The 57,671-nt window shown below is 57.2% G+C and carries 39 protein-coding genes, 1 tRNA gene, 1 pseudogene and 1 riboswitch (1 of these 42 running past the window's edge); of the genes and pseudogenes, 14 read left to right on the top strand and 27 right to left on the bottom strand.

Annotation, left to right across the window (positions count from 1 at the left end; translation table 11 throughout):
* A protein-coding gene (gene nirB / locus K5D32_RS03885) for a nitrite reductase large subunit NirB (RefSeq protein WP_221577006.1) crosses the window boundary here: on the bottom strand, window positions 1-1,031 show its start. The gene continues 1,528 nt to the left of window position 1, outside the view; the window shows 1,031 of its 2,559 coding nt (coding positions 1-1,031); it begins with the start codon at window positions 1,029-1,031; the stop codon falls past the left edge of the window.
* 437 nt (window positions 1,032-1,468) lie between these two features.
* On the opposite strand from nirB, the gene K5D32_RS03880 reads away from it, so the two are divergent.
* Window positions 1,469-1,963, top strand: a complete 495-nt coding sequence (locus K5D32_RS03880; RefSeq protein ID WP_221599312.1) for a GNAT family N-acetyltransferase — start codon at window positions 1,469-1,471, stop codon at window positions 1,961-1,963.
* 22 nt (window positions 1,964-1,985) lie between these two features.
* Here K5D32_RS03880 and K5D32_RS03875 read toward each other — a convergent pair whose 3' ends face one another.
* From K5D32_RS03875 to K5D32_RS03860, 4 genes are all read right to left on the bottom strand, one after another.
* Window positions 1,986-3,233, bottom strand: coding sequence for an OprD family porin (locus tag K5D32_RS03875; protein WP_221599402.1), 1,248 nt, complete (start codon window positions 3,231-3,233; stop codon window positions 1,986-1,988).
* Window positions 3,234-3,328: 95 nt separating this feature from the next.
* The gene (locus K5D32_RS03870; protein ID WP_221592787.1) at window positions 3,329-4,633 is read right to left on the bottom strand and encodes a CitMHS family transporter; all 1,305 of its coding nucleotides are present in this window, start codon (window positions 4,631-4,633) and stop codon (window positions 3,329-3,331) included.
* 117 nt (window positions 4,634-4,750) lie between these two features.
* The gene (locus K5D32_RS03865; protein WP_221599311.1) at window positions 4,751-6,061 is read right to left on the bottom strand and encodes a dicarboxylate/amino acid:cation symporter; all 1,311 of its coding nucleotides are present in this window, start codon (window positions 6,059-6,061) and stop codon (window positions 4,751-4,753) included.
* 75 nt (window positions 6,062-6,136) lie between these two features.
* Window positions 6,137-7,219 (bottom strand): 4-oxalomesaconate tautomerase, encoded by a 1,083-nt coding sequence (locus K5D32_RS03860; RefSeq protein ID WP_221599310.1) that lies wholly within the window; start codon window positions 7,217-7,219, stop codon window positions 6,137-6,139.
* Window positions 7,220-7,387: 168 nt separating this feature from the next.
* Between K5D32_RS03860 and K5D32_RS03855 the strand changes: the two genes are divergently transcribed.
* Window positions 7,388-8,278 carry a LysR family transcriptional regulator gene (locus K5D32_RS03855; protein WP_221592790.1) on the top strand — a complete coding sequence of 297 codons (891 nt, stop codon included), beginning with the start codon at window positions 7,388-7,390 and terminating at the stop codon, window positions 8,276-8,278.
* Window positions 8,279-8,398: 120 nt separating this feature from the next.
* Here the strand turns inward: K5D32_RS03855 and K5D32_RS03850 are convergent.
* The 4 genes and pseudogenes from K5D32_RS03850 to K5D32_RS03835 all read right to left on the bottom strand — a co-directional run.
* Window positions 8,399-9,181, bottom strand: a pseudogene (locus K5D32_RS03850) (ABC transporter ATP-binding protein); the annotation flags it as partial.
* Window positions 9,178-10,200, bottom strand: a complete 1,023-nt coding sequence (locus tag K5D32_RS03845; RefSeq protein ID WP_221599308.1) for an iron ABC transporter permease — start codon at window positions 10,198-10,200, stop codon at window positions 9,178-9,180. The pseudogene K5D32_RS03850 and the gene K5D32_RS03845, both read right to left, overlap by 4 nt.
* Window positions 10,197-11,210, bottom strand: coding sequence for an ABC transporter substrate-binding protein (locus K5D32_RS03840; protein ID WP_221599307.1), 1,014 nt, complete (start codon window positions 11,208-11,210; stop codon window positions 10,197-10,199). The genes K5D32_RS03845 and K5D32_RS03840 overlap by 4 nt, the downstream gene beginning before the upstream one ends.
* A gap of 132 nt (window positions 11,211-11,342) precedes the next feature.
* Window positions 11,343-11,546, bottom strand: a riboswitch (cobalamin riboswitch).
* A gap of 19 nt (window positions 11,547-11,565) precedes the next feature.
* Window positions 11,566-12,282: a FadR/GntR family transcriptional regulator gene (locus tag K5D32_RS03835; RefSeq protein WP_221577841.1), complete on the bottom strand. Its 717-nt coding sequence runs from the start codon at window positions 12,280-12,282 to the stop codon at window positions 11,566-11,568.
* A gap of 110 nt (window positions 12,283-12,392) precedes the next feature.
* Here K5D32_RS03835 and K5D32_RS03830 point away from each other — a divergent pair, with 110 nt between their 5' ends.
* Window positions 12,393-13,118, top strand: coding sequence for a FadR/GntR family transcriptional regulator (locus K5D32_RS03830; RefSeq protein ID WP_221599306.1), 726 nt, complete (start codon window positions 12,393-12,395; stop codon window positions 13,116-13,118).
* A gap of 73 nt (window positions 13,119-13,191) precedes the next feature.
* Here K5D32_RS03830 and K5D32_RS03825 read toward each other — a convergent pair whose 3' ends face one another.
* The 12 genes from K5D32_RS03825 to K5D32_RS03770 all read right to left on the bottom strand — a co-directional run bounded on the left by K5D32_RS03825 (window position 13,192) and on the right by K5D32_RS03770 (window position 30,359).
* A complete protein-coding gene (locus K5D32_RS03825) occupies window positions 13,192-13,914 on the bottom strand; it encodes an oligogalacturonate-specific porin KdgM family protein (RefSeq protein ID WP_221599305.1) in 723 nt (240 codons plus the stop codon).
* A gap of 133 nt (window positions 13,915-14,047) precedes the next feature.
* Window positions 14,048-14,812, bottom strand: coding sequence for an ABC transporter ATP-binding protein (locus K5D32_RS03820; RefSeq protein ID WP_198727303.1), 765 nt, complete (start codon window positions 14,810-14,812; stop codon window positions 14,048-14,050).
* Window positions 14,813-14,822: 10 nt separating this feature from the next.
* Complete coding sequence (locus tag K5D32_RS03815) at window positions 14,823-15,662, bottom strand: ABC transporter ATP-binding protein (protein WP_201002930.1); 840 nt, start codon at window positions 15,660-15,662, stop codon at window positions 14,823-14,825.
* A gap of 19 nt (window positions 15,663-15,681) precedes the next feature.
* A complete protein-coding gene (locus K5D32_RS03810; RefSeq protein ID WP_200993042.1) occupies window positions 15,682-16,587 on the bottom strand; it encodes an ABC transporter permease in 906 nt (301 codons plus the stop codon).
* A complete protein-coding gene (locus K5D32_RS03805; RefSeq protein ID WP_025259706.1) occupies window positions 16,587-17,624 on the bottom strand; it encodes an ABC transporter permease in 1,038 nt (345 codons plus the stop codon). The genes K5D32_RS03810 and K5D32_RS03805 overlap by 1 nt, the downstream gene beginning before the upstream one ends.
* Before the next feature lie 31 nt (window positions 17,625-17,655).
* Complete coding sequence (locus K5D32_RS03800) at window positions 17,656-19,278, bottom strand: ABC transporter substrate-binding protein (protein ID WP_221592795.1); 1,623 nt, start codon at window positions 19,276-19,278, stop codon at window positions 17,656-17,658.
* Between the two features lie 76 nt (window positions 19,279-19,354).
* Entirely contained in the window at window positions 19,355-20,509 is a 1,155-nt protein-coding gene (locus K5D32_RS03795) for a mandelate racemase family protein (RefSeq protein ID WP_221592796.1), read from the bottom strand.
* 364 nt (window positions 20,510-20,873) lie between these two features.
* Window positions 20,874-22,547 (bottom strand): ABC transporter ATP-binding protein/permease, encoded by a 1,674-nt coding sequence (locus K5D32_RS03790; RefSeq protein ID WP_221599304.1) that lies wholly within the window; start codon window positions 22,545-22,547, stop codon window positions 20,874-20,876.
* On the bottom strand, window positions 22,544-25,363 hold the full coding sequence (locus K5D32_RS03785; RefSeq protein WP_221599303.1) for a M16 family metallopeptidase: 2,820 nt from the start codon (window positions 25,361-25,363) through the stop codon (window positions 22,544-22,546). The genes K5D32_RS03790 and K5D32_RS03785 overlap by 4 nt, the downstream gene beginning before the upstream one ends.
* Before the next feature lie 46 nt (window positions 25,364-25,409).
* A complete protein-coding gene (locus K5D32_RS03780) occupies window positions 25,410-28,244 on the bottom strand; it encodes a TonB-dependent receptor (protein ID WP_221599302.1) in 2,835 nt (944 codons plus the stop codon).
* Between the two features lie 154 nt (window positions 28,245-28,398).
* On the bottom strand, window positions 28,399-29,436 hold the full coding sequence (locus K5D32_RS03775; protein ID WP_221599301.1) for an AraC family transcriptional regulator: 1,038 nt from the start codon (window positions 29,434-29,436) through the stop codon (window positions 28,399-28,401).
* A gap of 8 nt (window positions 29,437-29,444) precedes the next feature.
* Window positions 29,445-30,359 (bottom strand): GGDEF domain-containing protein, encoded by a 915-nt coding sequence (locus K5D32_RS03770; RefSeq protein ID WP_221577831.1) that lies wholly within the window; start codon window positions 30,357-30,359, stop codon window positions 29,445-29,447.
* A 333-nt stretch (window positions 30,360-30,692) separates the two neighbouring features.
* Here K5D32_RS03770 and K5D32_RS03765 point away from each other — a divergent pair, with 333 nt between their 5' ends.
* From K5D32_RS03765 to K5D32_RS03745, 5 genes are all read left to right on the top strand, one after another.
* Window positions 30,693-33,209 (top strand): TonB-dependent receptor, encoded by a 2,517-nt coding sequence (locus K5D32_RS03765; RefSeq protein WP_221599300.1) that lies wholly within the window; start codon window positions 30,693-30,695, stop codon window positions 33,207-33,209.
* Between the two features lie 61 nt (window positions 33,210-33,270).
* Window positions 33,271-35,199 carry a phytase gene (locus K5D32_RS03760; RefSeq protein WP_221599299.1) on the top strand — a complete coding sequence of 643 codons (1,929 nt, stop codon included), beginning with the start codon at window positions 33,271-33,273 and terminating at the stop codon, window positions 35,197-35,199.
* 86 nt (window positions 35,200-35,285) lie between these two features.
* On the top strand, window positions 35,286-35,996 hold the full coding sequence (gene tolQ, locus K5D32_RS03755) for a protein TolQ (protein ID WP_221599298.1): 711 nt from the start codon (window positions 35,286-35,288) through the stop codon (window positions 35,994-35,996).
* A 10-nt stretch (window positions 35,997-36,006) separates the two neighbouring features.
* Window positions 36,007-36,453, top strand: a complete 447-nt coding sequence (gene tolR, locus K5D32_RS03750) for a protein TolR (protein ID WP_221592803.1) — start codon at window positions 36,007-36,009, stop codon at window positions 36,451-36,453.
* Entirely contained in the window at window positions 36,450-37,241 is a 792-nt protein-coding gene (locus tag K5D32_RS03745) for an energy transducer TonB (protein WP_221592804.1), read from the top strand. Before tolR ends, K5D32_RS03745 begins: the two co-directional genes overlap by 4 nt.
* 20 nt (window positions 37,242-37,261) lie before the next feature.
* On the opposite strand, the gene K5D32_RS03740 is transcribed toward K5D32_RS03745, so the two are convergent.
* From K5D32_RS03740 to K5D32_RS03730, 3 genes are all read right to left on the bottom strand, one after another.
* Window positions 37,262-38,299: a FecR family protein gene (locus K5D32_RS03740; RefSeq protein ID WP_308125034.1), complete on the bottom strand. Its 1,038-nt coding sequence runs from the start codon at window positions 38,297-38,299 to the stop codon at window positions 37,262-37,264.
* Window positions 38,300-38,375: 76 nt separating this feature from the next.
* Window positions 38,376-38,855, bottom strand: coding sequence for a sigma-70 family RNA polymerase sigma factor (locus K5D32_RS03735; protein WP_221577849.1), 480 nt, complete (start codon window positions 38,853-38,855; stop codon window positions 38,376-38,378).
* Between the two features lie 191 nt (window positions 38,856-39,046).
* The gene (locus K5D32_RS03730) at window positions 39,047-40,672 is read right to left on the bottom strand and encodes an NADP-dependent glyceraldehyde-3-phosphate dehydrogenase (protein ID WP_221599297.1); all 1,626 of its coding nucleotides are present in this window, start codon (window positions 40,670-40,672) and stop codon (window positions 39,047-39,049) included.
* Between the two features lie 161 nt (window positions 40,673-40,833).
* Here K5D32_RS03730 and K5D32_RS03725 point away from each other — a divergent pair.
* The 4 genes from K5D32_RS03725 to K5D32_RS03710 all read left to right on the top strand — a co-directional run bounded on the left by K5D32_RS03725 (window position 40,834) and on the right by K5D32_RS03710 (window position 42,427).
* Window positions 40,834-40,909, top strand: a tRNA-Asn gene (locus K5D32_RS03725).
* Window positions 40,910-41,100: 191 nt separating this feature from the next.
* Entirely contained in the window at window positions 41,101-41,964 is an 864-nt protein-coding gene (locus tag K5D32_RS03720) for a ParA family protein (protein WP_221599296.1), read from the top strand.
* On the top strand, window positions 41,961-42,254 hold the full coding sequence (locus tag K5D32_RS26185; RefSeq protein ID WP_221599295.1) for a DnaB-like helicase N-terminal domain-containing protein: 294 nt from the start codon (window positions 41,961-41,963) through the stop codon (window positions 42,252-42,254). Before K5D32_RS03720 ends, K5D32_RS26185 begins: the two co-directional genes overlap by 4 nt.
* A complete protein-coding gene (locus K5D32_RS03710) occupies window positions 42,254-42,427 on the top strand; it encodes a hypothetical protein (protein WP_221599405.1) in 174 nt (57 codons plus the stop codon). Before K5D32_RS26185 ends, K5D32_RS03710 begins: the two co-directional genes overlap by 1 nt.
* Window positions 42,428-42,558: 131 nt before the next feature.
* On the opposite strand, the gene K5D32_RS03705 is transcribed toward K5D32_RS03710, so the two are convergent.
* The 3 genes from K5D32_RS03705 to K5D32_RS03695 are packed head-to-tail and all read right to left on the bottom strand — an operon-like array spanning window position 42,559 to window position 44,686.
* Window positions 42,559-42,933: a hypothetical protein gene (locus tag K5D32_RS03705; RefSeq protein WP_221599294.1), complete on the bottom strand. Its 375-nt coding sequence runs from the start codon at window positions 42,931-42,933 to the stop codon at window positions 42,559-42,561.
* Window positions 42,933-43,475, bottom strand: a complete 543-nt coding sequence (locus K5D32_RS03700; RefSeq protein ID WP_221599293.1) for a tetratricopeptide repeat protein — start codon at window positions 43,473-43,475, stop codon at window positions 42,933-42,935. Before K5D32_RS03700 ends, K5D32_RS03705 begins: the two co-directional genes overlap by 1 nt.
* Window positions 43,476-43,501: 26 nt before the next feature.
* Window positions 43,502-44,686: a lipopolysaccharide assembly protein LapB gene (locus K5D32_RS03695; protein WP_221599292.1), complete on the bottom strand. Its 1,185-nt coding sequence runs from the start codon at window positions 44,684-44,686 to the stop codon at window positions 43,502-43,504.
* A 246-nt stretch (window positions 44,687-44,932) separates the two neighbouring features.
* Between K5D32_RS03695 and K5D32_RS03690 the strand changes: the two genes are divergently transcribed.
* Together K5D32_RS03690 and K5D32_RS03685 are read left to right on the top strand one after the other, a co-directional pair.
* Window positions 44,933-57,034: a glycohydrolase toxin TNT-related protein gene (locus K5D32_RS03690; RefSeq protein WP_221599291.1), complete on the top strand. Its 12,102-nt coding sequence runs from the start codon at window positions 44,933-44,935 to the stop codon at window positions 57,032-57,034.
* The gene (locus tag K5D32_RS03685; RefSeq protein ID WP_221599290.1) at window positions 57,024-57,263 is read left to right on the top strand and encodes a hypothetical protein; all 240 of its coding nucleotides are present in this window, start codon (window positions 57,024-57,026) and stop codon (window positions 57,261-57,263) included. The genes K5D32_RS03690 and K5D32_RS03685 overlap by 11 nt, the downstream gene beginning before the upstream one ends.
* The last annotated feature ends 408 nt before the right edge of the window (window positions 57,264-57,671 follow it).

Here is a 57,671-nt window from a genome sequence, read left to right as displayed (position 1 = left end):
TGGGCATCGCCAATGGAACCGACATCCACGCCCAGCAGTTTGAGCTTGGTGGACATGTCGGCACCAAAGAAGGCATCGGCGTCCTGACCGCAAAGCTGCGCGGCCACGCTGCGGGCCATCTGATAGCCCGGCGCAACCAGCCCGAAGACACTGCCGTTCCAGGCCGCGCACTCGCCAATGGCATAGATATCCGCATCGCTGGTGCGGCAGTGTTCATCGATGGCGATACCGCCACGAGGGCCGAGTTCCAGTTCGCATTGGCGAGCCAGTGCGTCCTGCGGGCGAATACCGGCAGAGAACACGATCAGATCGGTTTCCAGGAATTCGTCGTTGGCGAAGTTCATGCGATAGCGGTACTGCTTGCCGTCGCTGATCGACTGGGTGGCGCGTGACAGATGTACACCAACGCCCAGCGCCTCGATCCGTGCCTTGAGCGCCGCGCCGCCATGATCGTCCAGTTGCACCGGCATCAGGCGCGGGGCGAACTCCACCACATGGGCTTCGAGCCCCAGGGATTTCAGGGCGTTGGCCGCTTCCAGCCCCAACAGGCCGCCACCGACCACCACGCCGCGACGGGCATTGTTGGCGGCATAACGAATGGTGTCCAGGTCTTCAAGGGTGCGGTAGACCAGACGCGAATTGCCTTGCGCGCCTTCAATCGGCGGCACGAACGGGAACGATCCCGTGGCCATGATCAGCTTGTCATAGGTGAAGCAGCCTTCAGCGGTGATGATCTCGCGACGATCCCGATCGATCTCCAGCACCGGAACCCCCAGATGCAAGGTCAGCCCGGCCTGTTCATAAAGAGCTGCATCGCTCATGGCCAGGGATTCGGCATCGCGGCCGGTGAAGTACTCGGAAAGATGCACGCGGTCGTAGGCACGCTGGCGTTCTTCGCCGAAGACATGAATACGATAGCGATCAAGGGCGCCGCCTGCGATCAACTGCTCGACGCAATGATGACCGACCATGCCATTGCCGACGACGATAAGGGTCTGTACATCGCTGAAGGGTAAGACTGTGGTGTTCATAGCAAGTCCCGGCCGAGGCCAATCAGGTTTTTCAAAGCCAAAAAAAAGACGCCCGGAACCTTTCGGTTCCAGGCGCCTTTGCCTGTTATTCATGAAGTTTTGTGGGTGACATCGGACGACGTTGCCGGATGCACCGCCCGACCACATTCATGGTGGGGTTATGAGAGGCTATGCAGAGGGTGTGCCAGTTTGCCCGAAGGCCTGTTTTCAAGGGGTGCAGACCTATAAATGCAATGCCGGCCCGCTTTGCATTGGTGCGTCATGGTGCGGCAATGCTGTAAATCTGTGCATGAATACCCGGTAGGAGCGAATTTATTCGCGAAGATTATTCTGAACATATAGAGATGAATTGGATGTACCGGCCTCTCGCGAATGAATTCGCTCCTACGCGGTTTTGTGTTGTATTACCCTGCGTTACCCCAGCCAGATCCGTCGCCATGAACATCACCCTCACTGAAGTCCAGCCTGCCGACATTCCCCGCACCATCGACTTTGTCATGGCGGCCCGCGCCGAAATATTTCCCATGCTCGATGCCAGCGTCGTTCCGGCTGATCTGGCAGGCTTTGAGCAGGTGTATCTGAACTCGGAGGACGGCAGGTTCCTGATTGCCCGTTGCGAAGGCGAGATCATCGCGGCCATCGGTTATCTGCCTTACGACCATCGCTTTGCCCAGCTGGACTACACAGGTCGCAGGGTGGTGGAGATTGTGCGGTTGTTTGTCAGTCATGAATTCAGAGGTGCCGGGCTGGCCGGTCGCTTGTACGAAGCGCTCAAGGCGCAGGCCGATGCCAGTGGCGTCGAGGTGCTGTACCTGCACACCCATCCGTTTCTGCCGGGTGCGATCCGTTTCTGGGAAAAGCAGGGTTTTGTAACGGTTGATGTGGAGGACGATCCTGTCTGGCAGACAACGCATATGCATTGTCTGCGCTGAGACTTCCTGATTCGTTCAGGCTTTACCAAAGTGCAATTTCATAGGTGAGATAGAGCCGGTTACTGTCACGCCCCCGTGCGTAGTCCGAGCGGTAGACATAGTTGCGCAGTTTCATGCCCAGACCTTTGAAGGTTCCGCTCTGCAGCACATAGGCCAGTTCGGCATCGCGCTCCCATTCATGGAGCCTCGCCGAGCCGGACTTGCCATTGTCGCCACTCAGGTACTTGGTCGAAAACGACAGGCCCGGTATGCCAACACGTGAAAAATCGTAGCCGTAACCGAGCATCCAGGTCTTTTCATCTTCTTCAATGAATTTGCCGATCCCGACATTGGTGAACGAATACACGGTTGCGCCGCTTATATAAGGCAGGCCCGCATCTCCGCTCAGGGTCTGGTAGCCGCCGCTGAAACTGTGCCCGGCCAGGGCGTAGGTCAGCTGCCCGCTGAGCATGTCGTTATCGATCTTGCCATCGCGCGCCGCGCCGGCATCCACGCTATGGAAATAGCGCAGATCGCTGGTCAGCACGCCTTTGCCAATGGGCAGGTCGTGCTGGATCGAAGCGAAGTTCTGGCGGTAGAAATCCTCAAGCTCGCCATAGAAGTAGCTGAGCCGAATGTTCTTGCCGAGCTTGTAGTCGCCGCCGATGTAAGAGAAATCCGAGCCTTTGCCGGTAAATCCGTCGGGAATGATCGAGCGGCTGTCCGAAGAGTCCCGCAACTTGAATTGATCCAGGTGGCCGCCGGTGAGGGTCAGGTTCTCGATATCGTTGCTGGTGAACTGGGTACCCTGATACGTCTGTGGCAGCAGGCGTGCGTCGTTGTAAATCAGCACCGGGTTCTTGGGCAGCAACGAGCCGTATTTGACCGTGGTCTTGGCCAGACGCACCTTTGCTGCCGCACCCAGGCTGGAAAAATCATCCGCCGCACGGCCGTCGCCATGTACTGGCAGCAATCCTGTGCCGCTACGACCCTTGCCGGAGTCGAGCTTGACACCCAGCAGCCCGAGGGCATCGAGGCCAAAGCCCAGAGTCCCTTGAGTAAAACCGGATTGGTAGTCAAGCAGGAAGCCTTGCGCCCATTCGGTTCGCTCGCTTTTTGCGGTACTCGCCGCACGGGCGCTCAGGCCGTTTTCGTCCCTGAAATTTTCATTGAAGTAGACATTGCGCAGTTGCAGCTTCAACTTGCTGTCTTCAACGAAACCCGCCGCGCCGACACTGGCGCAGGGCAGGGTGCCCAACACGGTAAAAATCGCTCCACGCCTGGAAAACATACTCATGCTCGATACCTGTTCTTGTTATTGGAGGTGCAGTGATCCGCAGGTGCTTTTCAGGACCTGTGAGTCGTGGTGTTACGCAGTGGTTGGCATCAGACGAACAGCGTCAGGGCTCCGGTCAGCAGAGCCAGGGCCGTGACCACAAGGGAGGTCAGCACCGCCCATTTCAAGGTGGCTTTCTGGAACTCGCCGATATCGCGGTCGATCATCCCGACCAGCAACAGGGTCGAGGCCACCAAGGGGCTCATCAGATGCACCGGCTGGCCCAGAATCGAAGCCCTGGCAATTTCCAGCGGGCTGATGCCATAGGCGGCTGCGGCATTGGCAAGGATTGGCACCACGCCGAAGTAATAAGCGTCGTTGGAGAGCACAAAGGTCAACGGCATGCTGGTGAGGGCGACCACCAGCGGGAACAGATGACCCCATTGCGGAGGAATCCAGTTCACCAACGTCTGCGCCAGGGCGTCGACCATTTTGGTGCCGGAAAATATCCCGGCGAATACCCCGGCGGCGAACACCAGCAGCACCACGGTCATGGCATTGCCGGAGTGAGCCAGAATGCGCTCTTTCTGAATATCCAGTTGCGGGTAGTTGATCATCAGCGCGACGACGAAACCGATCAGAAACAGCACGGCCGAGTGCATCAGGCCCGTGACCAGCGCAATCATCACGGCAATCACCAGTACCAGATTGACATAGGCCAGCTTGGGGCGTTTGTGCGGGGTATCACCCAGGATTTCGTCGATGTAACTGTCACCGCCGCCGCTTTGCAGCTCAATGTTGCCAATGCGCTTGCGTTCGGCGCGGCCCAGCAGAAATGCCGTGAACACCACCCAGGCGGCACCGCCGATCATGGTGGGCAGCAATGGAATGAAATACTCGCCGGCATCGAGCCCCAGCGCGGCAATGGCGCGGGTTGCAGGACCGCCCCATGGCGTCATGCCGCTCATGATGCTCAGGGAAAGCATCGAGATGATGCCGAGGATCATCGGGTTCATGCCGATGCGCTTGTACAGCGGCAGCATGGCCGCACAGGTAATCATGTAGGTGGTCGTGCCATCGCCGTCGAGGGCGACGGTCAGTGACAGCAGCGCCGTGCCCACCGCGATCTTCATCGGGTCGCCATTGACCCGCTTGAGGATCTTGCGGATCAGGGGGTCGAACAGGCCCGAATCGATCATCAGGCCAAAGAACAGGATGGCGAACAGCAGAAGTGCTGCGGAAGGGGCGACCATTTTCAGGCCGTCGAGCATCATCTTGCCGGTGGTGCCGCCAAAGCCGCCAATGATTGCGAAAACGATGGGGACAAGGGTCAGTGCGACAATCGGAGACAAGCGTTTGGACATGATCAGGTAGGTGAACACCACAACCATGGCCAGGCCAAGAAAGGCAAGCATATGGATATTCTCTTGTTGTTATTCATGGGTAAGCGAATACAGCCGGGCCTGCCGGGCATCGCATGAACGATGCCTGACCTGCCCGAATGGTTATCGATTGATATATGTATGGGTGTGTCAGGTGCGCTCGGCAGCCTGGGGTGTGCTGTCCCATTGCGGGGCGTCGGGTATGGCTGCGCTGGATTTTCCGTCAAGCCGTTGCAGGAGCACCTGGCGATCGCAGGCCTTTTCAGACAGCGAGATCACCACGGTTGCGACAGCGTTGCTGGCCAGGCTGGTCAGCGCCCGGGCTTCGGACATGAAGCGGTCGATACCGATCAGCAATGCCAGGCCTGCCAGTGGAATGTCGTGGATGACCGTCAGGGTCGAGGCCAGGGCGACAAAGCCACTGCCGGTCACGCCCGCTGCCCCCTTGGATGACAGCAGCATGATTGCCAGCATGCCCAGGGTCTGCGTCATGCTCAGTTCGATATTGCACGCCTGGGCGATGAATATGGCGGCCAGGGAAAGGTAGATCGCCGTGCCGTCCAGATTGAAGGAGTAGCCGGTTGGCAGCACCAGACCGACGACGCCTTTCTTGCAACCTAGCGCTTGAAGCTTCTCAAGCATGCGCGGCATCACAGGTTCGGTCGAGGACGTGCCGAGCACCACCAGGAACTCTTCGCGAAAGTAGCGCAGCAGTTTCCAGAGGCTGAAGCCGTGAGCGCGGCAGATCCCGCCCAGCACCACGAACACGAAGAAGCCGCAGGCGATGTACAAGGTCATGATGAGCTTGGCCAGCGAGCCCAGGGACGTAATACCGTACTGGCCCACGGTAAATGCCAGGGCACCAAAGGCACCGATGGGAGCAAAGCGCATCAGGTACGAGAAGATCTTGAAGACCATGTGCGAGGCCGATTCCAGCACATTGAGCACTGGCTTGCCGCGCTCACCCAGGGATGACAGTGCGAACCCGGACAACACGGCGATGAACAGCACCGGCAAGACCTCACCCTTGTTGAACGCGCCGATGAAGGTGTCCGGAATGATGTGCATGAAAAAGTCCACGACACCCAGTTTTGCGGCGGAGTCGGTGTACTGGCTCAAACCGGCAGTGCTCAGTTTCGCCGGATCGATGTTCATGCCCACGCCCGGCTTGATCACATAGACCGCGATCAGGCCGATGAACAGGCTGATCACCGTCAGGGCCAGAAACAGCAGCATGGTCTTGCTCATCAGGCGGCCCAGAGAGCGCTTGTCGCTCATGCCGGCAATGCCCGTGACGATGGTGCAGAACACAACCGGCGCGATCATCATTTTGATCAGCTTGATGAAGGCATCGCCCAGAGGCTTGAGGGCGATGGCTTGCTGAGCCCAGAAGTGACCGACCAGCACCCCGAGGATCACGGCGCAGATAATCTGGAAGTAGAGCGATTTAGCGATTTTCATGTTGCATCACCCATTATTGGAGTTGTTCTGATGCGGTACTCAGTGTCAGGCAGAGCCGTGCAGCGATAAAAAATGTCAGCCCGCCAGCAATTGCGCGACAGGGGCGTAAACCTCGCCGGAGAACAGGCGACGTGCCGTACGCACCACCGAAGCGCGGATGGTTTGCCCGTTTTCTCCGACGTAAGCCAGGGCAACCTGGATCGAGCCGCTTGGGTGCTCGATCCGCACCTCTTGCAAGCGCGCAGCCCCGACATTACCCAGCAAGCGGGCAACCACGGTGTCTTCGCTGACACAGGCAGTGGCCAGGCCGATGGAGCCGGTGATCGCCAGGGCCTTATGACAGTTATGCGGCATGAAATAGCGAACCTTGAGGGTGCCACCGGCGTCGGGTAGCGAAACCAGTACGGGTTTGGGAATCACTTTGTCGCTGACATCGCCCAGGCCCATTGCCATTGCGGCCCGCAAGCGTAAAGCTTCGAGCTTGCGCAGGAAATCCTTGTCGGCGTCCAGCTCGGCGGGCGTTTCATCACCACGTTTGCCTAGCAGGGACGCTTCGATGATGACCATGGGCATGGCCATGTCGATGCAGGTCACCGGCACGCCGTCGAAGATGTCGGTCTGTTGGCCGGTGGGGAATAACTTGCCGGTCTTGCTGCCTGCCGCGTCCAGAAACGTCAGTTGCACAGGCGCTGCCGTACCCGGCACGCCGTCAATGCGGGTCTGGCCTTCGTAACTGACCTGGCCGCCAGGGGTGTAAACATCGGCGCAGACGAAGGTGCCGGTGTTGAGGTTGCGAATCCGCACTTGAGTGACATCGCCACTTGCCGCGACCAGACCCTGTTCCACCGCAAACGGCCCTACGGCGCAGAGCATGTTGCCGCAGTTGGGCGCAGTATCGACACGGCGCTGGGAAACCATGACCTGTACGAACAGGTAGTCCACATCGGCATCTTCATGAGTCGATGGGCTGACGATGGCCACTTTGCTGGTCTGGGGGCTGCCGCCACCGATTCCGTCGATTTCCAGCTCATGGCCAGAGCCCATGAGTGCCAGCAGCAGTTCGTCGCGCTCAGCGGTCGAAGAGGGTAAATCACTGGCGAGAAAAACCGGCCCTTTGGAAGTGCCGCCGCGCATCAGGACGCAGGGAATCGGTTGCATAATTTTTGGACTCTTGTTGATCAATTGAGGTAATTGATGTGTTGGAAGCAAGAGTCCCATGGATTTTTAAGCGTATCCAATGCAAATATCGTAGCTATTATTCCACTTTGGTAAATAATAACTCGCTGGTCTTGAAGGCCCATCGCAATCCATCAAAAGGAAAATAATGTGGAATATGAGCTGCAAGATATTCGATCATTCGTGAAAATCGCTGAACTTGGCAGCTTTCATGAGGCTGCCGAAGTGCTGCATATTTCCCAGCCTGCACTCACCCGACGAATCAAGAAGCTGGAGCAGGGGCTGGGCACTTCATTGCTGGATCGCACCACTCGCCGGGTCAGCCTGACCAGTGTCGGTCGTGATTTCTTCCCCAAGGCGCGACGACTTCTGGATGACTTCGAGGACTCGATTCTCAATATCCGGGAATTGGCAGAGCGCCAGATCGGGCAGGTGACTCTTGCCTGTATTCCTACGGCCGCGTTCTACTTTCTGCCTTCCGTGATCCGCCTGTACAACGAGCGTTACCCCAAGATCCGCATCCGCCTGCTGGACCTCAGTGCCAACGAAGGTCTGGAAGCCGTATTGCGAGGGGAGGCGGATTTCGGCATCAACATGATGAGCGGGCAGCACCCCGATATCGAGTTCGTGCCACTGGTCAAAGAGCCTTTCGTGCTCGCCTGTCGGCGCGACCATGAGCTGGCAAAACGTGAATCGGTTGCATGGATCGAACTCAGCGAATATCGCTTGATCGGTGTGGGCCGCCTGAGCGGCAACCGGATGATTCTCGACCATGCGCTGGCCGGGCTGAGCTGGCGGCCAAAGTGGTTCTATGAAGTGCAGCACTTGTCGACATCGCTGGGCATGGTCGAGGCCGGGCTTGGAATATCCGCGATGCCCAGCCTGGCGATGCCGGCAGAAGGGCATCCGACCCTGGTCAGCGTTCCTCTGACAGACCCGGTGGTGGATCGAACCCTGGGGCTGGTTTCCCGGCGTGGTGCGTCACTGTCGCCTGCGGCCGAAAAGTTCGTGGCGATGCTGCTGGAGCAATGGCCTCAGTAAGGGCTGCCTGCCCGCGTAGGAGCGAATTTATTCGCGAGGCGGTGTTCAAAACGGCATATTTCTATCGGATTCACCGGCCTCTCGCGAATGAGTTCGCTCCTGCGCGGTGTTCGTATCAGGCCGCAGGCGCAGTATCCGTGCGCCATCGAACGGATCGGTTAGCCAGTGGGCGCGCACACCGAAAGTGGCGTGCAAACGCTCTGGTGTCAGCACATCCGCAGGCTTGCCCAGCGCAACCATTCGACCGTTTTCCATCACCGCCACACGGTCACACTCCAGCGCCTGATTGAGGTCGTGCAGGGCGATGATGGTGGTGACTGGCAAAGACCGGATCAGCCCCAGAATCGACAGTTGATGATGAATATCCAGATGGTTGGTCGGCTCGTCCAGCAACAGGATCTGCGGGCGTTGCGCCAGTGCCCGGGCGATATGAGTGCGCTGGCGTTCACCGCCAGACAGGGTGTGCCAGGCGCGCTTGCTCAAGTGCAGCATCCCGACATCCTGCAAGGCCTGCCGGACGATGGCGTCGTCGTTGTCGCCCCAGGGCTCCAGCGCTGACAGCCAGGGCGTGCGGCCCAGTTCGACGGCGTCCAGCACGGTAATGGCGTCGCTGGTCTCGGCCTGTTGTTCGACCACCGCCAACAGACGAGCGATATCGCGGCGATTCATGCGGCTCAATGCCTGTCCATTGATCTGCACCTGACCGCTGGAAGGCGTCTGAATGCCTGACAGCAGCTTGAGCAGTGTCGATTTTCCCGAGCCGTTGGGGCCGACAATGCCCAGGGTTTCGCCCGGCGAAATGCTCAGGTTCACGTCCTTGAGCAAGGTCTTGTCCTTGATCGAATAACCAAGTCCCGAACAGCCGAGTACCGGCGCGTCGACGATGGGCGAAAAGGCGTTCATCGTGTGGTTTTCCCCCGGATGAGAATCAGCGCAAAGACCGGTGCGCCTATCAGTGCGGTGATGACACCAATCGGCAAGACCTGACCCTTGATCAGGGTGCGGGACAGGATATCGGCGGCAATCAGAAACAGCGCGCCGCACAAGGCGCTGAATGGCACCAGTCGGGCATGGCGTACCCCGGCGACCATGCGCACGGCATGGGGAATCACCAGCCCGACAAAACCGATGGAACCGACAATCGACACCATCACCGCCGTGACCAGGGCCGCCGAGGCGATCAGCACGATTTGCACGCGCCGCACCGGAATGCCGAGGGACGCCGCCGAATCGCTGCCGAAGGTAAAGGCATCCAGTGCCCGCCGATGCCACAGGCAGACCAGCAAACCAACCACGACCACTGGCACCGCCAGCCATACCGAATGCCAGCGCACGCCACTGAGATTGCCCAGCAGCCAGAACATGATGCCCCGTGCCTGCTCGGCGCTGGCGGATTTGGTGATGAGAAACGAAGTCAGTGCATGGAAAAGCTGTGACCCGGCGATGCCAGCCAGAATGATATGCGCCGCTGCGGTCGGGCCATGGGAGGAACGAGCGAGCAGGGCGACCAGGGAAAAGGCCGCCACGGCGCCCACGAAAGCACCCGCCGACATGGAAATGGCTCCGGCACCCAGCCCCATGATTGCTACAAGCACCGCACCGGTCGAGGCGCCGGCGGAGATGCCCAGCAAATAAGGATCGGCCAGCGGGTTGCGCAGCAGCGATTGCAGCACCACCCCGCAAATCGCCAGCCCTGCGCCACAGGCCGCGGCCACGATGGAACGGGTCAGGCGATAGTTCCAGACGATGCCTTCATCGATGGGGTCGAGCACGTACCCGGCTGCCCAAAGCTTGTTCGCGAGTACCTGGAAGACCACGGGCATGCTGATGGTGGTTTCGCCAATGGCTGCACCCGCCACGATGGCCAGCAGCAGAACGGCTGTCACCCAGAGCATGTGGCCGAGCACAGTGGTCAGTTTCATTGGGCGGCGTTGTAGCGATTGGCGGCTTCGGCCAGTTCTTCGATACCGGTAAACAGCCGGATACTGGCCTGCATGGCATCGGCATCGATGATCACGATACGGTCATGCTTGACCGCGTCCATATTGCGGGTCACCGGGTCGGATTTGAGGAATTCGAGTTTCCTGCGGTAGTCGTCGGCCGGGAAGCGGCGGCGGTCCATGCGTGCAATCACCAGAATGTCCGGGTTGGCCTTGGCGATGGTTTCCCAGCCCACAGTCGGCCATTCTTCATCGGACTCGACGATATTGCGCATGCCCAGATTATTGAGCATGAAGTCCGGGATGCCTTTGCGGCCTGCAACGTAAGGATCGATGTTGATATCTGCGCTGGAGAACCAGAACACGGCGGACACATCCCGCTCCTTGTTCTGTTTGACGTTGGCGACCGCATGGGCCAGGCGACTACGCAGTTCTGCAACCAGTTGCTGGCCACGATCCTGTACGTCGAATATCTGGGCGAGCTGTTCGATGCTCTTGTAAATGGTGTCTATGCGGAAGGGCTCCAGGCGTGTCCCATCAGCACCCACCAGATTGTCCTTGCCTTCGCAGTCGGACGGCATGATGTAGGTCGGGATCTTCAAGTCATGAAACTGCTGGCGTGTGCCCACCACGCCCTGAGCGCCCACCATCCATTCAAGCTGAACGGCCACCAGTTCCGGGCGCTTGCCGATGACGGCCTCGAAGCTCGGGTCGTTGTCCGCCAGACGCTCGACCTTGTCGTTCTGCGCCTTGAAGTGCGGCAGCACATCGTTGAACCACAGCGAAGTGCCCACCAGCTTGTCGCCCAGACCCAGCTCGTAGAGCATTTCAGTCCCGGACTGGCCGATGGTCACAGCCTTGCGCGGCGCCTGCTCGAACGTCAGCTTCAGGCCGCAGTTTTCTATGGTGAGCGGGTATTGCGTGGGAGCGGCGAGGCTCAGGGTGGACAGGCTCAGACCGGCGATAAGTGCGGCAAGGCGAGGCAGTGACATGTAATGCGATCTCCGTTTCGTACGTGCAAAGCGCAATGTACAGACAGGAAACACATCCCCGGCCCTGAGCCAAAGGCAGGGCAAGGCAGCCATGAACCGGCGCGCGGATGTCCTTCCCGGACACCCCGCCGGTCAGTGAATGTGCAGGTCGGCAGGTCTCCTGACTGGCATTTCATCACCTGATTCCAGCCTTCCCGGGAGTGAACTACCCAGTGGCCATGATGGAGTCGGCTCGATGCCTACAGTTGCGGGGGCAGTTTCGTTTGAGCCGCGCAGGCGCGAGGATCTCGAATTCCCTGTTAGTTCCTCTCGGAAACCGACGGGGCGCGATGGTAAACGATAAGCCTTTTAGTGGCTAATCCTTTGCGCGAAAGCGCTGCAGGCAGTTGATCAGGTGCAGGCGCATCGCCGCCCTGGCCGCATCGCGATCCTGATGGGCGATGGCCGAGTAGATCTGCTCCTGTTCACGCTGCTGGATATCCGGGTCATCCATGAGCTGAGTCGACGGCACATTGCCGAAGCCGACCCGTGCGCGAGGCAGGATGCTGTTGCCCAGTTGGGTCATGACATCGGTAAAGAAACTGTTGGCGGTGCATTGCACGATGCTGCGATGAAACTCGAAATCGGCCTGGGTCGTATCGGTTTCAGCCTGGGCGCAGCGATGCAGTTCATCCAGCGCCTTGCGGATGGCCTCAAGCTGTTCTGGCGTACGCCGTTGAGCGGCGAGGGCGGCGGACTCGGGCTCAAGGCTCAGGCGCAACTCGATGATTGCTGCTGCATCGGGTGGGCTGCCGGATATGGCCTCCGGAATCTGGAAATCCCGTGGGCGCGAAGCATCGACCACAAAGGTGCCGATGCCATGGCGGGTTTCCACCAGCCCTTCGGCCTGCAGGCGCGACATTGCTTCACGCACCACGGTGCGGCTGACACCGGTTTCCCGGATGATCACCTGCTCGGTGGGCAGCTTTTCACCGCTCTTGATCTCGCCTTCGCGGATCTTGCGCGAGAACTCGGCGACCAGTTGCTGGGTCAGGCTGGAGCGGCGGCCTGTGGGAGAAGAGGGGTGTTCCATGGGCGGGCTGATGGGGTCCGTGTCGGGTTGTCGAGTATAACCGTAGTCATGGTGTGTTTTGTGTCGTGATCGCAGCCTATACTGCGCCATTCGATCAAATTGAGGCTGCAATGTCGGACAACGTCGTTTCCTCGCAGAAAAACCATCGCCGTCTGGCTGAAACACTGGTCGACCGCTTTGCCCAGCGCATGCGCGATGGCGTGCTGCAGCGTGGCGAGAAGCTGCCTTCCGAGATCAATATCATGGAGGCCGAAGGGGTCAGCCGCACGGTGGTGCGCGATGCGTTGTCGCGGATGCAGGCGGCAGGGCTTGTCGAGACGCGCCACGGGGTCGGCACCTTTGTGCTGGACATGCCGCCACCTGAAGGTTTTTCGGTCGGGCCGGCGACCATTGCGACTGTGTCCGATGTGCTTAATCTGCTGGAGTTTCGTATCAGCCTTGAAGTCGAAGCGGCCGGGCTGGCTGCGCAACGTCGCAGTCCTGAAGCTTTGCTGGAGCTCAAGCATGCCTTCGATGCGTTGCTTGAAGGCCCTGAAAAGTCCGGGACCACCATCAATGCCGACTTCCAGTTTCACCTCAAGATCGCCAAGGCTTCGGGTAATGCCTACCTGATCGACATCATGAAACACCTGGGCACCAAACTGATCCCGCGCACCCGCATGAATTCCGCCTACACCGGGCAAAGTGATCGCAGCGCCTACCTGGCCGGGATCAATGCCGAACATCGACAGATCTACAACGCGATTGCCGAAGGCAATGTGGATGCCGCCCGCTCGGCCATGTACCTGCACCTCAACGGCAGCCGCATCCGGTTGCGGCGTACTCATAGCGAGTAGGGCGGCCTGTTCGCGACTGAAGTCGCTCCCACACGGTAGGAGCGACCTCAGTCGCGAAAGGATGATAAAGCGATCACATAAAGTTGTACTGAATCCCCACGCGCAACCTCAACTGGCGCTTGTCATCCTCGGAATCGACTTTGATATCGCCGACCTCGAAGAACGGCACCCATTGTTTGCTCCAGCGATACTTGAACGCCGCATTCTGTTCGTAATCGCTGGTGCCGTTGTCGTAGCGGATGTAGTCGGCATCGAAATAGGTGAGCTGGTACTCGTAGGTCCATGGCCCTTTGGTCGAGTAATTGACCCAGATGTCATAGCGATTGATCGACTGGTTATCCATGGCGTTGTCGGGCATGGATTCGTTGACCCTGTCCCGGTCCAGCTTGATCGAGTCATAGCGGTAACGGCCTGAAATGCTCAGCGCGTCGGTGACTTTGTAGCCCACCTTGATACCGGTCTTGTAAGACGTGGATTTCTCGATGCTTTCCAGGGCCAGGGAAGGCGTCACCGTCCAGCGGTCATTGAGTTTGTGCTGATAGCTGATCGTCAGCTCATGGCCGTTGCCGACGGTATTGTCGAAGGCCACATCCTGACGGTCGCCTGCGGTCTTGTACTTCAGCTCACCTTCAAACCCCCAGCCGCTGTCCAGGCGTGTGCCGAACTTGACCCGGTCGGAGTGCATGCGGGTGCTTTCCGCGTATTGATGTCGATAGTTGATATAGCCGCTGTCGGCATAGCTCCAGGCTGATGGCAACAGGGCGGACAGGGAGAGCAGAGCGATTGATTTTTTCATTTTTTTATTCTTGTTTGATTGAAGGTCTGGGTGTGTTGGAGCAAATCGCGGGCAGCCGAATCCCGCAGCCGTTTTGGCCTGGGGTCACGCTGTCAGCGGGGTTCGGTTTTGCAGGTCGTCAGGCGACGACCTTTCAGCCGGTGAGTCGTACGTCCATGTCGCGGCTGGCCTGGATCAATAATCGGGAGTACTCGTGCTGCGCCTGGTTATTCACCAACTGGCTGCTGTCGAGGGTTTCCAGCACCTGGCCTTGCTGCATCACTGCAACCCGGTCGCAGAGGTGCGCCACGACGCCCAGGTCGTGAGTCACCATCAGGTAGGTAAGGCCTTGTTGCTGGCGCAGGTCGGCCAGCAGATTGAGGATTTCGGCCTGCACCGAAACGTCCAGCGCCGAGGTCGGTTCATCCAGTAGCAGGACGCGGGGTTCCAGGATCAATGCCCGGGCGATGGCGACGCGCTGGCGCTGGCCGCCGGACAGTTGATGCGGATAGCGAAAGCGGAAGCTCTCGTTGAGGCCCACCCGTGAAAGCACTTCGCAGACTCGCCGGTCGCGTTCGCCGATACGATGGATGCTCAGTGGCTCCTTGAGCGCTGCATCGATGGTGTGGCGCGGGTGCAGCGAGGCGTAGGGGTCCTGAAAGACCATTTGCACGGTTCGGTAATGGCTGGCGTCCAGATGACGGCTTACCGCTCGACCGGCCACGCTCAGGTTGCCGGTCCAGTGCTGGTATTGCCCGGCCAGGCAGCGCAGGACTGTGGTCTTGCCCGAACCCGACTCGCCAACCAGCCCGAACGACTGGCCTTCTGCTACTTGCAGGTTAACGTCACGCAGCACCTGATTCAGTCCTGGACCAGTACCAAAACTCAGGTTCAGTGAATCGACTCTGATCATTGCCATGGGATCATTCTCAGTGGGTGAGCCAAAGGGGATCGCGTTGCAGGACCGGCAGGCTGGCGCGCGGACGATCCAGGCTGGGCAGGGCGGCGAGCAGGCCCTGAGTGTACGGATGACGGGCATGGTCCAGTTCGCTGGCCGCCAGGGATTCAACGACCCGCCCTGCGTACATCACCAGCACCCGGTCGCAGAAGTGCCGCACCATATTCAGGTCATGGCTGATGAAGATCAGCCCCAGATCGCGTTCGCTGACCAGCTCTTCCAGTACATTGAGCACCTGACGCCGCACCGACACGTCCAGTGCCGAGGTGGGTTCATCGGCGATGATCACCTGCGGGTCGGTAATCACCATCATGGCAATCATGATCCGTTGCCCCATGCCGCCGGAAACCTCGTGGGGGTAGAGATCGTAAACCCGTGCCGGGTCGCGGATATGCACCTTGGCCAGCATGTCCAGGGTCCGTTCGCGGGCTTCCCGTGCCGACACCTTGTGATGGGCCAGATAAGCCTCGGCAATCTGTTCGCCGACCTTGATCACCGGGTTCAGCGAGTATTTGGGGTCCTGCATGATCATCGACATGCGTCGGCCACGAATGCCCTGGATCTGCTTCTCGCTGCAACTGAGCAGGTCGATATCGCCGAAGCGCAGGGTTTTGGCAGTAATGCGGGCGCTCGACGGGTGCAGACGCAACAGGCTGCGGCCTACCGTGGATTTGCCCGAGCCGGATTCGCCGACAATGGCCAGTTTTTCCCGGCCCAGATTGAACGAAACATCGCGTACCGCCGCCGTTGTCTTGCCAGCATTGGTGAATTCGACGCGCAAGTCTTCTACCGCAAGCTTTATCTGTGACATGGCTTTTACCTTGTTTTTGTTATTCGCTGCGTGGGTCCAGAACATCGCGCAGACCATCACCCAGCAGGTTGAACGCCAGGCTGACCAGCATGATCGTTGCGCCGGGTGCTGCCACCAGCCACCAGCTTTCCAGCATGTAGCGTCGACCGCTGGAGATCATCGCGCCCCATTCCGGCAGCGGTGCCTGAGCGCCGAGGCCGAGAAAGCCCAGTGCGGCGGCGGTGAGGATGATGCTGGCCATGTTCATGGTCAGGCGGATGATCACCGAGGACAGGCACATGGGGATGATGTGACGACCAATGATGCGCAGCGCCGATGCGCCTTGCAGCTTGACCGCCACCACGAAGTCGGCGTTGCGCAGTGACAGGGTTTCAGCCCGCGCCAGGCGTGCAATGGGCGGCCATGCGGTCAGTGCAATCGCAATTACCGCATGTTCCAGGCCTGGGCCGAGAGCTGCGATGAACGCCAGTGCCAGAACCAGACTGGGAAACGAGATGAAGATATCGGTGATGCGCATGAACAGGCTGTCGACCCAGCCACCGAAGTAGCCGGACACGGTGCCGATCAGCAGCCCGATCGGGCCGACGATCACTGTCACCAGCATCACGATGTACAGGGTGATGCGTGAGCCATAGACCAGACGGCTGAACACGTCGCGGCCATATTCATCGGTTCCGAACCAGTTCTCTGCGCCCGGAGTGCGCAGGGCTGCGGAGAGATCCTGGGCGAGGGGGTCGTGAGTGGCGATCAGCGGAGCGAACAGTGCGACCACCATCAAGGTGCCGATCACGATCAGACCCGCCAGAGTCATCGGGTTGCGCAGGAGAAAGCGCAGCAGGCGTGAACAGCTGGCGGTGAAGGCCGCGAAGCTTGAAGCCGGTGCCTGGGTCATGGGCTTGATGCCGCTTGCAATGGACGTATTCATCAGCGGGTTCTCGGATCGAAGACTTTGTAGAGGGCGTCGCTGATCTGGTTCAGGATCACGAAGATCAGACCGATCAGCAGCACGCAGGCCATTACCGCATTCATGTCGCCCAGCAGCAGGCTGCTGGTGAGGTACTGGCCGAAGCCCGGCCAGGCAAAGACCGTTTCGATCAGTACCGCGCCTTCAAGCAGGCCGCCGTAGGCCAGGGCAACGATGGTCAGCAACTGCACGCGAATGTTGCGGAAGGCATGACCCCAGACGATCCGCCGCTGGGACAGGCCCTTGACCCGTGCGGTGATGATGTATTCCTGGGACAGCTGTTCGAGCATGAAGCTGCGGGTCATGCGGCTGATATAAGCCACCGAGTTGAAACTCAGGATCACCGCTGGCAGCAGGATGTGGCGCAGCGCACTGCGAAAGGCTTCCCAGTCGCCGGACAGGGCCGTATCGATCAGCAGCAGGCCGGAGCGGGTTTCGATCAGGCCGTCATAGGCCAGGCCGATGCGTCCGACACCGCCGGCCCAGCCCAGCCAGGCGTAGAACACCAGGAACGCCATCATGCCCAGCCAGAAGATCGGCGTGGAGTAACCGAACAGTGTGATGACCCGGGCAATGTGGTCGCCGGTACGGCCCTGATGGGTCGCGGCATACACGCCCAGCGGCAGGCCGATCAGCACGCCGAACAGGATCGCCAGGGTCGCCAGTTCCAGAGTGGCCGGGAACACCCGGGCGATGTCTTCGATGACCGGGTGGCCGGTGAGCAAAGCCTTGCCCAGATCCCCATGCAGCAGGTCCTTGAGGTACAGGCCGAACTGGGTCCAGAGCGGTTTATCCAGCCCCAGTTCCTGATAGGCCTGGGCGTAGGCGGCTGCGTCGGCGTCAGGGCCGACGATGGCCAGCACCGGGTCCAGCGGCATGACCCGACCGATGAAGAAAGTGAGCAAAAGCAGTCCGAACAGGGTCGCCGCCACTGATCCGCCGCGTCGGGTGCCGTTGGCGACCCGACTGCTCAAAAGTGAAAATGATGCACTCGACATAATGATTCCTGCCTTCGTTGAACCCATGAGGTCAGCGTTGCTTGTAGACGTCCCGCAGGCGCGTGGTGGCAGCGCTGTGGCCCAGGTATTGGCGGACATCGGCGTGGATCACCACTTCATCGGTCATTTGCGAGACCGGCATGATGGGACCTGCCTTCTGGTCATAGAGCGTCTGGATGCGCTGGTACAGGCCGAGCTGTCGGGCGGCGTCGCGTTCCTGCTCGGCCTGCTCGATCAACTGATTGATCTCGGCGTTGTAGAACGAGGTGCGCCAGCCCTGAAAATTGCTCAGCTTGGCCTGCTCGCGGTTATCCGGGTTGTAGATCAGCGCCCGCAGGCTTGAGTGAGGATGGCGTTCGGCGCCGCCGCCACCGCGACCGACCAGAATGTCGAAGCGACGATCACGCATGGCACCGTAGATCTGGTTGCCGGTGCCGGTAATGATCGTGGCCTGAATGCCCGCCTGAGCGAGGGTGGATTGCAGGCTGGTGGCGATATTGATGAACGGAGAATCGGTGAGTGAGCGAATGGTGATCTTGAAGCCATCGGGATGCCCGGCTTCGGCCAGCAAACGCTTGGCCTGAGCGACGTTGAGCTTGTAGCCCGGATCGTCCAGTCGCGCCGCGAGGCCCAGTTGCAGCGGGCGCTGATTGATCAGGCCATAGTGAGGCATCACCACGTTATTGATACCCTGATAGTCGATCAGCGAACGAATGGCCTGACGCACCCGGATGTCCTGGAACAGCGGTTGTTCCATGCTCAGGGCCACGTAATACAACGTGCCGCGGGGGATGGTCTGCACGCTGACTTCTTCGGAGCGGGTCAGGGCCTTGATGTCGGTGGCGGCCATGCCCCGTGCCACATCCAGATCGCCGCGCTCGACCATCAGGCGCAAGGCCTGGGACTCGGTCATGTTGCGCATGATCACCCGGCGCATCTTGGCCGGCCCGCGCCAGTACTGGTCGAAGCGGGTCATGAGGATCACGTCGTTGGCGCGCCAGATATCCAGCTTGAAGGCCCCGGAACCGGCGGTGTGTGTCGTGAGCCAGGCCGCGCCCTGATCGTCACCCTGGGCATGTTGCATGGCGATGACGCGGTCGATGACAAACGCACTGGGCGAGGTCGCCAGGGTATTGAGCACCAGCAACGGGTCGGTGGCTTTGGGCAGGTCGAGAACAAAAGTCGACGGCCCTTCGGCGCGCATCAGTTGGCTGACGTTCTGCGTTGTGTAGCCATAGGCTTTCCAGGTGGAGGCCAAAGCTTTATTGAGGGTGACTACGCGCTGCAGGGACCAGGCGACATCCTGGGCGGTCAGCGGGTTGCCGGAGTGAAAGGTCACGCCAGAGCGCAGGTGAAAGGTGAGGCGCATGCGGTCCGGGCTGATTTCCCAGCGTTCGGCCAGTGCCGGAATCAACTGGTCCGGGCGTGCGGCGTCCTGTTCCAGCAGCATATCGTAGACATTGGAGTTGACCTCCGACACCTCAAGGCCGGTTGCGCCTGCGGGGTCCAGGGACAGGAGATTGATCATGCTCATGCCGACCACCAGTTGGTCGACAGGTGTTTCTCCCCGTGCGGTGGCAGGCGGGGTGTGCAGAAATGTCGCCGTCAGGGCGAGGCATAGCAGCCAGGGCAGGCGCTTGGGCCAGAGTTTCATGGGGGCGGTCCTTTTTTATATTTATAAAGACACTTTGACGAGGGGCGCTCTGATCGCCCCTCGTGGTACAGCCGGTTCAGTAACGTTGCAGTGTGTGAGTCTCGATATAACTGAAGTTGATGTCTTCGCCCAGCCCCGGTTTTTCGGAAAGGTGCACGAAACCGTCGCTGTCCATGGGGTCGACCAGAGTATTGAGGTAGGCCGGCACGTCATCGTATTCAAGGAAAGGGTGCAGCAGACCGCGCTCGTACCAGCGGCAGTTGCTGATGGCGCCGACCACGCTCAGGTTGGCTGCGCCGTTGCCGTGGACTTCGCAATCCATGCCGAACGACTCGGCCAGGTGCGCGACTTTCATGCAGGGTCCGATACCGCCGACGCCCGCCACACCAGCGCGCAGGATGTCACAGGCTTTGTTGCTGACCCAACTGGCGCGGCTGTGGTATTTGCCTGCGATGCTTTCAGGGCCGAGCACCGGAATGTCCAGGTTCGCCGCGAGCCAGGCATAGGACTCGCTGGAGTCTTCCATCATGGGCTCTTCAAACCAGGCGAAGTCAAGCTTCTGTAGTTCCCGGCCTATATAAAGAGCGTCGGTGCGGCTGTACCAGTGGTAGCCGTCGAGCATCAGAGCGATATCCGGCCCCACGGCTTCGCGCACGGCGGCGCAGGCCTGAACATCCATCTGTGGGTTGGGAGCGAAAGAGATCGGCGGCATCCAGGTGTGCAGCTTGATGCCTTTATAGCCGCGTTGAACCAGCTTCTCGGCGAACTGGCCATATTCGTCCGGCGTGGACAGGCCGCCCGGCAGGTCATCGCCGCACATGGTCGAACCGTAGGCCAGCACCTTGTCGCGATAGCCGCCCAGCAATTTGTACACGGGCAGCTTCAGGGCACGTCCGGCCAGATCCCACAAGGCCTGTTCCACCAGCGCCAGGGCACGATCGGTGAACTGGCTGGCGCTGCCGCGTTGCCAGTGAGCCAGCTCGTGCCAGATTTTTTCCCGGTTCATGGGGTTCTGGCCGATCAGCACCTTCTTCACGAATGACTCGATGATATGCGGACGGATCAGCTCGGGCGCACCAAAGGAAAAGCCTTCGCTGCCATCGTCGCAGGCGATGCGCAGCATGCCCATTTTGACCGGTTTCTCTTCGCCGGGGTGCGCGTGGCCAGCGCTGTCTACGGCGCGCCGCGAGGGGAAGGTAAAGACATCGACACTGACAGAAGTGATTTTCATGGGGGCCTTCATTGGTCTTGTATTTATAAGGAGGTTGTTCGTATGTCGTCATACAACATTGAGGCGATTATTTACAGAAATCAGGAAGTCGGTCAATAGTGGTGTGATGACTATTTTGATTGTTCGTAGTTTTTATGGGGTTTTATTGGGGTCATCATACAGGAAGGGAGGTGGATTCCTTGTTGTCATCATACTTCTATGGGTCGAGTAGGAGCGGATTCATCCGCGAGACGTCATTGAAGTCGATACATTTTCTTCGGATGTACGGGCCTCTCGCGAATGAATTCGCTCCTACAAAAAATCCTTTTAATTCATTGCGTTGAGAGGCACCGGGAGCAGACGCTCCCGGCTTTTGAGGCGGGAGTCAGGCGGCGGTGGGTGTGGCGCTGGCTTGCAGATTCAAGCTGCGCTGGAACAGGCTTGCAACGCTGGGTTGATGGCTGATGCCGATCACCAGCGTGTCGGGCAATGCTTGTTTCAAGACATTCAGCAGATGACAGGCGCTCTGGTCGTCCAACTGATTGGTCGCTTCGTCCAGGTACAGCGTCTGCGGCGCATACAACAGGGCACGGGCCAGGCCTAGGCGTTGCTGCTCGCCACCGGAGAGTTCGCGAGTCCACTCGGTTTGCTGTTCCAGGCGATGCTCCAGCTTCGACAGGCCAACCTGATGCAGCACTTGCACAAGGTGCTCATCGGACGGGCATTCGGTGGCCGGGTAGGTCAGTAACTGGCGCAACGGCATTTCCGGCAGGTAAGGCTGTTGCGGAATCAGCAGGCTTGATCCGTTCGGCAGCTTCCAGCTTCCCCGGTAATAAGGCCACAGGCCTTGCAGAGTGCGCAGCAGTGTGGATTTGCCCAGACCGCTGCGGCCTTCGATGCGCAGCCATTCACCTGCCTTGACGCTGGCATTGATGTTATCCAGCAACACGCTGTCATCGGGACGGTGGATTTGCAGTTCATCAATACTCAAGGCCACGCTGCGCTCGATATCGCGGACCTGGCCACGGGTGGCTTCGATAGCCTGCTGAAACTGGCCAAGCCGCTCTACCGTTGCGCTCCAGGCGGCGAGCCGTGGATAGACGTCGATAAACCAGCTGAGCGAACCTTGCACCGCCGTAAAGGCACTGCGGATCTGCATCAGGCCGCCGAGGGTGATGGTCTTGGCCAGAAATGCGGGCAGGGCGGCGAAGACCGGGATGATGCGGCTGACCCGGTCATAGCTCACGGTAAAGAACTGCAATTTGCGCATCCGCTCCATGAGTTGCCACCAGTTGCCAGCGATGTGTTCGAAACGTTCACCTAACTGGCGCTTCTCGACGGCTTCGCCGCCATAGAGTGCGATCTGCTCGGCATGGTCGCGCTTGCGCAGCAGGCTGGCGCGAAAGTCGGCTTCGTAACGCTGCTGCTGAAAGTTGAGCGGCTGCAACGGGCTTCCGAGAAAGTGAGTGAATGCCGTGCCGAGCACCGTATAGATCACGGCCGCCCACAACAGATAGCCATGGATGGTGATGTCATGGCCCAGTACCTGGAAGTTCAGGACCCCTGAGAGGTTCCACAGCACCCCGGCAAAAGCCAGCACCTGAGCCATGTTGATGATGAACGATGCCAGCAGCTCGACGCTGCGATCCACCAGCAGGTCCACGTCCTCGGCAATCCGCTGGTCGGGGTTGTCCGGTTCGCCGGTCAGCCCCAGCCGGTAATAGGCTTGACCCTGCATCCAGGCATCGATGGTGGTTTTCGTCATCGCCCGACGCCAGCGCAGCACCAGTGCCTTGCGCAGCCATTCCAGATAGACAACGATCACCACGTAGCCCGCGATGTACAGGCAATACTGGCCCATCAGCGAGTACAGCGCCTCGGTCTTGAATTCGCCCAGGGTGTCGTAGAACGTCTTGCTCCAGGCGTTGATCCAGACGTTGATCTGCACCACCAGCAAGCCCATGCCGATCACGCTGAGCAACAACACCCACGACAGCCATTGCCTGCGGTCCAGCCAGTAAGGGCTGGCCAGTGCGTAAAAGGTTCTCAGGGTTTTCATTGACCGGCGACCGCCTCTTTCGGCGCAGGCAACAGGCGGAACTGGACCAGGTTCTGCTGATCGAACAGCTCACCCGCCAGGCGCTTGAGCGCCGGAACTGTCAGGGCGTCGAGCAATTGTTGTTGCTGGCTCAGGTAGCGCGGATCACCCCAATAGCGATCACTGAGAATCAGGCGGCGCATCTGGGTCTGTGGATCGTCGCGGCGCAGTTTCTCCTGATGGATCAGGTTCTTGCGGGCGGCCACGATGTCTTTTTCGCTGATGGTCTTCGACAGCCCGGCAAGGGTGGTTCGGGCCAGTTGCCAGAGTTCTTCGACACGGGCCGGATCGGTGCTGAAGTTCAGGCTGCTTTCAATGCGTTGGGTCTGCTGATTGAGCGTGCTGTCGAAGTTCAGTCTATAGACCCCCGAGGCCTCGCCACGAAGCTGCTGCTTGAGCGCGGCCAGCGCAATATCCCGCAAGGTCGCGATGCGTGCAGCGTCCACTGGCGTCCAGGCACGTGGGTGATAACTGAAGGCTTGCAGCACGGCACGAGGTTCGATGCCGATGGCCAGTTCCTGAGCGTGGTAGCCGCTGCGCTGCTGTTGCTGGCTGGTCTTGAGGTCTTTGCCGCGCGGGATACCGGCCAGTTCCTGCTCAACCAGAGGTTGAAGAGCGCTGGCGTCGATATCAGCCATCAGGTAGTAGGTCACCGGAGCCTGGCTCAAGCGTTTCCAGTCGTTATCCAGGTCCCGGGGTTGTACGTCCTGAAGATCGGCAATGGTTGGCGTCTGCCAGTTGTCCTGGCCGTACTGCAGTTTGCGCAGGGCCTTTTCCTGTAGTTCGCGAACATTGTCCGTATGGCGTGACTGGCGCTCGATCAACTCGTCCCGTGCCTGCTCGAAAGCCTCACTGTCGATGCCGGCGGGTGACTGGCTCAGACGATAGGCTTGCAGCATGGATTGCAGGCGCTGTTGTACAGGAAGGTCTTTTTTCGCATCGTTCGTCGAGAGGTTCAGTTGCAGGCGAGCAGCTTCCTGATCAAGTGAAAAGCTCACGCCATGTTCTTTGCGCCAGCGGCTGATCTGCTCCTGATTCCACCCTTGCGGAGCGCTCTGGCCGGTCAGTTGCGTCGCCATCTGACTGCGCCAGGCCGGAATCTCGGCGGTCATGAAGCCGGCGCTGGAGTCTGCCTTCATCTCCAGCCGGCCATTCTCGCCATTGCGCTTGAGCCAGACCAGACGGTCGCCGTTGCTCAACTGCCAGTATTCGACATTCTGTTCGGCGAATGCCTTGCGTTTCATCACCAGTCCCCTGGCCGCAGCCGCAGGCAAGGCGGGCAGGGCGTCGGGTGTTGGCGGAGCTGCCGCGGTTTCGGTTTGTGGAGCGTCCAGCGGGCTGCTCTGGATGTGCGCCAGCAGGCTGTTTACGGCCTCGACCGTTGGCAAGGTCAGCGGCCGCAGGCCTGGAGCCGAAAGTTGCAGAACCCGGTCCGGGCTGTCGGTCCAGCTTTTCAGGCGCTGATTCAGGTCCTTGAGGTCGATGCTGTCCAGGGCTTCCAGGTACTGCGAAGCAATGTCGTGTCGGGTGAGTACGACGCGACTCTGATTCGCAGCATCATTGAGATCGGTCACCCACTTCTCGAAGCTGCGTGGTTCGTCGTTTGCCAGCATCTTTTGTGCGACGGCGCGGATTTCCTCTCTCTCCCGGTTCAGGTCGGTATTGCGCAGGCCAAAGCGCCGGACACGCTCGATCTCCGTCAGCAGTTGCTTCAGTGCAACTTGATGAGCGTCACCTTCCACACCGGCAGCAATGCCCAGCACGCTGGAGTAGTCGCCGATCAGGCTTTTCTGCACGGTCAGGCTGCGCACGCCGGTTTCCTTGGGCTGGATACGCAACTGTTCAAGCAGGGCTGACAGGGTGATGCGATCGATCAGGCGTTCGCGCAGGCCGTCCTGGGTCGGAGCGCGACTGGCAGGCTCATGCAGGCGAAAAAGCAGGGCCACTTGATTGGTGCCACTCTGGCTGTCCTGCAAACGGACGACTTTCAGCCGGTTGTCGAGAGGCAACTCCCGATAGCTCTTCTCGGGGAGTGCTCCTGCTTTGGCCTTGCCGAACCAGTGCTCGATGCGGGTGGGCAGGGTGGCAGGGTCAATGTCGCCAACAATCGTCAGGACCATATTGTTGGGCACATACCAGCGCTGCCCGAAGCTCTGAAGTTCGGCCAGTGTGGCCGAGCGAATGGCGGCTTCGTTGCCGATGGTGCGATGCTCCGGGTAGCGTGAACCGATACGTTGCGAGGCGGTGCGCTGATCGTTCATGCGCTGGCCGACACCCAGGCCACCACGCCATTCTTCGATGACGACCGGGCGTTCCTGCTCCAGATTGTCCGCGGTGTAGTCATGAGCCAGTGTCAGGGTCGAAAGCGCCTGCAAGGCCTGCTCGGTCTGGGCCGCACCGCCGGTAGGGCTGAGCATGTACAGGGTGCGGTCGTAGTTGGTCATGGCGTTGTAGTTACGCCCCTGAGCCCAGCCCCACTGATTCATGAGTGTGCGGATGTTCGCGTCCTGACCGGCACGGTTATAGAAGTTCAGGTGCTCGACCATATGGGCGACACCCACCTGATCATCCTCTTCGTCCACGGAGCCGGCCTTGACCGTCAGGCGCGCATCGATGCGGCCGCGCTGGCTGGCTTCACGAACCAGACGGTATTCCAGGCCATTGCTCAACTGGCCGCGTATGACCTGTGGGTCCCAGGTCTGGCTCTGAGGGCTGCCGGGAAACTGGGCGCAAGCGCTTAGCATCAGGCCCGACAGGCTCATGATCATTTTTTTCATCAGGAATCTCGGTTAAAGCTTCTGGGGCGTATGGGTGATTGCGGGCTTAGAAGCGGTAGCCGACTTCGAGCCAGTATTGGCGGCCTGTTTCATAGGTGGTCCGGGCGCTGTTGCTGATGATCGGGTTTACCTTGTCGGCAACGTTGGTCACGTCAACGGCAATGAATGCTGCCTGATCCTTGCCGGTGGGCAGTTCCCAATCCAGGCGCATGTCCCAGGTCGGAGCTGCCTTGACGGTCGCTGTTTCGTACACGGAGTAGTCCTTGCCATCAATGGTGATGTCATCGCCAGTACTGATGATCTGGTCGTGGGCTCCGCGATAGCGAAAGAAGTTGCTCCAGGTCAGGTTCAGTTGCGGTATCTCGGTGATGGTGGTCATGCGAGCTGTCCAGGGCCGATTGAAGTCGCTGGCGGGCAACTCGTTGTATTTCATCTGCTTACCGTCATAGATCACGTCTTCGTTGTTATACAACTCGGAGTTGATGGCATCGTCATAGTTGCCATAGGCATCACGAGTGCGGGACCAGTCAAAAGCCATCTGCACGCTGGTTCGGGTGCCCTGGAACTTGAGTTCATGCAAGGGGGTGATGCTCAGCGTGATGTTGTCGCTTTCGCTCATCCCTTCGTTGGTGTAGGTGAAGTATTCGGTCGCATAGCCGTTCTCGGCCGCCAAGCCCTGGACACGGGCTGCTGAACGATTGATTTTGTCCCTGCCCTTGCGGTTGACATATTTCAGACGAAAGTCGGTATCCAGCCAGCGCTGATCGATGCCCAGGGTCAGTTCGTCGTCATAAGGAACATCAAGGGAGGTGAACTTGCTGGTGCTGGCCTGTCGGGTTCCTACCCATGCGCCGGTCTGGGTTTCGCGGGCATAGCTGGTATTGAGCGTGCCGCGTCCGTCTGCCAGTCGATACTTGAACAGGTTGCGACCGTAGTAACGGTTGGCACCAAAGACCAGAACGGTGCTGCGGTCGCCGAACAGGTCGTAGTCGCCGGAAAAGCGCGGAGCAATGGTCTTCTTCTCCATATAGTCGTCGCCCTCAAAGCGCACGCCTGGACGCAGGGTCAGCTTGCCGATTTCAATCTTGTCCTGGGCGAAGAAGGCATATTTGTTTTCCGTCAGTTCAATCTTGCCGGCTTCATAGGTGGTCATCCGGGTCGCGTATTGGCGGATGTTGCCGTTGAGCTGCCTGCCTATCGAGCACAGTGAGTCGTTGCCCGCGCAGGTGGCGACATTGTCCCTGCGGAACGTGGTTGCGGAGGTCACGTCATCAAGCCGTTCCCAGGTTGCGATCTGATGCGACAGTTCCATGCCCGTCGTGAAGCTGTGAGTGGTGCCTGCAATCTGGATCGGGAACCAGTCGGCCTTGGTGTTGTAGGTCATGCCGCGCTGAGTCTGTTCGAGCGACCCGGATGAGCCCTCGGCGCTGCGGGCTGTGTTGCTGTTGGGGTTGCCCCAGTTCTTTACCGTCGAGTAATACCAGTTGATGTATTCGTCCGATTCCGCATCCCGTGAGCTGTTCAGGTTGGTAAGCGCCAGCTTGTTGGTCCAGACGGCATTGTCGCCTTGCCATTTGGCGGTGATCGCACCCTGAAAACCACCGCCTTCGGTGGTGAAGCCGGAGTTGATTCGGTTGGCCCGGAAGTAATAGTTTTCCTGTGGCGCATAGGTCAGGGAGGTATCGACTGTCAGTCGTTCACTGGCGCTCCAGTAGGTCTTGAGCAGATAGTTGTCGATGCGGCGTGTCTGGTCTTTGCTGTTCGGGCTGGTCTCGCTTCTATAGCCGTTGTCGTAGACATTCAGCGGGATGGTGGCACGCTTCTGGGAGAAGTTGAGGATGGCTCCGAAGTCTTCTGTCAGATGGCCTTCCAGTGTTCCTCGCACCGTGGTTTTTTCGAACTGCGGTTGGTATTGCTCGTCGGTGGATGTCTGGAAACCTTCCTGATCCTCGCCACTGATGTGGTACTTGGTCCATTCTGAGCGTGACATCGAAGCCGAGATCTTGCCGTGCATCTCTTGGGTGGGTTTACGGGTAATGGCATCCACCACGCCACCGTTGAAACCACCGTATTCGGCAGGCACGTTACTGTCGTAGACCCGGACTTCTTCAAGCAGGTCGGCATCCAGCGCAATACCGTGAGAGCGGCTGGGTGCCGAGTCGAACTGACGGATCGAGTTGTAACCGTGCTCGCCCGGATCCAGGTCGTTATTGATCGAGATGCCATCGATCATGAAGTTGTTCTGGTAGAACTTGGCACCGTTGATGCTGACATCCGCCGGGTCGATTTCACCGGGGGAGTTGGAGCTCTGCTGGGCATTGTTGAACTGCACGTTGGGGTGCATGCGTAGCAGGGTCGTGATGTCACCGTTGGCACCGGGGAATGCCTCGATGGCCTTGCGACCGATCACGGTCTGCCCCTGAAAACTGTTCTCTTCCGGCTCACCCAGTACCACCGTACTCTGCAACTCCATCGCTGCATCGAAACCACCGGTCCGGGTCTTGTGAAACACCAGGCTGCCTTGTTCATAGCCCCAGCCAATGCCGGTGCCATGCAGCAGTTTCGCCAGCGCCTGTTCACTGCTCATCTGGCCCTGGACGGCTTGTGAGTAAAGGCCGCCCAGCAAGGACGGGTCGACGCTCACTTGCAGGCTGCTCTGTTGGCCGAAGCTGATCAATGCGCCCGAGAGTTCTTGTACCGAGATATCAAAACTGTGACGGGTTTGCAGGATCTGCTCACGCTCGCTCAGCGCTTCGCTGGCCATGACGGTCTGGCTGCTGATCATCCAGCACAGGCTCAAGGCACTGAGCTGTGTGGCGTGATTCAGGTGTTTGCGAATCGCTGCGCCCAGGCTTCGCGATGGCTGAGTGTTCGGTGTCATCCCACGTCCCCGTACGGGCTAAAACCCGCATTTTTGAATGAGAATTGATCTCAATGTTGTGTGCGAGTCAAAGGACGGGGCAGCGCGGGAAATTTTCAGAAAATAATTAAAAAAAATTCATGAATGGCGAACAAAGGCCATTTTCAGGTCGTTTTCAGTCGAAATTGAACAAGCGCTGGATCAGTTTCGGTGTGCTGCCGGTCCAGCGTTTGAAGGAGCGGCGGAAGTTGGCGGGGTCGTTGAAATTCAGGTATTCGGCGACGGCTTCATTGCTCAGGCCCTTGATCTGGTACAGATGCAGAGCCACATGCTTGCGGGCCAGATCGTGTCGGGCCTGGAAGCTGGTGCCGTGTTTTTGCAGCTTGCGCTTGAGGGTTGCCTGGCTCATGGCAAAGGCCTGGGCAACCTGATCCAGGCTAGGGGCCTCGCGCACGTTATCACGCAGATAACAGTAGATCCGGTCCGGCAGGCTGGCGTGCATGCCCAGTGCTTGCAGTTGTGCGCCGGCTTCCTGCTGGGCGACCTGCCCGGCAATCGGGGACGCGCCCGGCCATGGGCGAGTCAGGCATTCTCTGGGAAGCCGCATCATGTCCAGCGGCCGCCCGAACGAAGTGTTTTCCCCCAGATGCACCCAGTACTGCTCGACGTAGCGTGGCTCGTCATGACAGAAGCTGCACTCCCAGGGCAGACGCTCGCCGCCCAGGCCATGGCTCAAGGCGATCAGCGCGGTCATGCCGGCTTCCAGCACGAACCGCTGTTGTTCGCCTGCGCCGCAACTGTCCAGCCAGTAGAGATAGGCGTAATGCTCGTCCAGCTCCAGGCGTGGCGTCAGCAACGGGCTGAGCAACGCCTGCTGCTGGATCAGGATTTCCAGGGCCTGATGCAGATTGCGGGCATGGCGCAAGGCATGACTGGCTGCGCCGTAATGGCCGGGAAACAGGCGCTGGCCAAACAGGAAACTGGTGTCATCTGCGCCTATCTGCCGTCGGGCATTGCCGATCAGTGCGAAGAATTGCTGCGGGCTCAGGCGCGTCTTGCCCGCAATGATGTCCTCGTAGAACAGGCCGGTGCCCTTGAGCAGGCGATGACTGTCGATGTCCCGCGACAGCGCCAGGTCGATCAGGGTCGCCGGTTGGTAGTGACCGGGAATGAATCGGCTGTCGATTTCGTACCAGTCGCATTTGATGGTCATGGCAGGCCTCAGGCTATTCGCGGCAGAGGTTGCCGGGCGCGAGCAAGCGAAAGATTGAGACGTTTGAGCAGGTTTTCGGGCGTCTCGTCCATGGCCATTACGGCAGCGGTACTGGCCGAAAGGTGAAGCCGCTCACCCTGTTGCCGGGTCTTGTGGGCCAGCCCGGCAACGGCTTGCTGTAACTCCAGAGCAAACAGTTTTGCCTGGCTTTCGCCGGTATTGGGCAGCAGCACGACAAACCGGTCGCCCGCCAAGCGACAGAGTAGATCCTGACGACGCAGGTTCAGCACGAGCAGGTGGCTGAGGGCAGACAGCACTTCATCGCCTTCAGCATGGCCGAACGCCTGATTGATCGCGCTGAAATTGTCGACATCCACCGCCACCAGTGACAGAGGTTGCTGCTGGCGCTGGCTCTGTTCCAGGCTGAGCACTAACTGGCGCTTGAGGTAGTCGGCGCTTCCCAGCGGGGTGAGCTTGTCGAACAGCCGATGCTCGCGAAAGCCGCGCTCACGTTTTTCCATCTGTGCGCTGATCGCCAATTGTTCCCGGTGCCAGTGATAGATGCCGATGGTCAGCAGGATCAAGCCCACCGGCATCGGGCCGGACTCCAGCCAGTGATCCCAGCCGATGTCCTTGGGCAAGCGGATGAATTCGTCCAGTGCATCGATCCACCAGGAGAAGAACACGCAGCTCAAGCCCACCGACAGGTAATTGGTCACGCGTCCGGCAGGGCGGCTCTTGAACACCAGAAACAGCCAGATCAGCGCCAGAAGTGCAGAGCCACCCTCGCCGATGATATCCAGCCACTTCCATTCGCTGACGTATTTGATATCGCCAAAAGCCAGAAAGGCGAGCAACCCCATATTGGCCGCGACCATCAGCAGAGCGAGTTTTCCGCGGTGGGGTTTGAGGATGCTGAACATGGCCTGACGGGCTCCCGGAGCACTGAATGCAGGCCAGCACAACAGATGACTGTGACAGTTGGGTGACGGTGCAAAGGGTCGAATCAGCTCATGGGGGCGTATGTTTTTTCGCGAATAAATTCGCTCCTACGCGGCTTGTAGGAGCGAATTCATTCGCGAAGCCCCAAAGACTCTCCATACCCAAAGTCAAATCAGCTCATTCCACCCCTGAAACCCTACATTTGCGGGGCTTTCGGCATTTACTGTCACAGAATCGTCACGCCTCGACTCTAGCTTGCGCCTCCAGTTGCCGGGTCATTGCCTGGCTCATCGTGAAGCCTGGAGAGGACAGACATGTACAAGCGCCGCAGCAGGGCACAACTGGTCGGCTACACACTCAGCGCACTGGCCCTGGCGATTGCCAACGAGCGGCTTCAGGCTGCCGAGGTCAATGCCACCGAGCATGTCGAGGTGGTGGGGCAGGCGGCAAGTATCGATCAGGCGCTCAAGGAGCAGCGTTCCTCGGACAGCATCAAGAGCGTGGTGCATGCCGATGGCGTGGCCCAATTGCCGGACCAGAACGTTGCCGAAGCGGTGCAGCGCTTGCCGGGGATCAGTGTTGAGCGCGATCAGGGCGAAGGTCGTTTTGTCACGGTGCGAGGCCTGGCACCGGACCTGAACAGCGTGACCATCAACGGCACGCTGGTCCCGGCACCGGAAAGCGACCGTCGTGCGGTGGCGCTGGATGTATTGCCCTCGGAGCTGGTGCAGTCGTTGTCTGTGATCAAAACCCTGACGCCGGACATGGATGCCAACTCCCTGGGCGGTACGGTGGATGTGCAGAGCCTTTCGGCTTTCGATCATAAAGGCCTGTTCTACACCGGCAGCAGTGAAGCCAGTTATGACAAGAACACCAGTCAGACCAGCCCGAAGTTTTCCGGTGCGGCCAGTAACCGTTTCAGCCTGGGCGATGGCATCGACAACTTCGGTGTCGCGGCAGCACTCAGTTGGCAGAAGCGCGATTTTGGCTCCGACAACGTCGAGACGGGCGGTGCCTGGGATGGCCAGAGTCTGCAGAAATTCGAACAGCGCAACTACGACATCAGCCGTGAACGTGCTGGCGCTGGTCTGAACTTCGATTACAAGCCGGACGATGTCAGCAGTTTTTATCTGCGCACCCTGTACAGCCGCTTCAAGGACGATGAAGTCCGCACCACTAATGGCTTCGAATTCGATAATGCGCAGGCCGCCGGTACGCTGGGCGATGCCGAGGGAACCCGCAAGCTCAAGGCTCGTACCGAAACCCAAGAGATCAAATCCTTCGTGTTCGGCGGCGAGCGCATGTACGACCTGTGGACGGTCAGCGGTCAGGCCGGTTACAGCGAGTCCAGCGAAGACAGCCCGGGCCATATCGCAGGTGCCACTTTCGTCGGCAACAATGACTTTGCCAATACCGGTTTCTACGACAGTGAAAAGCCGCGTCCGATTGTCGGCTCCGGGTTTTACGATGCCTCGAACTTCACCCTCGACAAGGTGGACTGGGAAAAGCAGAACACCAGGGACAAGGAAAAGAACCTGCGCCTGGATCTGGCCCGGGACTACGATTTCAAAGGCTATGCCTCGCAATTCAAGTTTGGCGGCAAGGTCAGTCGACGTGACAAGACCAACGATCTGGAAGTCTGGAAATACGAGGACTTCGATACATTGGGCTTCAGTTCGGATGCCCTCAGCCTGACGCAATTCCAGAAAGGCACAATCGACTATCGGCTGGGCAATTTCGGCAACGGCATCAGCCCCGGTGCCATCAAAAGTTTGTTGAGCGGCCTCAATGCTGCGGACTTCTACGATGAGTCGGAGTCGCGAGCCAATGACTTCACGATCAGTGAAAACATCAACGCCGGCTACTTCATGAACACCATCGATGTCGATAAGTGGCGCTTCATTGCCGGCCTTCGCTACGAAGGCACCGAGATGGAAGCCAAAGGCACTGGCGTGCGCGATGGCGTGTTCGAGTCGACCCAGACCCGCCGCGATTACCACCACTGGTTGCCGGGCCTGCATGCCCGCTATCAGATCGACAAGAACACCCAGGTACGTGCCGCCTGGACCAAAAGTGTGGTGCGTCCGACTTTCGGGCAACTGGCACCGGGTTTTGTGATCGACGATGACGAAGCGACCTTTGGTAATCCGGACCTCAAACCGCTGGAGTCCAGCAACCTGGACCTGGGCATCGAGCACTTCATGGGGCGCGCCGGTACGGTTTCGGCCTTCGTGTTCTACAAGGACATCCAGAACTTCGTCTACAACACCGATCTGGCGGGTACGGGTCAGTGGGCGAGTTTTTCCGAAGCCAATACTTACGCCAACGGCGACAAGGCCAAGCTGTACGGCCTGGAACTGGCGTACTCGCAAAAACTCGATTGGCTGCCTGCGCCGTGGAATGGCCTGTTGCTGGGAGCCAACGCCACGTTCAGTCGCTCTGACGCCAGCATCAAGGGTTTCGACCAGAGCACAGGCACCAACCGCAAGCGTGATATCGATCTGCCGAGCCAGTCCGACACGGTCGGCAACCTGATGCTGGGCTGGGAAAACGACAAGCTCAGCCTGCGCCTGTCGGCCAACTACAAGTCGGCCTATCTGTATGAGCTGGCGGCCATTGGCGACAAGGACCATGACCTGTACGTCGACGGCCAGACCTTCATCGATTTCAGCGCTCGCTACTCCCTGACCAAGAACCTGAAAGTCAGCTTCGAGGCGCAAAACCTCACCGATCAGCCGTACTTCGTCTATGCCGGCCATCGCTCCCTCAACAGCCAATACGAAGAGTACGGCCCGACCTACAAGATCGGCCTGACGTTCACCCATTTCTGATCGATGTCGGCGGCACCTCACGCGTGCTGCCGGATAACCCTGTTCAAGGATTCAAGTGTTCATGAAGATTTCGTTGCCACGTAAAACGGGTTGCCTGTCGCTGTTGATCGGCCTGATGGCCGGTGCTGCACAGGCTGCGCCAACCCCCGAAATGAACATTGCGCGCTGGGCCGAAAACGAGCCGTTCAAGGCCCAGTCCGTGGGCTTTCTGCCCGGCAGTGACGGGACGAAGCGTCTGGCGGCCAGTGTCAAAGCCGGTTTGTTGCTGCTTGATGAAAAGGGTCGCCAACTGGCCCGGATTCCGGGCTCCTATCAGGCGCTGGACAGCCGCCTGACCGGCGAAACAGCACTGGTGGCGACGCTGGACAATCTGCGTCAGCAACCGATGCTGAGCCGTATCGACCCTGCAAAAAACCAGTGGTCCACGCCTGTTTACCTGCCAGCACGGGATTACTCGGTCACCGCCTTGTGCCTGTATCGCGATGACGCCAGCAACCTGTTCCTGTTTCTGGTGGGCGAGGAGGGCAAGGGCGAGCAATGGCTGGTCGGTAACGGGGGCCATCTCAGCGAACAGCCGCGTCTGGTGCGCAACCTGCCGCTGCCACCCAATGCAGAGTTCTGTCAGGTGGACGACGCGGCCCATCGCTTGTTCGTCAATGAACAGAACATCGGCTGGTGGGCTTACCCGGCGCATCCCGAAGCCGATGTAGCCCGCACGCCGGTTGCCTTGCGTGAGCCGTTTGGCGCAATCAAACAGGCGGCGGGTGCCATGGCGGTGGTTCCCGGCGGTTTGCTGGCGCTCGATCCCAAGGGCAAGGCCTTGCACCTCTATCAGCAGCAGGGCGATGGCGAGAGCTGGTCATCGGTGGCCGAGCTGTCGCTGATGAACCTGAAAAAGCCTGAAGGCCTGTCGATTCATGAAGGCCCGAGCGGCCTGCAACTGCTGCTCAACGATAACGACGGCGACCGCCTGTTTGAAGGTGAGCTGAGCTGGAAGCCGAAACCGGTCGCGCTGGCTGCGCCGCTGCCCAGCGTGGCGGCTGTCGCTCAGAGCCAGCCGGTAGCGCGTCAGGGCGATGCGGCGGACGACCCCGCGATCTGGATTCACCCGAAAAATCCGGCGCAAAGTCGCGTGCTGGGCACCAACAAGAAGCAGGGCTTGCTGGTTTATAACCTCAAGGGCAAGCAGCTTCAGGAGCTGGCGGTCGGGAGTCTGAACAACGTCGATATACGGCCAGGTTTCATGCTGGGCAAACAGAAGGTCGATCTGGCGGTGGCCAGCAATCGTGATCGCAACAGCCTGAGCCTGTTCAGCATTGATCGCAGCACTGGAGCGCTGCGGGAGGCGGGGGAAATCCCCACGCCGCTGGCGCAGATCTACGGCATCTGCCTGTTCCAGCCGGCCAGTGGCGAGATCTATGCCTTTGCCAACGACAAGGACGGCAGCTTCCTGCAGTACCGGATCAGTGCGCCTGATGGCAAAGCGAGGGGAGAACTGGTGCGCAGTTTCAAGGTGGACAGCCAGCCGGAAGGTTGCGTGGCCGACGATCAGCGTCAGCGGCTGTTTCTCGGCGAGGAAGACGTGGGTGTCTGGGCGGTGGATGCTCGTGCGGATCAGCCGGCAACGCTTTCCAGTGTGATCAAGGTTGGCGATGTGGTGCATGCCGATGTCGAGGGGCTGGCGCTGTATCAGAGCGAGCAGCATGACTATCTGGTGATCTCCAGCCAGGGCAATGACAGCTATGTGGTGGTGGATGCCGAAGCACCTTATGCGCTCCGCGGTGCATTTCGTGTGGGCCTCAATGCCCGGCTCGGCATCGACGGGACCTCCGAGACGGACGGCCTGGAAGTGACCTCGGCCAACCTCGGCGGGCCATGGAGCAAAGGCATGCTGGTGGTTCAGGACGGACGAAAGCGCATGCCCGAGCAGGCACAGAACTTCAAGTTCGTGCCTTGGGCCGATGTAGTGAAGACCCTCGCTCTGCCGTAAGTCGTTTGTCATCAAGGGGTGATAAACAATCGATTGATACCGGCACCGGCCTTGAGCGCAAGGTGCCGCATACAAGGAATTCCAAGATGCACGCCACGCTGGAACACATGACGATCTGGGGACTGATCAGCAATGCCAGCCTGCTGGTCAAGGCTGTGATGCTGACCTTGCTGATGGCTTCACTGACCAGTTGGTATCTGATCATTCAACGCAGCCTCGCATTGCGGCACGACGAACACTCTCTGGATGCTTTTCAGCAGCGCTTTCGTCGCGAACCTGAACTGACTCTGCTGCATAACGAGGCCTCTGAGGCTCGTGAGCAGGCCAACGGCATTCAGCAGATTTTCCAGGCAGGTTATGCCGAGTATCAACAGCTCAGGCATCGCCCGGGCATCGAGCCTGATGTCGTATTGTCCGGCGTCGAACGCTCGCTTCAGGTGGCGATCAGCGAGCAGGAACTGCAACTGGAAAAGGGGCTGCAGTTTCTTGCCACGGTGGGTTCGGTCAGCCCTTATATCGGCCTGTTCGGTACGGTCTGGGGCATCATGAGTGCGTTTATTGGCCTGTCTCAGGTGCAGCAGGCCACGTTGTCTTCGGTTGCGCCCGGCATCGCCGAGGCCTTGATTGCGACTGCCATCGGCCTGTTCGCCGCCATTCCAGCGGTCATTGCCTACAACCGATTTGCAGCACGTGGCCAGACGCTCGCATCCCGTTACTACAGCTTCGGCAACGAATTGCAGGTGCGTCTGAACCGGACCTTGCAAGGCCTGACTCGCAACATGGCCGCGGCGGCCTGAGGGACTTTTCATGCTGGTCAAACCCCAACGCAAACATGGCCCGAAAGCCGAAATGAACGTCGTGCCCTATATCGACGTCATGCTGGTGCTGCTGGTGATTTTCATGGTGACAGCGCCGATGCTGACCCAGGGTGTGAAGATCGAACTCCCGAAAGTCGCCAGTGAAGCGCTGCCCACCGACACCAAGCAGCGCATCGTGACTCTGTCGGTCAAGGCCGAGGGCGGCTACTACTGGAACCTCGGTGAAAACGTCGAAACCCATGCGCAGACCGATACCGCGGCCAGCCTGGAGGACATGCAAGAGCGCATCGCCAGTCTGGTGGCCGAGCGCGCAGACACTCAGGTGTTCATCCGCGCTGACGACAAGGCCGATTACGGGCGTGTGGTCGCCGCCATGGCGGCCTTGCAGCGCAGCGGCGTGACTCATCTGGGACTGGTGACAGAGGCGCCGCAATGAACACCATGACACTGGAACTCGAGTCTCGTGGCTCCAGGGCCATGGACTGGAGCACGCTACGCAAGAACGGACTGGCGGCCGCCATTGCTTTTGGCCTGCATGGCGCGGTACTGGGCGCATTGCTGTTCGGCTGGAGCCTTCAGGAAAAACCAGCCGAACCCGTCAGAACGATGACTACTCAGCTGTTCATCTTGCCACCCGAACCGGCACCTGCACCTGCGATTGCGCCCGTCATTGAGCCTGTGGTCGAGCCAGCGCCTGTCGTCGCCAAACCCATCGAGGCGCCCAGGCCACAGGTCGATACTCAACGCCAGGTCCACCAGCTCGAACAGGCCGCACTGGCGCGCAAGCGCGTCGAAGAGCAAAAGCGCGAGCAGCGCCAGCACGCTCAGGAAATCGAACAGCAGCGTGTGGCGCAGCAGCAACAAGCCGAGCAACAACGCCAGGCCGAGCAGGCCAGGCAAACCGCCGAACGTGCCCGTCAGGCCCAACAACAAACGACATCCGCCGCCGACAACAGCCAATATCAACCTGTCAGCAAGGAGGCTCCCGACTACCCCCAGCGCGCACTGGACAAAGGTATCGAAGGCGACTGCACCGTCATCTACGACGTTTCACCTCAGGGGCGCGTGGTCAATCCACAGATCCAGGGCACCTGTCATCCACTGTTTATCAGGCCATCAATGACTGCGGCTGAAACCTTCCGGTATCAGCCGCGAATTGTGGAGGGAAGGGCGGTGACTGTTTCGGGAGTGAAAAATACGTTTCATTACCGGATCAGTCAGTAAAGCGGTGCTCTGTTTCAAACCTACCGCGTAATCACCAACACCCAAGGCCCCCAGCCTTCGACCTTCGCCCCATGGGGTTGCGCCATTGCGCGCAATGCGGCTTCGGGGTTGCTGGTGTCATAAACGCCGGTAATGCGTTTATCGGCCAGTTGCAGGTCTTTGATCCAGAGGGTGCCGGGCAGGTAGCGGCGCAGTTCGTCCACCACTTCGGCCATGCGGGCGTTGTCTGCGATGAGCTGGCCGTTGCGCCAGGTGGCGATGCGGTTGGCAGGCAGGGTTATCAGTTTGATCTGGCCGTTGCTGCGGTTGAAGTCCAGTTGCTGACCTGCGGTCAGGCCTGGATTGAGGATCCGGTTCGAGCCATGCTCGGTGACTTTTACCGATCCGTGCTGCACGCCCACTTCGATGTTCTTCTTTTCCAGGTCGACATTGAAGGCTGTACCGGTGACGGTCACATCAAGGTCGTGCGCCCGCACATTGAAGGGCTTGCTGCGATCGGGTTTGACCTCGAAGAAGGCTTGTCCACCTAGCAGACGAATATCGCGGCGGGTGGCCGTGAACTCAAAGGCAATGGCGCTGTTGCTGTCGAGCACGGCACGACTGCCGTCCGGCAACTGGATTTCGCGTCGTTCGCTGGCGGTCTGGAAGTCAGCCTGCAAGGCTGTGTTTAAACTGGGAGCCACGGCAGCTACCAGGCAGGCGGCCAGAGCCCCGCCAACGGCCCAGCTCAAGGTACGTCGGCGTCTTGGGCGGGCGGCGAGATGAGCTTGTGGTGCAGTATCTGCCGCTACAGGTGGAATCGGCGGCCATTTATGGGCTGTAGCCGGAGCAAGCTGGCCGGTCAGGCCCCAGACGCGCTCGGCCTTGAGCAAGGCTTCGGCATTTTCCGGTGCGGCCTGCAGCCAGTTCTGAAGTTCAGTCTGCAAGCCGGCATCGTCGGGCGCTTCACGGACACGCATCAGCCAATCCAGGGCAATATCCAGGCGAGCTTGGCGAGGTTCGGCTTGCGGCATGTCCGGCAAGGCTCCAGCGGTAGAAAAGGCGTGGGAGGGTCGCACACTATGGCTCCCTTCTGCAAAAGACGTTTGGCCCGCATTTTTTTTCAGATTTTCCTGAAAATTCTTTGAATGGGGCTCAGCCATTGCCTCGCTCCAGCCAGGCTGCGCAATGGCTCAAGGCATCATGTACCAGTTGATGCGTCAGCCCGACCGAGATCCCCAGCGCTGTTGCGATCTGTTGCAGGGTGTAGCCGCCGAGGCGATGCATCTCGAAAGCCATGCGGGTTCGTTCCGGCAATTGCGCCAGCGCATCTGAGACTTGTTGCAGTTCGTCATGGCTGACCGCTTCCTGTTCGGGGGAGGCGGTAATGGCCGGGAGCTCTGCCAGCAGGGTATCGCCGTCTGGCTGGCGCTTTTCGGTGGCGATGCTGCGTGTCAGGTCCAGTGCCAGATTGCGTACGATGCGATACAGATAGCCGACTGGATGGTCGATGGTGGTGTTCTGATCGGGCCGACCATTGAACCGCAGCCAGGCCTCTTGAACCACATCTTCGGCGCGAGCACGGCAGCCTACGATGGGCGCGGCATAGTCCACCAGGGCTGAGCGATGCGCCATATAGAGATCAAGTTTGCTGGCGGACGAATCCACTGGGGTTGGTGCTCATATCCCGTGGGAAGGTGCGACATGTCCTACCCGAAAGCGAGCATGCTACCTGTTTTCGATAATCATTATCAAATGCGATTTATGTCTTTCTGCCACTTATTGCCAGGAGCGCAGCCTTGTTGCTGCGCCCCTGATTCTGGTATCTAGAAGATGTAGTCGGTGGTCAGGAAGCTGGATTCCCGGTTGCGGATGATGTCGCTGATCAGCGTCTTGTTGCTGTCCTGGAATTTGGTCGCCACCAGCGTACGGATCGAGAACACACGCAAGGCGTCGTGAACCGAGAGCGTACCTTCGGCGGAGTTCTTGCGGCCATTGAACGGGTACTGATCCGGGCCACGCTGGCATTGGGCGTTGATATTGATCCGGCCGACCTGATTGGCGAAGGCATCCACCAGTCTCCCGACCTGAGTCGAATCATTGCCGAAGATGCTCAGTTGCTGGCCGAAATCGGAATCGAGCACGTAGTCGATCACGGTCTGCAAGTCCTTATAGACGACCACCGGCACGACTGGCCCGAACTGTTCTTCGTGATAGACGCGCATGTCCGGCGTCACGGGGTACAGCAGGGCAGGGTAAAAGAAGGTTTCGCTGACTTCTGCGCCGCCTTCATTGATAACACGGGCACCCTTGGCAGTTGCGTCGGCGACCAGGCCTTGCAGGTAGTCGGTCTTGCCCGGTTCTGGCAGTGGTGTAAGCGAAACGCCAGGTTCCCAAGGCATGCCGGGCTTCAACTGCGCCAGTTTCTGCTGGAATTTCTCCAGAAAACCTTCCACGACATCTTCATGCACGAAGAGGATCTTCAGGGCAGTACAGCGTTGGCCGTTGAAAGACAGCGAGCCGGTTACCGACTCGCTGACGGCGTTATCCAGATCCACATCGGGCAGTACGATGCCGGGGTTTTTCGCATCCAGCCCCAGAGCGGCGCGAAGGCGGTGAGGGCGCGGGTGCAGCTTCTTCAGGTCACTGGCAGCCTTGTTAGTGCCGATAAAGGCAAAGATGTCGATCTTGCCAGTCGCCATCAAGGCACTGACCGTTTCCCTGCCGCGCCCGTAGATCACATTGATGACGCCGGCCGGGAAGCTGTCACGGAAGGCTTCAAGCAGCGGACGAATCAGCAGTACCCCGAACTTGGCTGGCTTGAAGACCACGGTATTGCCCATGATCAGCGCCGGGATTAGGGTGGTAAAGGTTTCGTTCAGCGGATAGTTGTAAGGCCCCATGCACAGCGTCACGCCCAGCGGTACGCGCCGGATCTGGCCAAGAGTGTCCTGCTCAAGCTCGAAACGGCTGGAACGGCGGTCCAGTTCTTTCAGTGCATTGATGGTGTCGACGATGTAATCGCAGGTGCGGTCGAATTCCTTTTCCGAGTCCTTCAGATTCTTGCCGATTTCCCACATCAGCAGATTCACCACCGCCCGACGCTGCTCGCGCATGCGCTTGAGGAACGACTCGACATGCTGAATGCGCTCGACCACACGCATCGTCGGCCAGCGACCCTGGCCACGGTCATAAGCCTGAACTGCAGCATCCAGTGCTGTCATGGCCGTTTCTGCATCCAGCAACGGTGTACTGCCCAGAATCACCGACTCAAGCCCGGTTTCAGTCCTCAGACAGACCGGACTGCGCACCGGAGCCAGCGGTCCTTGCCATGATTGCAGGACACCATTGACCAGATACTCCCGCTGCTCGATGGCAGGGCCTGTACGGTACTGCTCAGGAATGTCGTCAGCGGCAGGGAACAGCGTTTCAAGACGGTTAGCCTGGGTCATCTCGTTCTCCTTTCTGTTATCAGCGTTGCAGGGGCAAGCGAACACACTACGCCACAGCAAACCCACGACGAAACCCTGCGCCTGCAAATGACTGTTTATGCTCAATATTTTTTCAAAGTGATGCTTGACTTACCCGTTTTAATCAGTAAGATAGCGCTCATTCCGCGATAGCTCAGTTGGTAGAGCAAGTGACTGTTAATCACTGGGTCCCTGGTTCGAGTCCAGGTCGTGGAGCCAGAATTTTGTGATGTAAATCAAGGTCTTGCGTCGTTTCTGCTGAAAGCGCACACCAATGACAGCTGATACGTCATTGGGCTTTCAGAAGTGAAAACGTCCAAGACCTTTTTTTTACATCCGGAAACAAAGTCGCGTGCCCTGTTTTGACGATCCGGCGCCGTCTCTAATCAATCGATTTAGAGGCGTGCATCATGAGAATCGTATCCATCGTTTCAACCAAGGGCGGACCTGGAAAAACCACGGTCACTGCCAATCTGGGCGCGTTCTGCGCCGATGCCAATCTTCGTACCCTGCTTATTGACCTCGACACCCAGCCTTCGTTGTCGTCGTTCTATCGTCTTGACCATGAGGCTCCAGGCGGTATCTACGAGCTTATCGCTCACAACGAAACCCGCTTCGAGCAGATCGTCAGTCGCACCTGCATCCCCAACCTGTCTCTGATCCTCTCCAACGATCCTTTCAACCAGCTCAGCAACCTGTTGCTGCATGCGGCCGATGGGCGTCTGCGACTGAAGAATCTGGTGGCGGCGTTTGCCGATGACTTCGATCTGGTGCTGATCGACACCCAAGGCGCTCGGTCGGTCATGCTGGAAATGGCTTTGCTGGCTTCGGACATGGCTGTTTCGCCCATCTCCCCCGATATGCTCGCCGCCCGTGAGTTCTATCGTGGCACCCAGCAACTGCTCAAGGATCTTGAGCCACTGTCCCAACTTGGCGTGCGCACGCCACCTCTGAACATCGTCATCAACAAGCTCGATGCCACCAGCGACGCCAGCCTGATTTATCAGTCACTGACAGAAACCCTGACCGATCACCCGCAGCTCAATTTGCTGGAGACCACCATTCCGGCCGCTGTTGTGTTTCGTCGTGCAGCCACTCAAGGCGTACCCGCACATCGTCTGGAGCAACGCCAGCCGCAAAACCGCAAGGCGGCTTCGGCGTTCTGTGTCGTGCATGCCCTGGCTCACGAGTTGTTCCCTGAGTGGCGGGGCGAGTTTGATCGGCTATCCATGCAAGCCATTGGTGAGGTTCTGACCCGGGAGTTGGCGTCATGAACCTGCTTGAGGTGGTACCACCGCATTCCATCGAGGCTGAGCAGGGCGTGCTGGGTGGCCTGATGCTCGACAACCAGACGTGGGATCTGCTGGCCGATGTGCTGGTGCCTGAGGATTTTTACCGGCGCGAGCATCGGCTGATCTTCCAGTCCATTCAGACCCTGGCCAGCAGCAACGCTTCAGAAATCAATGCCCGTAGCCATGACGTGCAGGAGGCTTTCGAGCAGAAGCTATTCGCTTTGGGGTGGGGCGATTACCCAGCACGTTTGTCGACGTCAACGACACGCTAATGCATGTGCTAGAGCGGGTGGACTTTCACTTCAATCACGGCAATGGCGTCATGGGGGTAAAGATCATTCCGGTTGAGCTGGTTCATGGTGTCTCTGATACAGCTGCTTACGAGATTTTGGGGCAGTCGGTTATCTTTGCGGCGTTTGAGGTGTTGGCTGTAGCGGTTGGATGAAGGCGTGCTGAGTTGCGGTCATGTTTTTTGCAGGCTATTTGGCTGAATGGTGCTCTCCTTTGGAGGGCACCATGTTTTGATTTTCCTGCTTGTGGCAATCATCAGGTGGTTGATACGTTGTTGTCATGAGTTCAAGTGTCAAGCGATACCATGCCATAAATAACTGCATAAATGGCTTTTTCCGATTCTTGATCTTCCAGCATGGTTTGTGCAACTTTCTTTGATATGTTTTCAAACTCGGGGTGTTCTAAAATACGTTCACCAAATTCCCAGCGTAATATTTCTTGTATAGTAATAATCGGAGCGGCGCTATGGAAGGTGTCGGTGTTTTTTTTAAGATATTGAAGACGGCTTTGTAGGTGCTCTCGCAGCACTTCAAGGTCTGTTACGCCCTTTTTCGGCTTGATCTCGGCTGGGTTATTGGCTGCCCTCGATACTACTTTGTCCTTGGGCTTGGCCAGCGCAGCCAATACTTGAGGCAGGCGAGTCGAGTCGATTTTACTCATCAAGGTATCTCGAGAGTGTCGCGGTAGGCACCAAGGAATAATGCGGGCTCGGCTTTGTCGGGGAGGGGGACGTTAGATGTATCCGAGATGCTTGACAGTACTCGCTTCATGTCAGCTTTCAGTGCTGCATTGGAGCAGCTAGCCAAGCCCATAGTCAGTCGGTTGATCGCGGTTTCTGTGTTTTCATTCAGTAATTCCAGATAGGCTCCAGAGAATTCTCGCAAGCTTATATCCGGCGATTTCGCTGAAAGTGAATCGAACGCGTTGCGAGCCTCATCCACCTTTGATAATTGAAGGCTTAGCAAGCCCAGCTGGAAGCGCGCCATATCCATTTCTGGGTTCAGTTCAAGGGCGCCTACCATTTCTGCGTGAGCGCGCTCCATCATGCCTAGTTCGGCATGTTCGGCGGCGCGAAAATAATGAATGGCTGCATTTTTTGGTTCTAGCTCGAGGGCTGTATTCAGGCAATCCAGTGCCGCGTGGTGGTCACCTTTCTTGCTGGCGTTGATAGCCAGATGCAGATACTCCGATGCGTCTAGCATGTTGCGCTTTCCCATAGATGATGACTTTAGTGTTGGTCCGGATGGCGGTCTGGAGCTTTGTTCTGGTGGGTTTTTAGCCATTTTTCCATCAAGATGCGACCGGTATCGTTGCTGTCAGGTCTGGTTTGGTCAAGGACTTGATCAATCAACTGGGCTGCTTTTTCTGGTTGTCCTGATTCCTGAAGCAGAAGGGCTTCGGCGTATCGAGCCGACAAGCAGTCGGGTTTGAGTTTGAGTGCGCGGCGAATGCCTTTGCGGGCGCTTTCTTTCATGCCATCCATGATATCAACGATTGCGAGTCCGCCGTGGGTCTCGCCAAAGGTGCGGTCCAGCGCATAGGAGCGGTTGAGTGCTTGGCGAGCTTGAGCACTGTCTTTGCGCAGGATGTAGATCCAGGCCAGTAGATGCCAGGTGCCGATATGGTCCGGCATGAACTGGACTGCCGTTTTGAGATGTTCTTGGGCTGCATCGAATTCTAGTTCGTTGAACTCCAATCTTGCCAGTCCTGACCAGGCTCGGCCGCATTCAGGATGCGTTTTGACTGTATGAAGCCAAGCGCTACGCGATGCGGTTATATTGTTTTGCTCGAAGTGAACCGAGGCGCAGGCTATTAGCGCGTCGAGTTGATCGGGGTCGTCTGCCAGTGTTTCGTGTGCAGTGATCAATGCTGGGGAGAGGTTGTCGTTTTCATACTTCAATAGGGCGAGCAGGCCGCGTATCTCTGTGTTTGACGGTTCCTGCTTCTGGGCGCGGGAAACAAGTAGTTCGGCTTCTTCGGTTTCCTCCAGTTGATGCAATGCGCGTGCATGCATCATCAGCAGAGTGGCAGGGCTTTCCGGGTCATTGCTCAGGCGTGAAAGCAGTGCGTGAGTCGATGCATAGTTTCTGCTGTGGAAGTGTCCGGTGGCGGTATTGAAGATAACGGCCAAATGTTCGACTCCGCCTTCGATTGCTTTGTCACCGAAGGTTGCTGCAGCAGTGTATTGGCCAGCTTGTAACGACAAATGTGCCGCCAGAGCAAATACTGTGGGGGCTTCGATCGCGTGGATCTTTATATGATCAATCAGTTGCTGGCCATATGAGCTATCGCCAAAGTCAATAGCGAGTGACAGGGCATCAACCAAAAGCGATAAGTTGGTTGGGTCATGTCCTAGATACGTGAGCAGGCGCGCCAAGCGTTTGTGCTCAGCAGGTGCGTTGTCAATGGCCATGAATGGTTTCTTTATTGGTCATAGGTCTGAAAGGGCGGTTCTGGCTAGTGATTATTGCTCTGATAACTGCTGCCTGTCATGCCCTAAAGGTCGATTTCAACGTTTCATAAAATATTTTCTCTTAGCCCTAAACTTTTTTCAAAAGCCGAGCATAAGCACTTTCAGTAGCGCTGCTTGGTGGTTAAACGGCAGCCGTTTTTTGAGCCGCGGGTTGGCAGAGCTTCGTCGGGGGGGGGAGAAGAAATTATGGTCGCCATCGTCGCTGGTAATGGATTAGGACTGTTCAATACATCGTTGAATTCTCTGGGAGGTAACGCTGTAGGTGGCCAGAGCAACCAGGGGCAGGCCGCAGGGCAGGCGATGGTGAATATCAGTAACGGGAACCTGGTGCTTCGCTTTACCGATGAGCAACTGTCGGGCCTGGGCCAAGATTTGCTGCACACCCGAACTTACAATACCCAGGGAGGTTTGAGTGATGGAGATGCCGATGGCTGGCGTTGGGATGGTGAGCGTAGCCTGTTACTGGCGGGTAATATTAATGTCACTGGCAGCCAACTGGTCCGTACGTCTGGCGATGGTCATCAAACCGTATATCAGTGGAACGGTACCCGATATCAATCGACTGAAGGCGATGGTGCTCATGATACGGTCGTCTGGGACGCAACTGCAGGTCAAATGGTATGGACCGACGGTTCGAGCCGACTTGCCGAACGCTATGACACTAACGGTAGACTTCTGTCGGTCACCGATGCTAATGGTACTCAGATCAACTACAGCTACGATGCCAGTGGGCGGTTGAGCTCAGTCAGAGACAGCTCCGGTCAGGAGTTGGTTTTGAATTATAACGCGTCCGGAAAACTGGAGCGTCTCGATACTCGCAACGCCACGGGCGGTATGCTGACTCAACAAGTATATTACGGGTATGACGCTCAGGGCAGGTTGATTAATGTCAGCACAGATTTGAGCCCGGATGACAACAGCATTGTCGATGGTAATGTTTACCGCACCGGCTATGCCTATGATGGTGCCAGTTTCCGCATCTCCAGCATCGTGCAAAGCGATGGGACTTCGACCAGTTTCACTTATCAGTTGCTTGATGGCGAGTACCGTATCAAGACGGTTACCGACAGTTCGGGCACCACCACATTCAACTACGACATCATCAGCAATCGAACGGATGTGCTGAATGGATTAGGCCAGCAGTGGAGTTATTTCTATGATGCTAATGACCTCCTGATTGAGGTGCAAACGCCAGCTGTTAACGGTCAGCGTTTGTCTACGCGTTATTCCTATGATCTGGACGGTAACGTGATCCGCATAACGGATGGGCGTGGCAATGCCATCACCTATCAGTACGATGCGAACGGTAATACTATCTTGGAGCGAGATGCAGGGGGTACTACAGTCGTTCGCATCTACAACTCTAATAACCAACAGCTCAATGAAATTCGTTACAGCGCAACAGCGGTGTTAGATAGCAGCACTGGGCTGTGGGCTGAGCCGCCAGCCAGCACAGCCCAAGTCAGTCGATTAAGTTATGACAGTAATAATAGAGTGCGTTTTATAGTTGACGGACGAGGTCAGGTCACAGAGTACCGTTATAATGCTCAAGGTCTGAGAGTTCAGGAAGTCAGTTATCGTGATGCGTTGTTTGAGTTGGCCGGGCTTACACCGCAGGCAGTATTAACAGAGTCGCAGTTAGTAGTCTGGGCTGGCTCGCGTGACAAAACCCGTTCTACCTTAACTGAACTGAGTTATGACTATCGAGGTAATTTGAGCCGCCGTGTCACCTACAGTTCCGTTGATGCTGTTGGCGGGGGAGTACAGGAGTCTAGCCTCAGCGTAACCGAATATATTTACAGCCAGCATGGCCAGTTGTTACAGACTTTGGTTGTGCGTGGGGCGGACCGCAGTCAGAAAACTGTTTTGAGTTCGATCGTCTATGACGGCTTAGGTCGGGTGCTCAGTAGCAGCGACTCGGCTGGCACTCGAATCAATGCCTATAACGGCACTAGCCGTACGGTGTCGATCATCAACAGTGCAGGGTTGACTGTTACGCAAACATACAACGGCCAAGGGCAGCTTATCAGTCTTACCCAAACTGCATCGGGCCAGACGCCGCGCTCTACTGCTTATGTTTATGATGCTGCGGGTCGTCAGGTTATGGTTCAGGATGCGACTGGCGTGCGCAGTTATACGTTTTACGACGAAGCCGGGCGGGTCAGTGCCTTGGTTGATGGGGTCGGAGCTATCACAGAGTATAGCTATAACGCGGCCGGACAGCGCGTCCAGGAAAAGCGCTACGCGACCCTCGTCGACACCTCCGGCTGGTATGACGGTGCCACGGTGCTCAAAATGCTCATAGCTGAGATTCGTCCGCTGAGCGGTTCTGCTGATCGTGTTACTGCTTTTACTTATGATAACGCCGGTCGACTAAGTACCAGCACCGATGCCGTAGGTGTACTGGCCACCTTCACTTATGACGGTCAAGGCCGACTGGTCAAACAACAGACCGGTGACCGCACAACAAGATTTTTTTATGACGCCAGTGGCCATCAGAGCGGTCAGCTGGATGCTGAAGGTTATCTGCTTGAAAACCGTTATGACGCGACAGGCCGCTTGACCCAAAGCATTCGTTACGCAAATGTAACTGTGCTCGCCAATCGTGCCAGCGCGACCCTCGATGTTTTGCGTCAGCCATCCGCTGGTGATCTCTCGAGTTGGTACTACTACGACGCGGCTGGACGACAAGTCGGTAGTGTCGATGAGAAACAGTTCGTCACTGAAACTGTGTACGACGAAGCAAGTAATACTCAAAAAACGATTCGTTATGCGACTGCCTATACCGCCTCAATTTCAGATGCGACGGCATTTTCAACAATCAAAAATTTTGTAGCGACAGGTGTTGCACAAACGGCGACCACAGTTTTTGACGCTCAAGGGCGAGTAGCTCGGCGTATTGCCAGCGATGGCTCGACTACTGCGTATGAGTATGACTCGGCTGGGCGGCTGGTACGAGAAACTCAAGCTCAAGGTAGCGCCGAAGAGCGTAGTACTCGTACCCGCTATGACGCCTTTGGGCAAACCATAGGCAAGTTGCTCGGCGAGGCTTCAGCGCGTATTGCAACAGGCATGAGCGACACCGAAGTATCTACGATTTATGCGCAATATGGCCTGACCTATCAGTATGACGCAAATGGGCGGGTGGCCAGTGCAACTGATGCCTTGGGTAATCGAACGCTTTCCTATTATGACGCGGCGGGACGCCTGACTCATGTTGTCAATGCATTGGGCGAAGTCAGTGAGACGGTTTATAGCGCCTTTGGCGATGTTCGTGAGCGTACGGCCATCACAGAACGATTGGCAGCAACAAATACTACTGTGTTGTCGGGCGGTGTTTTGAGTGCCCAAGTAAAGACCCTGTTACAAGCAATCCGGAATGCGGCGAGTGACAATCGGCGTACATATGACTATGACAGCCGTGGTCTGCTTACTTCAACGACCGATGCTCTGGGATACGTGACTCATTATGCTTACAACGCTTTTGGTAATCAAACGTCTATTACTCGCGCAATATCTACAGGTAGCACTGTCGTCAGTAACATGGTCTATAACAAGCGTGGTGAGCTGACTGGTCGTGTCGAAGATGTTGGCGGATTAGCACGCAGCAGTGCCACTGCCTATGACGCTTTCGGGCGGGTGATCAGTCAGGTTGATGGTCGTGGTTTGAGTGTCGCTACGAGCTACGCTAGTAATGGTCGAGTGATTACCATCACGAATGCTCTTAACGAGGGACAAACCAGCGAATATGATGCCTTCGGTCGAGTGCTCAAGCAAGCTGATGCACTGGGCAATATTACGACTTACGCCTACAACGACAGCGCGCGCAGCTTGACAGTGACAACACCCGACGGTGTCAGTGTCGTGAGTCTGAAGAATCGTCACGGCCAAATTCTGACTGTCACTAATGGCACTGGTGCTGTGACTCGTTATAGCTACAACAAGGACGGCCAGCTTGTCACGAGCCAGGATGCCTTAAATCAGTCCACTACCAATGCGTATGATAAGGCTGGGCGGCTGCTCACGGTGACCGACGCTTTAGGGCGTATCACCCGCTATAGCTATGACGCAGCTAACCGTGTGCTGACCCGTACCGATGCCAATAATAGTGTTACCAGCTACAGGTTCGACGGTCAGGGGCGACAAGTGCGAGTGGTCGATGCTGAAGGCAAGGCCGAGCAGCGCGCTACCGATTATGTCTATGACAGTAAGGGGCAGCAGCTCCAAGTTATCCAAGATCCCAATGGCCTGAAGCTCACTACTAGCTATACCTATGACGGCATTGGTCAGCAAATCCAGGTGGTGCGTGGCACGGTGACCAGCTCGAGCCAGCAGACTACATCGTACGAGTTCGACAAGCTGGGGCGGCGCATTGCTGAACATCAGGATCCGAGCGGGTTGAACCTGACTACCCGATACAGCTACAACGGCAATGATCAGGTCACGCGCAAGATTGATGCTGCGGGCAACAGTACCTTGTATGTATACGACAATGCTGGTCGTGTGAGCTCGACCATTGACGCTTTGGGTTATGTAAGCGAAAACAAGTATGACGCTAATGGCCGTGTTATCGAGACGGTACGTTATGCCCGTCCGGTGCAGGTGCCGGCAGCGGGCAGCAGTGATGGTCGAACGCTGACCCTGAATGGCAGCAATGTTACTTTCACTGCGCTGGAAAAGGTCGCCATCGACCCGGCCAAGACCTACACCGTGCGGGTCAAGCTGCGTCAGGTTGCAGGGGAAGGTATCGTCTACGCCGGGGTGGTTACGTACGACAGTGCTGGCAACGTGATCGCCAACCCTTACGCGAACTCTTACTCGTATAACGCGACAGAGGGTGTGAAGCTGACGCCGGAGATGGGGTGGCGGACGTTTGAAGGCACCATCAGTGGCACGAATGCAATCAATGCAAGTGCCAGCCCCAAGAAGTTCCTGGCCGGCAGTGTCAGCGCAGTGCCTCTGCTGCTGTACAACTATGGTGCCGACAACAGCGGTGATCCGGATCGCCTGGTCGAAGTGGATTCGCTGGAACTGATCGACACGGCCACCGGTCAGGTACTGAACGTCAATGCCAACACGAACGCGGGTTCGGCAAACTGGTCGGGCAGTATCGGGAACATAAACAGCGCAAGTGGCAGCCTGAGCGTGGAGCGTTTGCAATCGCTACTGCGTCCGGATGGTGCTGACCGGCGCACCCGGTTTGTCTATGACGCTGTAGGCCGCCAGCGTTATGTGATCGATGCGCAAGGCGCTGTGACCGAGAATAAGTATGACGCCAACGGGCAGTTGACCGAGACGGTACGTTACGCACGGCCGGTGCAGGTGCCGGCAGCGGGCAGCAGTGACGGGCGAACGCTGACCCTGAATGGCAGCAATGTTACGTTCACCGCGCTGGAAAAGGTCGCCATCGACCCGGCCAAGACCTACACCGTGCGGGTCAAGCTGCGTCAGGTTGCAGGGGAAGGTATCGTCTACGCCGGGGTGGTTACGTACGACAGTGCTGGCAACGTGATCGCCAACCCTTACGCGAACTCTTACTCGTATAACGCGACAGAGGGTGTGAAGCTGACGCCGGAGATGGGGTGGCGGACGTTTGAAGGCACCATCAGTGGCACGAATGCAATCAATGCAAGTGCCAGCCCCAAGAAGTTCCTGGCCGGCAGTGTCAGCGCAGTGCCTCTGCTGCTGTACAACTATGGTGCCGACAACAGCGGTGATCCGGATCGCCTGGTCGAAGTGGATTCGCTGGAACTGATCGACACGGCCACCGGCCAGGTGCTGAACGTCAATGCCAACACGAACGCGGGTTCGGCGAATTGGTCGGGCAGTATCGGGAACATAAACAGCGCAAGTGGCAGCCTGAGCGTGGAACGTTTGCAGTCGCTGCTGCGTCCGGATAGAAATAGTGACCGTACCACCACTTATACCTACGACGCTGTCGGCCAGCAGAAAACTGTTACTGATGCCGCAGGCAAGGTCGAGTCATACACCTACGATGGGTTAGGAAACCGCAAAACCCTGACCAATAAAAATGGAGACGTCTGGACCTATAGCTATGACTTGCTAAACCGTCTGGTGGAAGAGATTACTCCAGCGGTTACGGTATCGAGTATCACCGAAGCTGGCGTGGTAAAGGCCGCGACTCGCTATCTGGTTACCAGCACTGCCTACGATGCCCTGGGCAACGTTACCAGCCGTAGCGAGGGCCGCCTTAGGAGCAGCGTTACTGCGGATTCAGCGCTGGACGATCTAAGTGAGGTGCGGACCACAGCTTACACCTACGACAATCTTGATCGGCAGATTCTTACCATCAGTCCTGGGTGGTATAACAAGCTCAGCGGCAGCTATCAGCAGAGCTCGGATGGTACTGCCAACACTTTTCAGGTCAGTACTGAGGTTACTTTCGACAGCTTCGGCAATGCAGTGCGCAACCGTGTGCGGGTCAATAACAGTGGGCTGGCGGCCACTGACTTTGTTGATAGCTATAAGGTCTACGATACGCTGGGTCAGGTCAGTTATGACATCGATGCGCTCAAGGGGGTAACCGCCTATTCCTACGACAGTCTGGGCCAGACTACTCGCACCGTCCGCTACGCGAACGCTTTGGCCCAAGCCGTGCCAGTAAAGGGTTATTACCTTGGAACCGATATTACCGTCACCACACTGGTGCCGAATGCTGATCAAGACCGTACGCTGACTACTACTTATGACACCCTTGGGCGCAAAACCGCAGTTCAGCAAAATCAGGTCAGCCTATACACCTTTAGCGGTAACGTCGCCACTTCGATACTGATCACCGCTGCACCGACCACTCTCTATAGCTATGACGCTTTTGGCCAAGTGATCCGGGAAACGCAAGTTGCGCGCAACGCCAGCGGCGTAACGGCTATTACTGGGGGTAGCAGCGTTCATTATTACGATGTGGCAGGAAATCGTATCGGTAGTGTGGATGCTTTGGGCAATTACACTCGCATGGAATACAACGTACAAGGCAAGCTTAGCCGGCAGGTCGAGTATGGCGTGGCGTTGAGTTCCTGGAATGAAAGCGTGGTACCGGGCGAACCCATAGCCAGTTCCAATGACCGCAGAACTCGCTACGACTACGATGCGATGGGGCGCTTGAGCCAGGTTACTCAAGAAGGTGTACGTTACTGGCAGCAGACCGTGAATGCTTCAAACGGCGTGGTATCTGCCACTCCGGTTGTGGGGAATCTGGTGGTTAGTCACCTGACCTATGATGGTGTAGGTAACACCCGCACGGTTACCGATGTTGCAGGCAGCGTCACCACCACCGATTACAATGCGCTGGGGCAAGTCAGCAAGGTCACTGAACCAGCACGAGTCACCGCAAAAAATGGTGCGATTGATCCGTTTTCGGCTGGCTCTGTCCTGGCCTCACCGACTATAACCTATGCTCTTAACGCCTTCGGTCAGATACTGGTTGAGACCCGTAGCGCAGGTCGCACAGGCGATGTCATTCAAGCTGGGTCAACTCAGACAACTCGTACTCGATACGACTCGAATGGTTACGAAGTGCGAGGTTTTGATGCCAGCGGTGTGGCGACAACTTATAAAGTCGACGTTGCGGGTCGCAGGATCGAACAGAGCTTGCAAACCAGTGTGGTGCTAAGCGGCTGGACGGTGGGTGGCTCTGCACTCTCGCGTAACCAGACTCTGCGCCGCAGTTTCACCTATGACGTTCTGGGTCAGCAAGTTTCGACGACCGATTGGTATACAGCGGCTGATAACACCCAGAAGGGTACGACTACATCGGCGCTCTACAATCGTTTCGGCGAAGCGACCAGTCAGTTGCTCAATGGCAATCTGCAGACCAGTTACCAATACGATCAGACGGGTAGGGTCGTCCAGCAACAGAATGCTCAGGGCGTCACAAAAATGGATTACGACCTGAGCGGCAAAGTCACGCGCAGTAATCAGGTAGGTGGTGTCAATGCCGACGATGATCGCATCACATATACCCGTTACGACAATCTCGGTCGAGCTTTGGAGCAGCACCTGCCGGCCTTCGAGGCGAATCTCAACGCTGATACCCTGAATAACATCACCCTGACTTTGGCTACCCCGATTATTCGGCAGACCTATGACCGCTGGGGCAACATGCTCAGTCGTACCGATGCGCGCGGTTATATCACCACCTACACCTACGACCATAACAACAAACAATTGACGGAAACGTTGCCGGTCACTGACATCCTCAGGGAGAACGGTACCAGTTATCGTGCGAGCCTGATCCATGAAAAGCGCTATGACGGTTCAGGCCTGTTAATTCAAGAAACGGATCTGGTCGGGCCTTATGCGGGAGTTGCAACCAGCACTGAGCTTCGCACTCGTCAGCATGTGTATAACCAGGCCGGTGAGTTGGTTCGTGATGTTGATGCTTTGGGGTATTCGCGTAATTACTTGATGGACAGCAATGGGAACCGGGTTGCGACTCAAGATGCTGTGGGGACGGTGTTGATAGACCGTTATGACGCGATGGATCGGCAGGTGAGTCATGGCATTGTTCGCAATGGGGCGGCGGTGACATTGTTGACCAATCAGTATGATCAGGCGGGGCGGCTGGTTGGAGAGATCAGTGGCAGTACGGCGGTTGAGGAAACGTTGGTTAGTAATGCTAATGCTGATAGCTCCAGTACCACTACCGGTGTTGCCGGGAATGTGCGTTATACGTTGTTTGATGAGCGTGGAAATGTTGTTGGGACTCGTAATGAGTCGAAGATTGAAAAAAAGTATACATATAGCGAAAGCAATAGAAAAGTTGAAGAATTGGATGGGCTGGGTAACAAGCTGTCATGGGTTTTTGATGAGGGTGTTTATGGGAGATTGACAAGTAGCAAGGATTTAGGGGGGAATGAGTTTTACTATTTTTATAATGATTTTGGTCAAACGCTAAGGAAGATGTCTTCATCTGTTTCTAAGGCGGCTTCTGGTGAACCTGTAGATTTTGGGGGGGCGTCAGGGATTAATTATATATACTATTCCAATGGTGCTCTGAAGTCTTCGGAAAATATGGATAGCATTGGCCCTGGTGAAGTTAATTCGTTAATGTCAATATATGAGTATAATCTGACAGGTGAGAAAGTTCGTTCTGTTGACTCGCATATATCAAAAAGTTCGTTAGTTCTGGTCTGGAATGCTAGTGCCAGTTCCGAAACGCGCTATAGATTTGATGAGCGCTCCAGGCTCAAGGAAGCCAATGCTCCGGTGGGTACAGCCCTTCGGGGTGATTATGGGGATGTTGCCAATACAGCAAAGATTGAATCGCTTCGTTACGACTTTGATGAGTATGGTAATCGTCGCCGTGCCTATATGGATACGACAAGTCAGTTAGGTTTGCGTACGGTTGTTGATACTTGGAATAAGTTTGATAATGAAGATAGAGTTTTGGTAGGTGATGGTTTTGTGTCTGGCGGTCAAGTAGTCGCCGGGAAGCTGGCAGGAAAAGCCAAGGGCTATTCAATAGTATATGATGGGACTGGACGTCGACTAGCCTCTGAGCAGTGGGTGAATACAAGCGCGTCTAATGAGGTTTTTCGTCGCGAAGAGTATCTGTATAATGATGTTGGTCAAGTGGTTAGTTCGGCTTCTCGCACAATTAGCCGGGCTTTGGCTGCTACTAGTTCTCAACTGGTAATGTCGCAAGGAGGAGCTGTTGTCGACTTCTCCACTACATATGATGATCGATCAAATCGAATGGGGCTAATTACTTTCAAGGGAGGGGTTGCTTTAGCTTCAAGTTTCTATTCTTATCGGGGTGATGGAAAGTTAAGCTCGCAGGTTAACCACGAAATCCTAAATGGAGTGCAAAGAAAAACTCAGGCAACATTTTATGGTGAAAATGCCATGATTGATGCTGTGGGTAATCAAAAGGCGTATCGCTATGTTGTTTATAATAGTGACGGGGTGAGTGTAAATTATACGGGTGCTTACAGTAAGTCTTATGTTTTGATGGATTCTTATAAGGAAAGTGAGACGGTTGCGACTTGGAGTTTGGGTGGTACACCTGGTAATACATTCTTCATGTACTCCGCAACTGGGGTGTTGAGTAGCGTTTTTAATGGTGTTGGGTATCGTGCATTTTCGTCTAATGCTGATGGTCAATTAACTGCTGCCTTTGCACAGGACTACAGTGATAGTAAAAAGGTGCAAAACTATTTTTATTATAATGGGCAGGCACTTGCAAATGTCGGTACGGCCAGTGTCGCAGAAATAAGCGATACGTACACGCCAATCTCCACTGATTATCCTGGGCTAAATCCAAAAGTATATCTTGTTGCCCCTGGCGATACGCTTGAGCGTATTTCGCAAACAGTTTGGGGCGATCCAGGTATGTGGTACTTGATCGCTGATGCGAACGGCCTGGATCCTGCCAAGCCTTTATTGGCTGGCGAAAGTCTACAGATACCTAACGTTGTAAGCAGTGTTCACAATAATGCATCTACTTTCAAACTGTATGATGCTAATGACGTGATCGGTAATACCACGCCAAGTCCGGAATTGCCTCCCCCTCCCAAGCCGAAGAAAAAGAAGAGCAGTGGCCTGGCGAGTGTCGTCATGGTCGTGGTGGCTGTCGTTGCGACAGTTCTAACTGCTGGTGCGGCAGCGCCAGCTGCAGCTGCAGTGGCGAGCTCCTCTGCGATCAGCGGGCTTGCAATGACGGGGGCGGCGGTACTTTCAGGCTCGATCGCAGGCTCGATCGGATGGGCTGGCTTGGGAGCTGCAGTTCTCGGGGGGATGGCAGGAGGTGTTGCATCACAGCTTGCCGGTAGAGCTATGGGGGTTGTGGATGGTTTTTCGTGGGGGCAAGTTGCGGTGGGAGGGATTACCGCAGGTATCACGGCAGGCTTCGGTACTCTGGCTCAGACAGGAAGTCTTGGTGCTTGGGCGAGTACTGCTGCTGAGGCAATGAAGACGGGTGGAGCCTACGGCAGTGGCTATGCTGCGCTGGGTACGTTCAACTATGCAAACAGTCAAATCGCCAATCGTATTGTGGGGCTTGATACGACATTTAGTTGGAGAAATGTCGCTGCGTCGGCAATAGGAGCAACAATTGCAGGATATGCGGGGAGGGATGTTGAAGGGCTATGGGGGGCGGCGGCACGTGGTCAGGCTAGTGCTTTTGCCTCCGCTATTCTCAAGGATAAATGGTTTGGAGGAGGGCGGCCGAACTACGCCGCGGTTGCTGGGGATGCGTTCGGAAATACGTTAGGCAATTACATGGTGAGTCAGGCGATTAACAGCGGGGAGTCTCGCAATCTTGATGCTTCGCTTGCTACCAACCAGTTCCAAAGAATGTTGGATAGTGGGGAATTACCCGATACGCTGACGACAAAAGAGCTTTCCTATCTGGCCCGTGAGACTGAAAAAAATGGGGGGGTGCTGCCGGATTATCTGCGGCGTCGCGTTTTCAACATTCCGGGACCGCTTTTCTCTGCTAGCGTGTACGCAGATACAGATCTGATGAGTACTGATGCCACGAATTTTGACACGGGCAATACAGCGCTAGATATGGCATATGGGCTTAATTCTGTCATTCACAATGGCGTTGCCTTGGGAGTCAATGGGATATGGGCTGGAGTGAACGCTGTTCCTATTGCGTGGGCAGAGCTGAGTGGGAGAACTTTTGAGCAGGCTAGTCAGGATGTATTAGCTGCTGCTATGGCAATGCCGGGAGGGGTATTTGCAGGTCGTCTGTTGGCTCCGTCAGCTTGGCTTTCTAAAAAGGTTGACCCTGCATTTTATAAAGTGTTAAATTTTGGCGAATTAGGTAATGATGTTCCTATTGCAATCAGTGATGATGTTCCTATTGCAATCAGTGATGCTGCAATACTTCGTGCTCGAGTTAAATTAAATATTCTTATTTCTCGGGCAGGAAATGAAGCCTCGGCTTTTAGAGATTTTGTATCGGTAGAGGGGAGGCTTCAGGAGCAGCTTTTTATTTGGCCGCCAAACAGAGGAAGAGTTGGGCCGGTCGAGGTGATTGAGCTTCAGCCCGGGTTTGTTATGGATCGTTTTGGCTTTCCTTCTGGTAGATATTTATCGCCTCAAGGCACGCCATTTTCTGACAGGGCTTTACCTTCTGCGTATCAGTCTACGCAGCCATATTCCATGTATTTAGTCGTAAAGCCAATTCCAAATGTTGTCCAAAGTCGAGTTCTTCCATGGTTTGGTCAGCGAGGTATGGGGGTGCAATTAGAGCTTCCCGGAGGCGTAAATTATCTTGATCCTAAGAACGGATATGTGAGGTTGATTCATCGTGAATATTGAACAGTTGCAAGAAATCCTAATTCGTAAGGGGGTGAATGAGATTTTTTACTCGCTTGGGTCTTTGGCTGCTCAAAGTGAGTCATATTCTATTGTGCAGGACGGTAGTGAGTGGAAAGTTGTATACAAGGAGCGGGGTGAGTGCTTGGTTATTGAAGCAGGCTTGTCGGAGGATGAGGCTTGTAGGCTGCTTTATAGAATGTTTGAAGAGTTTTTCGGCTGGCTAGAATGAAGTCTGCTACTGTGGTGCATGGTATGCGGTGGGGCCGTCTTGGCGAACATATGTGAGCCGGTTTAATGACCCTAGATACCTCAATAGGGATACTACACGTACTGAGTAATGCCGATCAGTTAAGCATTTTTGCTTGACGTAAAGCCCCAGAAAATCAAAGTCCGATGCCTGTCTCGGTATCGGATTTTCTATGCGTTTTATTCATGCTTTAACCCTAGCCTACAACTTCGCTTCAGCCCACGATACCTCCAGCTCTCTGGGCTCGTTGTCCGATCCGGCTTTGGTCGAGCAAACTTAAGCGCACCATGAAGCCTGCCTTCAAATCATCAATCTGAAACTTGATGCTGGGCTCCTGAATGATTTCTGGAGCTTTTGGCAATGATGCGTCCCAATGCTAGCGTCGAAAAA

Origin of the sequence: Pseudomonas cichorii (assembly GCF_019719005.1) — a bacterium.
In the GTDB taxonomy this organism is placed as follows: Bacteria; Pseudomonadota; Gammaproteobacteria; order Pseudomonadales; family Pseudomonadaceae; genus Aquipseudomonas; species Aquipseudomonas cichorii_E.
This window is presented reverse-complemented; position numbering and strand designations above follow the sequence as displayed.

Coding starts and splice junctions, on each gene's coding strand:
- K5D32_RS03870 (WP_221592787.1), bottom strand. CDS start 4,633: ATGCTTGCCTTTCTTGGCCTGGCCATGGTTGTGGTGTTCACCTACCTG.
- K5D32_RS03720 (WP_221599296.1), top strand. CDS start 41,101: ATGAGAATCGTATCCATCGTTTCAACCAAGGGCGGACCTGGAAAAACC.
- K5D32_RS03805 (WP_025259706.1), bottom strand. CDS start 17,624: ATGTCGAGTGCATCATTTTCACTTTTGAGCAGTCGGGTCGCCAACGGC.
- K5D32_RS03730 (WP_221599297.1), bottom strand. CDS start 40,672: ATGACCCAGGCTAACCGTCTTGAAACGCTGTTCCCTGCCGCTGACGAC.
- tolQ (WP_221599298.1), top strand. CDS start 35,286: ATGCACGCCACGCTGGAACACATGACGATCTGGGGACTGATCAGCAAT.
- K5D32_RS03705 (WP_221599294.1), bottom strand. CDS start 42,933: ATGAGTAAAATCGACTCGACTCGCCTGCCTCAAGTATTGGCTGCGCTG.
- K5D32_RS03760 (WP_221599299.1), top strand. CDS start 33,271: ATGAAGATTTCGTTGCCACGTAAAACGGGTTGCCTGTCGCTGTTGATC.
- K5D32_RS03745 (WP_221592804.1), top strand. CDS start 36,450: ATGAACACCATGACACTGGAACTCGAGTCTCGTGGCTCCAGGGCCATG.
- K5D32_RS03835 (WP_221577841.1), bottom strand. CDS start 12,282: ATGGAACACCCCTCTTCTCCCACAGGCCGCCGCTCCAGCCTGACCCAG.
- K5D32_RS03780 (WP_221599302.1), bottom strand. CDS start 28,244: ATGACACCGAACACTCAGCCATCGCGAAGCCTGGGCGCAGCGATTCGC.
- K5D32_RS03830 (WP_221599306.1), top strand. CDS start 12,393: ATGTCGGACAACGTCGTTTCCTCGCAGAAAAACCATCGCCGTCTGGCT.
- K5D32_RS03860 (WP_221599310.1), bottom strand. CDS start 7,219: ATGCAACCGATTCCCTGCGTCCTGATGCGCGGCGGCACTTCCAAAGGG.
- K5D32_RS03810 (WP_200993042.1), bottom strand. CDS start 16,587: ATGAATACGTCCATTGCAAGCGGCATCAAGCCCATGACCCAGGCACCG.
- K5D32_RS03690 (WP_221599291.1), top strand. CDS start 44,933: ATGGTCGCCATCGTCGCTGGTAATGGATTAGGACTGTTCAATACATCG.
- K5D32_RS03845 (WP_221599308.1), bottom strand. CDS start 10,200: ATGAAACTGACCACTGTGCTCGGCCACATGCTCTGGGTGACAGCCGTT.
- K5D32_RS03795 (WP_221592796.1), bottom strand. CDS start 20,509: ATGAAAATCACTTCTGTCAGTGTCGATGTCTTTACCTTCCCCTCGCGG.
- K5D32_RS03770 (WP_221577831.1), bottom strand. CDS start 30,359: ATGTTCAGCATCCTCAAACCCCACCGCGGAAAACTCGCTCTGCTGATG.
- K5D32_RS03790 (WP_221599304.1), bottom strand. CDS start 22,547: ATGAAAACCCTGAGAACCTTTTACGCACTGGCCAGCCCTTACTGGCTG.
- K5D32_RS03820 (WP_198727303.1), bottom strand. CDS start 14,812: ATGGCAATGATCAGAGTCGATTCACTGAACCTGAGTTTTGGTACTGGT.
- K5D32_RS03700 (WP_221599293.1), bottom strand. CDS start 43,475: ATGCTAGACGCATCGGAGTATCTGCATCTGGCTATCAACGCCAGCAAG.
- K5D32_RS03840 (WP_221599307.1), bottom strand. CDS start 11,210: ATGTCACTGCCTCGCCTTGCCGCACTTATCGCCGGTCTGAGCCTGTCC.
- K5D32_RS03775 (WP_221599301.1), bottom strand. CDS start 29,436: ATGACCATCAAATGCGACTGGTACGAAATCGACAGCCGATTCATTCCC.
- K5D32_RS03865 (WP_221599311.1), bottom strand. CDS start 6,061: ATGAAAATCGCTAAATCGCTCTACTTCCAGATTATCTGCGCCGTGATC.
- K5D32_RS26185 (WP_221599295.1), top strand. CDS start 41,961: ATGAACCTGCTTGAGGTGGTACCACCGCATTCCATCGAGGCTGAGCAG.
- K5D32_RS03695 (WP_221599292.1), bottom strand. CDS start 44,686: ATGGCCATTGACAACGCACCTGCTGAGCACAAACGCTTGGCGCGCCTG.
- K5D32_RS03710 (WP_221599405.1), top strand. CDS start 42,254: ATGCATGTGCTAGAGCGGGTGGACTTTCACTTCAATCACGGCAATGGC.
- K5D32_RS03825 (WP_221599305.1), bottom strand. CDS start 13,914: ATGAAAAAATCAATCGCTCTGCTCTCCCTGTCCGCCCTGTTGCCATCA.
- K5D32_RS03800 (WP_221592795.1), bottom strand. CDS start 19,278: ATGAAACTCTGGCCCAAGCGCCTGCCCTGGCTGCTATGCCTCGCCCTG.
- tolR (WP_221592803.1), top strand. CDS start 36,007: ATGCTGGTCAAACCCCAACGCAAACATGGCCCGAAAGCCGAAATGAAC.
- K5D32_RS03735 (WP_221577849.1), bottom strand. CDS start 38,855: ATGGCGCATCGCTCAGCCCTGGTGGACTATGCCGCGCCCATCGTAGGC.
- K5D32_RS03815 (WP_201002930.1), bottom strand. CDS start 15,662: ATGTCACAGATAAAGCTTGCGGTAGAAGACTTGCGCGTCGAATTCACC.
- K5D32_RS03875 (WP_221599402.1), bottom strand. CDS start 3,233: ATGTTTTCCAGGCGTGGAGCGATTTTTACCGTGTTGGGCACCCTGCCC.
- K5D32_RS03880 (WP_221599312.1), top strand. CDS start 1,469: ATGAACATCACCCTCACTGAAGTCCAGCCTGCCGACATTCCCCGCACC.
- K5D32_RS03765 (WP_221599300.1), top strand. CDS start 30,693: ATGTACAAGCGCCGCAGCAGGGCACAACTGGTCGGCTACACACTCAGC.
- K5D32_RS03785 (WP_221599303.1), bottom strand. CDS start 25,363: ATGAAAAAAATGATCATGAGCCTGTCGGGCCTGATGCTAAGCGCTTGC.